The following is a 56,876-nucleotide window of genomic DNA, read 5'->3' as shown; positions in this document are numbered from 1 at the left end:
ACTTATAACAGCCTTTAAAATAAAATCAAGCGAGGATCAAACCATGTCCACAATCATAAACTCAAAGGCCAATGAGACTTATCCATTATGGGAAGAAAGGCAAATTCCTTTTTTCAATCAAGCAGCCTTGAACGACGAGAATCGAGACGGGGCGACAATTACGTCCTATTTATTGGAAGACGGGAAAGCGCATGGGGCGGTGCTTGTTTTTCCGGGCGGCGGGTATGTAAAAAGAGTGGTGCACAAAGAAGGCGAGCCGATAGCGAAATTTATCAACTCGCTGGGGCTGCATGCTTTTGTGGTCAATTACAGGGTGCATCCCTACCCGCCGGAAATATCCGTCATCGACGGTAAGCGGGCGGTAAAGTACATAAGACACCATGCCGGGAAGTTCGGGGTGATCAAGGACAAAATCGGCCTGATCGGTTTTTCGGCCGGGGGAAGCGTTGCCTGCCATGTGACGGAGTTCCATGATGTTGCGGATTACGCTCCTTTTGACGCAATCGACCAAGAAAGCGCTCGTCCCGATTGCGGCGCCTTTTGCTATGCCCCCTTAAGCTTTAAGGAGGATAATATTGCCTCGACGGATTATAACCGGATGCGGGAGATGATCCCGGATGAGCGGGTTTTGCGGCAATATCTGGAGAAATATTCGTGCGACAACAATATCCGGGAGGATATGCCGCCTCTGTTTCTGTGGCATACGGTAGACGACGAGCGGGTGCCGGTTACCGCCACGATCGATTTTATCAAGCAGTTAAAGCAAAAAAATCAATCCTTTGAATGCCATCTGTTTCCCGAGGGAGGCCATGGCGCGGGGATCGAGGCTTCGCGTATGGTGCCGGGCATGAGTGAATGGCCGAAGCTGTATCATAAATGGCTGGAGAGAATAGGGATGCTGAACGGAGAATAAGCCATGAAGAAAGCTTCATGGCTCTTGCTTCAGGCTTGAGCCGGAGGGGGAAGCCTTATTCCTCTCCCGACAGCAAGCTGAGCAAATTCTCCGGAATTTTGAATTTTTGGTTGTCGATCAACAACTCAGTTTCGGCCCCTTCCGAATGTTGGGCTTTGATTTCATTCATTTCATGCTGGAGCTGTTCCATTTTCAGATCCAGTTCATAGGCGGTTTCCGCGGCGGTTTTCAAGTCATTGAGCAGCCGCTCGGGAACGGCCTCGTTGCATTTGTAGAAAATTTTATGCTCCAGGCTGGCCCAGAAGTCCATCGCGATTGTACGGATTTGGATTTCGACGCACACGCGCTCCTCTCCGTCCGACATGAATACGGGGACTTCAACCAGGAGGTGCAGACTTTTATAACCGTTCGGTTTCGGGTTTTTAATATAGTCCTTGACGGATAGAATTTTCAAATCGTTTTGGTTTTGCAGCATCTGGCTAATGCGGTAAATATCGGAGATATACGAGCAGGTGATCCGGACTCCGGCGATGTCCCTGACATGGTTTGTGATATCGTCGAACGAGGTCGCCCCGCCTTTGCGGTACAATTTCCTCATAATGCTTTCCGGCGATTTCAATCTGGATTTGGTATGCTCAATCGGGTTATAATCGTGCAGCATCTGGAATTCTTCCTGCAAAATTTCGATTTTCGTCTCCATTTCATGCAGGGCGAATTTATACATCATCATAAAGCGGGTTAATTTTCTTTGGAGAACTCTTACCTGTTCGATCGGGTTGTTTGCTATGCTCATCCTAATCTTCCTTCATGTAAAAAAGTTGTGAAGCAAATGAAACTTCATACCCCCATTATAGCCTATAGTGTATGGCGCTTTCCAATCGGCCGGGAGACAGGCCGTGTTATAATGTAATTATATGTTCGCTTAGCCGGAGGATTTGGATGAATAAAACGATTGGGATATTGGCGCATGTGGATGCCGGGAAGACGACATTTTCGGAACAACTGCTCTATTATACAAAAAGCATCAAGCAGCGGGGCCGGGTCGATCACCGGGATGCGTTTCTCGACAGCCATGAAATCGAGCGGCAGCGGGGAATAACGGTATTCGCCGACCAAGGCAGGTTTACCTATGGAGAGGACAGCTATTTTTTGATCGATACGCCGGGGCATAGCGATTTCTCCCCCGAGATGGAACGGGCGATTCAGGCGATGGATTACGCCATTGTGATCATCAGCGCGGTGGAAGGAATCGAAGGCCAAACCGAAATCGTCTGGGAGCTGTTAAGGAGACATCATATCCCCTGCTTCATTTTTATCAACAAAACGGACCGGACAGGCGCTGATGCGGGGCGGGTGGTGCGGGAAATCCGGCAGCAATTTTCCCCGGAAATCTGCGATATTACCGAAGCTTTGGCCGAGGACGGCGGGATGAGCGGAGAGCTTGCCGAATTCATTGCCGAACGCGACGAGTCGCTCCTGGATTTTTATTTGGACCAGGGATACGAGCGGGACAGATGGCTCGAGACGATGCGTCGCTTAGTCAAGGAGGGCAAGCTGTTTCCGTACGCCTGCGGCTCCGCCCTGCAAGGGATAGGCGTCGAGAGCTTCTTGCATAAACTACATCTGCTTACGGTAACGGATTATTCTTCCGAGGGTCCGTTTTCGGGCCGGATTTACCGCATTCGCCATGACGAGCAAGGGACGAGAGTCACGTTTATCAAGGCGTTGAGCGGTGCGCTCAAAGTGCGGGACAGCCTAGGCTACGGGGATACCGAAGATGCGCCGCCGGAAAAAATCACGCAAATCCGCCTCTATAACGGGCGGGAGTTCAAAACGGCAGACCGGGTTCAGGCGGGCGAGCTGTTTGCGGTAACCGGGTTATCCGCGGCCGCCGTCGGCGACGGGGCGGGAGCGCTGCGGGAAAAGTCGGGATTCGAAACGGTGGCCGCGCTGAAATCGAAGGTTATTTTTGAAGCCGGCGTGAACGTGAAGGAAGCACTGAAGTATTTTAAAATGCTGGATGCCGAAGATCCTTCCCTGAATGTGACCTGGGAGGAGCGGTTGCAGGAAATTCATATTCATGTGATGGGCAAAATCCAGCTTGAGGTGTTGGAGCAGCTCGTCAAAGAGCGGTTCAACCTCAACGTCCGATTTGACCGTCCGGAAATATTGTATAAGGAGACCATCGACACGGAGACGGTCGGCTACGGGCATTTTGAACCGTTGGGGCATTATGCCGAGGTCCATCTCCGGCTGCGGCCGGGGGCGCGGAATTCGGGAATAGTGTTCGAGAACGCCTGCCATGCCGATGATCTGTCCGTCGGCAACCAGAACCTGATCCGCCACCACCTGTTCGAACGGGAGCATCACGGGCTGTTGACCGGCTCGCCGTTAAGCGATGTGGTCGTGACTTTATTAACGGGCAGGGCCCACAATAAACATACGTCGGGCGGAGACTTCAGGGAGGCCACGTGCAGAGCGCTGCGGCAGGGTTTGGAGAAAGCGGCGAACGTCCTCCTGGAGCCGTATTATTCCTTCAAAATCAAAGTGGAGCACGATCAAATCGGCCGCGTTATATCGGATGTCGGCCAGGCGCACGGGAGATATGAAGCCCCGCGCACGGAAGGGGACAAGGCCGTCTTGACCGGAACGGTGCCCGTGGCGACCTTTATGGATTACGGCAGCGAACTCGCTTCGTATACCCAAGGGAAAGGCCTGCTCACCCTGACGCTGGCCGGCTACGACCGCTGCCACAACGAGCGGGAGGTCATCGGCCGGATCGGCTATAATAAGGACGCGGACCCCGAGTATACATCCGCTTCCATATTTTGCGCCAAAGGCCAGGGGTACACGGTGCCTTGGGAAGAAGCGGAAGCACAGATGCACGCACTAAAATAAATCCGGAAACGCAATTTAAAAAGGAGATATTATGATAACCGAATTTGAACAAATGTTGGAACAGACGAATATACAGCATGCTATTGTGGGCGAGGGTTCCCACGGCTTACGCGAAATTTTGGCGGGCCTCACCAAAACGCGGCTCTCTTCGCTCGCCAAGATTTACACGATTCCCGGCAGATCGAAAATGTCGCAGGACGAGCTGGCGAAAGCCGCCTTTGAGCGGATTACGGATCCCGGGCTGCTGGAATCGCTGCTGCCGATCCTGGACCCCGAGGAATGGGCGGTATTCAAAGCCGCGTATGCCGAGCCTTTCATCCAGGATAATCACATGCCTTTCGGGTATTATCACTCGCTGCTGGAGCGCGGCCTGATATTCACCTATTTTCACCAAGGCAAGCTGTATCTCATTATGCCGGACGAAGTCAAAGCGGCGTTCGCGGCAATGAATACGGAAGCATTCAGGGAAGCCCGCCGCAAGCATGCGCTTGTATTGAAATATTTGCTCGCGTTGACCAATTTGTACGGCGTCTACACGCCGGACAAGCTGCTGGACATTTTCAACGGGCAAAACGCAGCCGAGCCGCTAAGCAAAACGGAGCTTGAAGCGTATATCGGCCAGTTCCTGCAAAGGGAGCAAAAATTCGTACTGGAAGAGGAAAGCGGCTATCTGGTGGATTCCGGACTGGCCCATTACGGTAAAGAAGGGGAACTGGAAGCTCTGCTGCAGCAGATTCAGGGCAAGCCGCATTATGTGCCTGATAAGGACGAGCTGCTCAAATACGCGGATGACGGGTATTTTGAATTTACACCGCAGCTTGCCGCCCTCAAAAATTATGTTCTCGAGCATCTGTGCGACGATGTGAACCTGGTCGACGGTCTGGTAGACGATATTCAACTGGGCTGTTCCATGGGGGCACCGCTGGAAGAGCTGTTGGACGAATTCGAAAAACGGGAGATTCTGATCGAAGCGGCTCAGGCCAAACAGGTCATCGGCTTACTCTTCGATGTCAGCAACCATACGAGAATTTGGGCAAACTGCGGACATACCCCGGCTGAGCTGGGCTCCGAAAAGACGATGGATCCGCAAACGGGCGGTAACAATCCGGTGCGCGTGAAAAAGGTCGGACGCAATGAACCTTGCCCGTGCGGCAGCGGCTTGAAGTACAAAAAATGCTGCGGTAAATAAGGCATTCGCTGGGGGAATGAGATGGACATCCAGGAACAAATCAAAAACTGGGAGCGAAAGGAAGGCGTAAGCCTGTTTGACCGGCTCGGCTTGCCGGAGGAGGCGGCGGTTTTGGATTACGGGTGCGGATTCGGACATTACACCTTCGCGCTCTCCCGGGCATTGCACGGGCGGGGAACGGTCTATGCGGTCGATATCAATCCGGCATGCCTGGACAGCGTCAGACAGACGGCGAGTGAGGAACGCCTCGAAAATATTCACGTCCGTCCCGGAAACAGGGACTATACACTGGATTTTTCGGAACGCTGTCTGGATTTGATTTTGTACTACGATATTTTGCATGGAGACGGGCTGCATCGATTTACCTTATACAAAGAGGCGGCAAGGACGTTGAAGAGCGACGGCATCTTGTCGGTGCTGCCCTTTCATTTGACAAGCTTCAGAGATACGGAAAGAGGGAAGCGGTCGTTCACTTACTCTATACTGATTGAGGAAATTGAAAAATTCGGATTCCGGAAAATATCGGGGCCGCCGCTGAAAGGCATTCATTTCGAAAAGGTTCACAGCCCGCATTATATGCGCCAAGGCGGTGTGGAGTTAGGCAGTCTGGAGCGCGGCGAAATTTTGAATTTCGTGAAAAACTGAGTCTCGATACATGATTGGCAAGGGTTGCTTTATTCTTTCACCCTGTACCAATGCCGGTATACTTCCTTATATCCGATTTTCGCATACAACGCCTGCGCGGGAGCATTATTCGCCACTACGGCCAGATAGCTGTGGTTCGCCCCGTTGGCTTTACCCCATTGCAGCAGGTTCAAGATCATCTGCTCGCCGAATCCCCGGTTCCGGTATTCCGCATCCGTCATGATACCGTACAACCCGATATAGTCCCGTTCGACAACTCCCAGTCCGCAGGAGACGATATGCCCGTTATGATATTGCGCCATGTAACCCGCCTTGGTCTTAATATTGGCAAACATCCGCTGCGCCGTAGCGAGCTGAGCCGGGGTCAAACGGCCCATCCGGGCATAGGCGTCAAGCCATTCGCCGCCGGCTTCCCCGGTGATCCGGACATCTTTAAGGCGCGGCTCACTCAGATTATCCAGCGCAAGAGTCTGCATACTGGTCTCGTCGATCAACGAATAGCCTTTCCGTTCCAGAACGGCATCCAGATGTTCAGGCTGTACGAACGGGGTGATTTTGAAGGCGATGCGGATTCCCTGCTCGGCGTATATTTTTTCGCAGGCACCGATCTTGAGCTCCAAGTCCGAGCCGGAACCGTACAAAGGGCTGACCGAGTTGGATCGCTTGGTGTATCCTTCCGCAAACCGCAGCACCCAGCCGTCATATAACAGAGTGGTTAAAGCAGGCCAGTTGTTAAGCGCGAGTTCTTCGATCATTTTGTAGTCCATACGCAATATTGCCTCCAAATCTCACCGACAAGGCCGGGTTAATGATGATAGAATAATAGAATACGGCAGACTATGCAATTACGGTAGAGGTGATAATACAAGATGGCAATCCTATCCAACGATTGGGCCGCATATTTGGAGCAGGAGTTCGAGCAGCCTTATTATGTGAAGCTGCGCAAATTTCTGGCGGAGGAATACAAGACGAGAGAAATTTATCCCGATATGTACGATATTTTTAATGCGCTGCATTACACTTCGTACACCGAAACTAGGGTAGTTATATTGGGACAAGACCCTTATCACGGGAAAGGTCAGGCACATGGCCTAAGCTTTTCGGTCAAACCGGGGGTGAAGGCGCCGCCTTCCCTGCAAAATATTTTCAAGGAGCTGCATGACGATCTCGGCTGCCGAATCCCGAACAACGGATACCTGGTTCCTTGGGCCAAGCAGGGCGTACTGCTGTTGAACACGGTACTGACCGTCCGGGCGGGCTCGCCGAATTCCCATAAGGACCTGGGCTGGGAGCATTTTACGGACCGGGTGATCGAGACGCTGAACCAAAAGGAAGAGCCGATCGTATTTTTGCTGTGGGGCAGCCATGCCCAGAAAAAAGCCGAGCTGCTTACGAACAAGCATCACCTGCTGATCAAGACTCCGCATCCCAGCCCGTTTTCGGCGCATCGGGGCTTTTTCGGCAGCAAGCCGTTCTCGCGGACGAACAGCTTTTTGAGCTCGTCCGGATTGAAGGAAATCGATTGGCAGTTGCCGGATATATAATAAAGTAAAAGTACCTCGGAAGAAGGAATAATGAACGTGATGATGAAAATCGACAAAACGCAAGTCGAGGCGGAGCTCCGCAAATTTGTCGGGGAACCCGCCTATGTTCACAGTGAGGCGACATCGTACGTCTTTGTGCGGAATTTCAAAGTGCTGCCGACGGAAGTCCATATCGCCGGGGAAGGGGACGGTCCGTACCGGGCGGCGCTGCGGTTTGACGGGCAAGGCTGGCTCAGAATGGAGGCGCTCACCCATTACGAGGTTGATGAAGCGGGACGGCTGCTGTTGGCCGGATTTGACGATCGGGGACGCATGGATGTCGCCCTCCATTTGGGAAAGGAGCCGTTTCCGGAATGAACAGTATAATTCAAGAGCGAACCGTCGGGGGGCGCAAGCTGCTTGCAGTATTTGCGCATCCCGATGACGAAACGTTTATTTGCGGCGGCACGCTGGCCAAATATGCCGCGGAAGGGACGGAAATCACGCTGGTGAGCGCCACGCGGGGAGAGATGGGGCGGCGCATGGGCAATCCGCCGTATCTGAACCGCGAGACGATCGCCGCGGCCCGCGAGCGGGAGCTGCGGGAAGCTTGCGATTGCCTCGGCATTTCGCGGCTGCATTTCCTCAATATTCGCGACAAAACGGTCGAATTTATCGATGAAGCGCATTTGACCGCGCGAATCGAGGCGCTGATCGCCGAAACGCAGCCCGACGTCGTGCTGACGTTCCATGAGAAGCTCGGCGGGCATCCCGACCATTGCGCGATCGGGAAGTTGACGACGGAGGCCTTTCGCCGATCCGGCTGCAAAGGCTCCCTGTTCTTTATTTCGTTCGGCAATACGATGGAGAACCCGGAACGGTTCGGCTATACCCGCGGCGATATCGCCAAAATCGACGTGTCCGCCCATCTGGAAGCCAAGCTCGCGGCCTTCCGGGCCCACCGCTGCCAGTCGGAGATCGACGAGTGGGTATGGCTGCCCGATGAGGAGGCGCTGAGCCGGTTCGGCGCTTACGAGTATTTCATCAAAGGAGACCACTCCGTCCCGCTGCGGGATGCGGGGGATTTGTTTCAAACGAACGCAGCGCAAACTTTATAACGATGTATACGCAGGCCTCGCCAATTGGCGGGGCCTTTTTTCATGCGGGTGAGTAGCGGTCATGAGTGCCTTTATTTCCTTGTGGTTTACCGATTTCAAAGATTAGCGGACCGGAGAGCCGTTATAGAGCCCGAATCCCCTGGTTTGGCCTTCCTTTTGGAGAAATAGCGTTCACTGTGACCGTAAGTCACCCCAATTGCCTGTTTTCTGCGGATTAGCGGCTCAGATGTCCGCTTGGTTCAGAGAAAAACCAAAAAATGGGCTTCGCGTTGAAAAATCATCACTGATTAGCACCAACTCAAGATGCTATGATGGCATCAAATCAAACGGGTTGGCGGCGGGGGTGAAGAGGATGGAAGGAAGCGGGAAAATCGAAGGAATGAAAGAACCGGTAAGAGCAAAAAAAATGATAGAAGCGAAAGGGGACGAGGAAACTCTCTATCTGCTAACCGCAGGGGACGGCGGCGGAAGCGAGCGGTACTACGAGGATGTCGAACGGTTCGCCGACATCGTCGTTCAAAGGCTGCGGAGGGAGCAGGCGGTGAGCCAATTCGGCCGCTTTGCCGCCGCTCGCCAAAGCGAGTTCCGCGATCCCTTGGTGCTCGGTCTCGAATTTTTGATGATCGGCGTGTTGTGGCGGCGCTACGGCGGCCGGGCGTGGGCCCTTCATAAATACGGAGGAGGAATGCTGTCCAAAGTATACGGCCGGAAGGGCCGAAGGAAACGCATCGGGCCCGCCATCCACAGGGTGAAGGGGGTGCTGAACACCCTCGCCCTTATCGCGCCCGGGCCCCGGAAGGTCCCGGTTCCGCAGGCGGACGTAAGCCGCTTCGCTTCGCTGATCGGCTGGCTACGGGCGACGGACGAGTTTGCGCAGGAATGCCGAAGGCTGGAGGAGTGGCTGACCTTTTTCAAGGGGAAATCCCGCCAAGAAGCCGTGCGCAGCCTCCAGCGGGCCATCGCCCTCGCCGAGTGGTTTGATACGGAAAGCCTGCGGGTTTTGGGGCGATATACGGCGAATGTGGAGCCGTATATCGTACGGCGCAGCAGGAGTCTGCGCTGGAAGGAAAACGTGATCTTCTGTACTCGCGGCCGGGTGGAGTACCACTTGAATATGGTAGGCGCGGAAATGATGAACCGGGCGTTCCGGGAAGACTTTTTACGGACGAAAGTCAAAAAGGTGCTTCTTCCCGTCTGTATGCGGGAAAAAGGGGAAGCGGGCTGCAGAGCCGTCCCGGCCGACGACGGTTATGTGTGCCAACGCTGCAGCAAGAGCTGCCGGGTCAAAACGGTTACGGATCTTGGCCTAAATCACGGCTTCCGGGTACTGCTCATTCCCCATGCCTCGACGGCTTTCGGCAAGCAACCGGTCGAACCCGGAAAGATCGGGATCATTGGCGTGGCCTGCGTTCTCAATTTGATCTCCGGGGGTTACCTGGCGAAACGCATGGGTTATGTTCCCCAATGCGTACTGCTGAATTACTCCGGCTGCGGCAAGCATTGGCATGACCCCGGGCGGATTACGGAGATCGACTTGGCCCGGCTGTTCGACCGGCTGAACCTGAAACTTCAGGGTTGAGTGGGAACGGAAAAACAAAACCCCCGGGCCCGCTGGTTCGGCGGTGCCCGAGGGTTTTAACATTTACAATGCCGGCTGTACTTTTTCAATCGTTACGGGAGTGGGGTCATCCGCCACGATGTCGGAGGCGATGATAAATTCCGCATGCGTCATGCCCGGCAGCGAACGGGTCATGATCGGCGAATGGTAGGCCACGATTTTCATGCCGGGCTGCAAGGCCGTATCCTGTCCCAGCGACGGGATAATGACCGTTTCGTCGGAGATGTTCAAAATAACGTCATTATCGGTTGAAGCATCGGAGCCGACATTGATGTACACCTTTCCGTCCGAAGCGAGATCGGAGGCTTGTACGGTGCCTTCGATTTTAGGAAGCTCTTCCTTCAGCACCACGATCTTGTCGGCATGGGACCGGGGCGGATAAATCATGGTCATCATTTCGGGATAATAAGCCTTGATCCGTGCATCGGATTTCAGCGCGTCCTTGGTCAATGCGGCGCCGCTTTCATCGACGATTTCGGTTTTGTCGTCAACCGTCAGATGGATGTAGTTCATTCCGCCTTGTTCCAGCGGGTTGCCGATCACCGTAATCAGGTTATCCGACAGCTTCGCGATCACGCCGTTCGTCCCCGGCGCTTCCTCGTTCGGCGCCACGGCGTTTTCCGTGTCTACGATCACGTAGCTTGCCGTCGCCTGGGCCGGGAAGCTCATCATCACGGCCGGGCCGTAGAAGGCGCGGACCGTCGCCCCGGTTTGAATGTCGGCAGCGGCGACACTCTGGCCGTTCCGGTCCACTAGCTTGGTCGTATCGGCAAAATGCAGCACGATGCTGTCCTCAAAGCCGGAGTACACATTCGTTCCTTTGACGAAGATGCCGTTATCTCTCACCTCGGACACAGTGCCGTCAACCGCGGTAAAGCTCGTATCCTGAACAACCAGGGTCAGCGCGGTGCCGCGGGCGGGCAGGCTTTTCGTAATGTTAGGGCCATAGAAAGCCTTGACCGCCTTTTTTTCGTCGATAATCGTTTGCAGTGCGACTTTATTGCCTTTGGCGTCAACGATTTTCGTATCCTTCGTAATCGACAGAATGATTTCGCTTTGATCGGCCGGGGCAAGTCCGCGGCCGGTAACCGTGATGAATTTGCCGGACTGGTCATTGACGAAGTCGGTGATTAGTCCCAGTGTACCGGGCACGACTTTTACCTGATCCTGAACCAGGGCGGTGTCGGAAGAAGCGGCCGGCAGCGGGGTAACATTCAAATTTTGGGCAAATGCGGCGGTCGGGATGGCGGCCATGGCCAGCAAGGACGCGGCCGCGATCGCTTTGTTCATTTTTTTCATTAGATTATCCTCCAAAGTTGTCATTGTTCTCATCTCTATCGACGAAAATGATTCCAAAAGGTTGCACAAGTCCGGAATCATCTTAAAATAAGAAGATAGAATTCATAGCGGGGAGGCATAATCCATGACCTTGCAGCAGCTTAAATATGTAATAGAGGTCGCGAGCCGCGGCTCGATGAATGAAGCGGCCAAACGGCTGTTTATTTCCCAGCCGAGTCTCTCCAACGCAATCCGGGATCTGGAGGAAGAACTGCGGATCACGATTTTTGAGCGGACCAACAAAGGCATTTCGCTGACGAACGAGGGAGCGGAGTTTCTGGGCTATGCCCGTCAGGTGGCGGAGCAGGCGGAATTGCTGGAAAACCGTTATCTTGGCGGGAAGCTGACGCCGCAGCATTTTTCGGTATCCACCCAGCATTATGCTTTTGCCGTAAACGCTTTTGTAAGTCTGGTGCGGGAGTACGGCCAAGAGGAGTACGAACTCGCACTGCGCGAAACGAAAACGTATGAAATTATCGAAGACGTGAAATCCCGGCGCAGTGAAATCGGCATTCTTTATTTGAACGATTTCAACGCCAAGGTTATCAAAAAGCTGCTAAAAGAAGGCGGCCTTCAGTTCAACAGCTTGTTTGTGGCGAAGCCGCATATATTCATCAGCATCCAAAACCCGCTGGCCCAGCAGGCGATCGTGACGATCGACCAGCTGCGGGAATACCCTTATCTGTCTTTTGACCAAGGGGAGTACAATTCGTTTCATTTTTCCGAGGAAATTCTCAGCACACTGTCGCATCCGAAAAGCATCCGGGTCAACGACCGGGCCACGCTGTTTAATCTGCTGATCGGACTCAACGGATATACGATCTCCACCGGTGTGCTCACTTCCGATCTGAACGGGAATGAGATCATCCCTGTCCCTTTGGATTGCGAGGAAACGATTAACGTCGGCTGGATCTGCCACAAAAATGCCGTGCTTTCCAGGCTGGCGGAGGTTTATATTCAGGCTTTGGAGGAATCGGTCGGGGAATACGGAGGATAGGACATCGATAAATTTGCTTCAGCCCGCGTTGCGGGTTCGCTTCACCGAGGAAGGAAATCTTACGGATTGCAAAATGGCAAATATAGATTAGAATTGCTATAAGAAACCGGTATTTCCAGAAAGGTGACGGTGAATGGCGGCTCTTAAAGAAATCGTGTTGCAATTGTTCTTTGCCCTGATGCCCTTTTTGTTGTTTAACGTCTTATACCGGGACAAGCCGCAAAATTATTCGCGGAAGTTCGTGCTCATTTCCGGCATGGCCAGTCTATTCCTTTCGATGACTTTCAGCGCCAGCGCGGTAAGCGGCTATTTGTACGATACCCGCAACGTCATTCTCTTTTTCGGCTTACTGTTCGGAGGGCTGGAGCAAGGTTTCATTCTTTTTTTGCTGATGGTACTGTACCGGTTGTATCTTGGCGGCGACGGGACAGGCGGAGCTCTGCTTACGATGGTCATCCTCTTTCCCGTTTCCTTGCTGCTGTGCAAGCTGTATCGGCGGAGCGTCCGGAAGCTGCCGGTGATCTTAGCGGCGGGCCTGCTTTTTTCCGTGATCACCCTCCTCGTCGTGTACTTATTCACCCCGCGAATTCTGGACATGAATCCGATGTTTCATCTGGTTGTCATTCCGGTCCAAAATATAATCGGTTGCTGGCTGCTGATTTCCTTATTCCAAAAAGCGGCCATGGACAAGGAACTGTTCATCGCCTACGGGCAGAAAGAAAAGACGGAGACGATCAGCCAAGTGGCGGCGTCCCTCGTACACGAGGTGCGTAACCCGCTTACGGCGGTGAAGGGCTTTTTGAAGCTGATCCGCGAGTCCGGGCTGGAACGGGATAAGGTTCAGCGATACATAGACATTTGCGAAAGCGAAATGGAGCGGGCGGAGCGCATCCTCTCCGAATATCTTGCCGTTTCAAAGCCGCCGAACGACCGGCAGGAACCGGTCGGCCCGATCGATTTGTCGCTTCAGCTGCGGATCTCCCTGGAGGTCATGCGCCCTTACGCCAACATGAACAATGTCGGTCTGGAAGGGCAAATGCCCGATGAACCCGTTTCGATTTTGGCCAATCCCGAGCGAATCAAGCAGGTATTCATCAATTTGATCAAAAACGCCATCGAGGCCTGTTCCGGCGTGCCGGGCGGACACGTCACGCTGGAATTGCGGGTGGAGCAGGATAAGGCCGTGCTGACCATCGAGGATAATGGGATCGGAATGACGAAGGAGCAAGCCGGGCGGCTCGGCTCCGCCTTTTACTCGACCAAAACGGGAGGCACCGGTCTCGGTCTGGCCTTCTGTTATCAAACCCTGCAGGCGATGGGCGGAACGATCGCTTTAAAGAGCGCTTACCGGGAAGGAACCCGGTTTACGATCCATTTGCCTTTATACCGGGAAAGGGATTAATTGCCGCCGGGTTGGCCTAAAAAAACATGCTCCGACATATCCATGGGATATAGAGGAGGGTGATACATATGGACAAGATCGTGCAGCGGTCCGTTGAGAGGTACTATCAATTGAAGCAAAGCCAGAAGGAACTGGAGCAGGAACTGGCGGAGCTGCGTCAAACCATTTTGGATTACTGCCGGGAGCGCGAGCTTCAGCATCTCGAACTCGCGGACCATAAGGTCAAGATCGTCCAGCAAAACCGCCGGGAATACGATGAGAACAAGCTGTTTGCCGCGCTGCCCGACCCGGAATTATGGCGCATGCTTTCCAGGCCGGATGCCGTCAAAATCGCTGGTTTGATCAAGCTGAAGGTCATTTCCGAGGAGAAGATCAAGGACACGTATACGCAAAAAAACGTCCAGCTGCTGCAAGTGGAAAGGAAGTAAGGCTGCGAAACGTTTGACAGATATGGTAAACCCAGGTACAGTAATAGACAAATGCATAGGTACATCCACTAGGGGAGCCGTAAGCGGCTGAGACAAGAGCGTATCTTGGACCCTTTGAACCTGATCTAGTTCGTACTAGCGTAGGAAAGTGGAGTCGGCCCAAACAATTGCCGATACGTTTCGTACGTATTGATCGTGGGTTAGGCCGCTCCCGTTTCCGGGGGCGGCCTTTTTGCGTTTGGAGAAGAGTCGGCTGTCCTCTATCATTTTCGGTTCGGGAAGTGAAAGGAGGTGATACGATATGAGTTTTACGGAGGAGCTTCGCCGCGAAACGGATCATGTGTTTCAAGCTATTTATGAGCATCCCTTTGTCCGGGGCATCGCGGCCGGAAAGCTCGGCGGCGGGCAGCTGATCCATTATGTCAAACAGGATTACGAGTACCTGAACGCATACATGCGGGTATACGGGATCGCGATCTCGAAAAGCGCGCGGCGCGAGCAAATCGCGATGTTTCAGGAACAGATCGCCTTTATATTGCATCGGGAGGTCCAGCCGCACCGCTGCTTCTGCGCCGCCGCCGGAGTGGATGAAGAACTGCTGCGGGGCCATCCCTTGGCGCCGTCCGCGCATCACTATATCCGGCACATGCTGACGGTGGCCCATGAAGGAACGCTGGGCGAGATCATGGCGGCGCTGCTGCCTTGCCCCTGGACATATTTGGAGATCGGCCGGAGGCTGCTTGACGAGGTGCGGCCGGATTCGTCCCATCCCTTCCATGAGTGGATCCTGTTTTACGGGCACGAGGCCGGGGACGCCACCGCAAAATTCCGCGCCATGCTCGATGCCTGGGCTGAGGAGGCGGGTGAAGCGGAACGCGGGCGAATGAAGCAGCATTTTATGCACAGTTGCCAGTTGGAGTATTTATTCTGGGATATGGCCTACAAGTTGGAGGAATGGCCGGTTTCACCGGCGGCTGCGGCCTTGTGAGTCCGTCACCGTTTACGGGAACACCGCTAAATCATGGAAGAGAGGTTGAACTTTGATGAGCCTATTGGAAAAAGAATTATCCCGCCTGCTTACACAGGTGCAAAAGAACAGACCGCTTGTCCACAATATGACCAATTCGGTGGTCACGAATTTCACGGCCAACGGCCTGTATGCGCTTGGCGCGTCGCCGGTGATGGCATACGCGCCGGAGGAGGTCGCCGATATGGCCGCCGTCGCGGGGGCGGTGGTGCTGAACATCGGCACGCTGACCGCCGAGCTCGTCGAGGCGATGATTATCGCCGGACGGTCGGCGAACGCACACGGCGTGCCGGTGCTGCTCGACCCGGTCGGAGCGGGCGCGACCCGGTTCCGCACGGAGTCCGCGCTGCGGATCATGCGCGAGGTGAACGTCTCGCTGCTGAGGGGCAACGCGGCCGAGATCGCCAATCTCGTCGGCGAAGCCCGCGAGATCAAGGGGGTGGACGTCGGGGACAGCGAGAGCGGCGGCAACGCCCCGCTGGCGATGCGGGCCGCGCGGGAGCTGGGCACGGTCGTCGCGATCACCGGCCGCGAGGACGCGATCGCGGACGGCGAACGGTGCCGGATCATCAGTGGCGGGGACGCGCTGTTGACCCAGGTGACCGGCACCGGCTGCCTGCTGACGAGCGTGCTGGGCGCGTTCGCGGCGGTCGAGCGGGACACGCTGCTGGCCGGTACGGCCGGGCTGGCCTTTTACGGCGCGGCGGCCGCCCGCGCCGCCGAGCGGACGGCCGCCTTCGGGCCGGGCAGCTTCCAGACCGCCTTCCTGGATGAGCTCGCGAAGCTGCATCCGCATTCGCTGAAGGGCTACGCCGCCGTCCGGGAAGCCGCGGGCTCCGGTGCCAAAGCCGGAATGGGCACAGGTACGGGGACTCCGCGATGAGCGGCCGCCGCATTCCCAAGGCGCTGACGGTCGCCGGCTCGGACAGCGGCGGCGGAGCGGGCATCCAGGCCGACCTCAAAACGTTTCAGGAGCTGGGCGTGTTCGGCATGTCGGCCATTACGGCCGTCACAGTGCAGAACACGTTCGGGGTCGGCGGCGTATATCCGCTGCCGCCGGAAGCCGCGGCGGAGCAAATCCGGGCGGTGGGCGAAGATCTCGGCGTCGATGCCCTGAAGACGGGGATGCTGTTTGACGCCGGCGTGATCCGTGCCGTCGCCGCCGAGATCCGCAGCTTCGGCTGGGAGCGGGTCGTCGTCGACCCGGTGATGATCGCCAAAGGCGGCGCGGAGCTGCTGCGGCGGGAAGCGGTGCTCGCCTTGAAGCAGGAGCTGCTTCCCTTGGCCTTGATCATTACCCCGAATATCCCCGAGGCGGAGGTGCTCGCCGGGATGAGCATCCGCTCGATGCGGGACCGCCGGGAAGCGGCGAGGATCATCGGCGCGATGGGACCGAAGCTGGTCGTGATCAAGGGAGGGCATGACGCGAGCCCCGGCGGGGGGAGTTACGACGGCGGAAGCGCCGCCGGGACCGAAGCGACGGAGGTGGTCGTCGATTTGGTCTATGACGGCAGCGGTTTTACCGAGCTGGCGGGCCGGCGGATCAACACCGTACATACGCACGGTACGGGCTGCACCTATTCCGCCGCCTTGACCGCGGGTTTGGCGCGGGGAATGGCGGTACAGGACGCCATTTCACTGGCGCGCGAATTTATTCAGGCGGCGATCGAGGAAGGTCTCGGGCTTGGCCGCGGGCAGGGGCCGACGAATCATTGGGCTTACCGCCGGCGGCAGGAGCTTCAGCGGGACCGGGTATTGGAGGCGGGACGATGAAGAGCGGCAACGAAAGAGTTTCTCCCGCGCTGATGCGGGAATACCTGCGGATGTACTTGGTCATCGGCAGTGTAAACTGCCTGGCCGACCCCGTCCGCGTGGTGGAGGAAGCCCTGGCGGGCGGAGCTACTCTGGTCCAGTTCCGCGAGAAGGGCCCCGGCGCGCTTGCCGGCGAGGACCGACTCGCGCTGGCGCTCCGGCTCCAGGCGGCCTGCCGCCGCGCCGGGGTGCCCTTCATCGTCAACGACGATGTGGACCTGGCCCTGGAGATCGGGGCCGACGGGGTCCACATCGGGCAGGATGATGAAGATGCGGGGGCGGTCCGCTCGCGGATCGGGAACCGGCTGCTCGGCGTCTCCGCCCACACCGCCGGGGAAGCCCGGCTCGCGGTCAGTCGGGGCGCGGATTATCTCGGCATCGGCCCGATTTATCCGACCGCGTCCAAAGCGGACGCCCATGCCGTGCAGGGCCCGGCGATCCTCCGCGAGCTGCGCCGCTCCGGGATCGCCCTGCCCCTGGTCGGCATCGGCGGCATCACCGCCGAGCGCGCGGGCGAAGTCGTCGCCGCCGGAGCGGACGGCGTCGCCGTGATCTCGGCGGTGACGGGAGTCCCGCCCGGCGAGACGCGCGATGCGGTCCGGCGTATCCTGGCGGGGATGGTTACGTGACACGGTTGGCCGTGTCACGTCCCTTCCGCCAGGAGGCGGCGCGCTTTGCAGCGCAGCCTTACGGACACCCGGGTCGTTATTTCGGCTGATTTTACCCGAATCAGGCGACTAGCGAACTCCATAGCCGTTATTTGCGCTAAATCAGCCCTTCAGGGGCTGGGTTCGCGTGAATAACGGCTTTTGTGTCCGTAAGGAATTCAAAAGTTCGGCTTTTCGCCAAATAGCGGCCGACTTGTCCGTTATACGGCAGAGGAGGACAGAGGGGCATCCAAAACCTTTTCAACGCCATGTTAATTCAGTTTCTGTACCCGATTGTATTGACATCAAAATTCAGGATAATTAATATAGAATTATGGATTAGCACTCGGAAGGATAGAGTGCTAATATATTGTTATCCGAGAAAGGAAGGGGCCTTAAGTCATGGCAAAAAAGCAGTTTAAAGCCGAATCCAAACGATTGCTGGAAATGATGATCAACTCCATTTACACGCAGCGGGAAATTTTTCTGAGAGAACTGATTTCCAACAGCAGCGACGCCATCGATAAAATATACTACAAGGCGCTGACGGACGAGAACCTGGCGTTCAACAAGGATGACTACTACATTAAACTGACGGTGGACAAGGAGAACCGGACGCTGACGATTTCCGACACCGGGATCGGGATGACGAAGGAAGAGCTGGAGAACAACCTCGGCATCATCGCCAACAGCGGATCGTTCGCGTTCAAGAACGAGAATGAGGCGAAGGACGGCCACAACATTATCGGCCAGTTCGGGGTCGGCTTCTATTCCGCCTTCATGGTGGCGGACAAGGTGGCCGTCATTAGCCGCGCCCTCGGCAGCGACGAGGCGTACAAGTGGGAATCCACCGGCGCGGACGGTTATACGATCGACACGGCCGACAAGGAAAGCGTCGGTACCGACATTATTTTGACAATCAAGGAGAATACCGAAGACGACCAATATGACGAGTACCTGGAAGAATACCGTCTGAAGTCGATCATCAAGAAATATTCCGATTTCATCCGCTACCCGATCAAGATGGATGTGACCTCCCATCGTCCGAAGGAAGGCAGCGAAGGGGAGTTCGAGGAATTCCGCGAAGAGCAGACCGTCAACAGCATGGTGCCGATCTGGCGGAAGAACAAGAGCGAGCTGACCGACGAGGATTACGAGAATTTTTACATGGAGAAGCGGTACGGATTCGACAAGCCGATTTCGCATATTCACATTAAAGCGGACGGCGCCGTCGTATATAACGCGATCTTGTATATTCCGGAGCGTACGCCTTTCGATTATTACACCAAGGAATACGAAAAAGGGCTGGAGCTATACTCCAACGGCGTGCTGATCATGGACAAATGCGCCGACCTGCTCCCGGACTATTTCAGCTTCGTGAAAGGGATGGTCGACTCCGAGGACCTGTCGCTGAACATTTCGCGGGAAATGCTGCAGCATGACCGTCAGCTCAAGCTGATTGCGAAGAACATTCAAAGCAAGATCAAGAGCCAACTGCAAACGGTACTGAAGGAAGACCGCGAGAAATACGAGCAATTCTACGAATCGTTCGGCCGCCAGCTGAAATTCGGCGTTTACAACGATTACGGCATGAACAAGGATGTGCTGCAGGATCTGCTGCTGTTCACCTCCTCCAAGGAGAAAAAGCTGGTTACGCTGGACGAATACGTCTCCAGAATGCCGGAAGATCAGAAATATATCTATTATGCTACCGGCGAATCCGTGGACCGCTTGGAAAAGCTGCCGCAAACCGAGCTGGTGCTCGACAAGGGCTACGAGATTTTGTACTTCACCGACGATATCGACGAGTTCGCGATCAAGATGATCATGAACTATAAGGAGAAGGAGTTCAAATCCGTATCGAGCGGCGATCTCGGGATCGAAAGCGATGACGACAAGCCGGAAGACCAAGAGGTCGAGAATGCAAACAAAGAACTGTTCGCGGAAATGGGCGGCTTGCTGGCCGGCAAAGTGAAGCAAGTTAAGGCATCCAAACGCTTAAAGACCCACCCGGTTTGCTTATCGGCCGAAGGCGAAGTATCGATCGAAATGGAAAAAGTGCTGAACGCGATGCCTAACGGCCAGGAGGTCAAAGCGGAGAAAGTGCTGGAGATCAACGTCAACCACGATGTGTTCCGGTCGTTGAAAGAAGCTTACGCCAACGATAAAGACAAGCTAAATCTTTATACCAACCTGCTATACAACCAGGCGCTGCTGATCGAGGGCTTGCCGGTGGAAGATCCGGTCGAGTTCACGAACAATATTTGCAAAGTGATGGTGTAGAAGGCGGGCACGGTTTAGTCGCTTGTATAAGCCGGCATATGTTACACTTGAAGATGAGACCATCAGTAAGGAGAATAAACTTATGCCGCTCGAGATTGAAAGAAAATTTCTGCTTCCGGCATTCCCCAAAGCGCAAATTGAGGATGGCACGATTCAGGTCGTCAAGGAGCAGGTGATCGATCAGACGTATCTGGCCCTGGACGGGGATCAGGAACTGCGGGTAAGGAAGATCAAGGATCTCTCCACGGGCGAGATCGGCTACACCCATACGTTCAAACGGGGGTTCGGGGTGGCGCGCGAGGAGATCGAGTATCCCATCTCCGCCGGGCTGTACGAGCAGATGATTCATATCCGCCGCGCGATTCCCCTGGTGAAGAAGCGGACCACCGCCCGCTGGAATAATATCCTGATCGAGATTGACGACTACCGCCAAATCGATATGAACGTGTTAGAGGTCGAATTCGATTCCGAGTTAGAGGCCGCCGGCTTTGTGCCGCCGGATTGGTTCGGCCCGGATATCAGCACGGACAAACGGTACAGCAACAAAAAAGTATGGCGGGATCTGCAAAGCCATTGGTGAATACGATAAATCAAAAAAGGACGCCGAAACGGCGTCCTTTTCAATTTGAGCGAAAACGCGGTTATTTTATTCCAGTACCAATCCGTTATTGTCCCGCAGCAAATGCTGATAATGCGTCCGGATAAATTCCAGCACCTTGTCGCAGATGATTTTGTGGCCGGCCTGATTGGGGTGGATTCCGTCCGAGCAGAGGAATTTCGTGAAATCCGGATGCTCGAGAAACGCCCCGCGCACATCGATGTATTTCGTCTTGGTCAGTTCCGATACCTTCAGGATCGTGGAATTGTACCGCTCTTGCCACCAGTATATTTTCGTCACGCTGCCGAGCCATTTCAGGATGTTTTTCTCGGCATCGGGGTTGTTTTTGCTGACCCATTTAAAATAGTTGTCGGCGTTCAGCGGCGGCAGGCTCATAAGAATCGGCGTGATTTGCTGGCTCTTCAGGAATTGTATCGCTTCGGTCAGCATTTTTTCGAACATATTGAAGTCCGTCTTGGGACGATGCTCTCCGTCGGGATTGTCGGCAATTTCATTCCAGTTGAAATCGCAGTCGTTGCCGCCGTATTCGATCAGTACGAAGTTCGGTTTGTCCTTGAGCACGTCCTTCTTCAGATTGGCCATCCCTTTAATCAAAGTATTGCCGAATCTGGCCGTATTGCGCACCGCAACCTTTAGTTTGTCCTGCAAAAGGGAAACGTAATTGTCCTCCAGCAGCACATATTTATTCTTGGCCTCGTCGTAAATGACGCCTTTGGAAATCGAATCTCCCGTAATCATGTATTTGGCAGTTGGCTCCATCGTTTCTGCGTTATTTCCTTTCATCCGATCACCCCGTTCCATAAACTTTCTCTTTCTTTTATTGTAGTGCAGTTGCCGAGTCAAACGCAAGCGCCCGTCGTACTCGCAACAAACGTTTTTGCGTAAATTTTCTGACGGCAGGTGGACATGAAGTGTCACCTAATGAGAGAATACTATAGAGAATATTTTAGAAAAAGGGGGATATTCTATGCTTCGATTCGGAGTTATCGGAACGAACTGGATCACGGAACGCTTTATTCAGGCGGCGGAGGAAACGGAACAATTCTCCTTGGCGGCCGTATATTCGCGAACGGAAGAGAAGGGCCGGGCGTTTGCCGCGAAATATAATCCCAATTCCGCAGTATATACCGATCTGGAAAAAATGGTGTCGGAGGCCGAAATCGACGCCGTATATATCGCAAGTCCGAATTCGTTTCACGCCGAGCAGGCGGTCCTGTGCATGAACCACGGCAAACATGTGCTGTGTGAAAAGCCGCTCGCCTCCAATGCGGCCGAGACCCGGCGGATGATTCAGGCGGCGAAGGGCAATGACGTGCTGCTGATGGAAGCGATGAAATCGACGATGATGCCGAATTTCCGGGTCATCATCAACAACTTGTACAAAATCGGCCGGGTGCGCCGTTATTTTGCCAGCTATTGCCAGTACTCCTCGCGCTATGACGCCTTCAAACAGGGGACGGTGCTTAACGCGTTCAACCCGGTGTTTTCCAACGGCGCGCTAATGGACCTTGGCATTTATTGCATTTACCCGCTTGTGATGCTGTTCGGCAAACCGGAATCGATCCAGGCGACGAGCATTATGCTGTCTTCGGGCGTGGACGGGGAGGGCAGCATCCTGATGCGGTATAGCGATATGGATGCCGTGGTGATGTATTCGAAAATCGCCGATTCTTACGCGCCGGCGGAAATTCAGGGCGAGAACGGGACGCTGGTGATCGATAAGGTCAATCAGCCGTACGATGTAAAAATCCTGTACCGCGACGGCACCGTCGAGGACCTCCGTCAGCCGCAGATGCAGGAGTCGATGTTCTATGAAGCGCGGGAGTTCATTGAGCTCGTGCAATCCGGCAAACGCGACAGCAGCGTCAATTCGCTCGCTGTTTCGCTGGCGGTCGCGGAAATTATGGAAGAAGCGCGGCGCCAAATCGGGCTGGAGTTTCCGGCGGACCGGTTTTAGAAGATGAAAAAGGGATGTCCGGGGGCGTGAGGCCCGCCGAGGCATCCCTTTTTTCTATGGCCGCTAACGGCCGGTTATCGATAGGTAACGACGAGCGCGTTGCTGATCTTCCGCCCGGGCGTCGTCAAATACTTGCCGTTATAGTAAAGCCCGCTGGAAGCTCCGCCGTCCAGGTTCATCGCCTGGTAAGCACCGGCCTGCTTCATGATTTCGGCCAGCTGCGGGATCGTCGCGCCGCCGCTCGTCAACAGGATCAGCTTGTGATCGCGCGTGAGCCCGAGGGCGCTTCTGGCGCCGCCGCCGGTCAGGATTTTCGGGTCCTTGAAGCCCTCCGCCGCGACATCAAGCGCGACCTTTCCGTCGACAAGCAGCCGCGGACCGGCCTGGATCGCGCCTTCGATGGTGCCCTCCTCGAAATGCTTGTTGAAATCGTCGCCCGGAATCAAGGAGGCCAGCATATTTTTGTCGTACGTAAAAATGGTACGTTTGTCGCCGGATGCTTTCCGCTTTAGTTCTCCGCCGCTTACGATATAGCCGTAAGGCGCCTTGAAGCTGTCTTTCGTGTACGCGTCAAAGAAGGTGCCGTTAATGGCGACAAGGGCGTTGCTGCGCTTCGCCATACTGCTCAAGTCCTCTACTTTGCCGACCTCGTTGCCCGCCAGCACCGTACTCAGCCGGATTTTCGGATGCATAAGCGATACCGTGACCATTTGCACGGAGAACGATTTGCTGCCGACCTTGAACGTTTTGCGCGCGCTGACGACCGGGTTGCTGCCGCTCGGGAACGATCCGCGCTCGATGGCCGGCAGCGTAGCTTTGGCGTTGCCGCTGCCGATGTGGAGCACGGTTGGATTTTTGCCCCACTCCAGCGAGTACCCGAGCGCCTCCTTCACAAATTGCAGCGGAACATAAGTCGCTCCGTTCTCGCTGAACGGGGCCTCGGACATCGTTATCGGCGCTCCGTTGAGCTGGGCCGCCGTTTTACCGATGTACAGGGTAAGCTGCTTGTCCCCGTCCGTGATATCGATTCTTTGATCGGCGGCGCTCCACCCGACCATGGCATCGCCAAAGCCTTTCAGAAACGAGATCGGCACGAAGGATCTGCCGCCTTTGGAGTCGAGCAGTACCACGTTTTTAGGGGCCGTGGCGGCTGTGGCGGCTGCAGCGGATGCACCCGTCGCGACGGTAGCGGGGGAGGCGGTGTACGCGGCGGCCGGGACGATTGCCGAGCTCAGGCCCGAGGGGATGAGGCAGATCACGGCCAGGAATGCGAGGATGCGGGTCTTTTTCTTCATGTCGGTTATATACTCCTTTTAGCTGGTATATGTGCTTGTTTGAAACCAATCCATTGTAATTATATCGGCGAATAAACCTTTTTTGTGAACCGGGAAAGAGCGTTTGGCGGGCTTGCAAATTGACCATTCCTGCAAAAATACAGTTTTTGCGGACTGGCAAGGGGCCGATAAAGAAATTCCTGCGATCGTGCAGGAATTTTCCGGCCATTTTCGTCTAAACAAGGGGAGCGAGGGGAAAACCTGCATATTTGCAGGAATTTCCTCTAGGGAAGGGGAAATGTGCTCAAAAGCATGCACTTTTGCAGGTTTTCTTCACCATATTATCGTTGCAAACAAAACAGGACTGTCCCACCGGTCAAATACCGACCGATGAGACAGCCCCCTTGGTTTTACGAGGTGCCAGGCGTCAGTTCAAGTTATGCCTTGATATACATTTTGCTGTAATACTCTTCGAGCATCCGCTTGGTGGCAAAGGTTTCGCGGGTCGTTTCGATGCTCTTCTTCATCATTTGCACCCATTTGGCGCGGTTGTCATAGTAGGTCGGCAGGACGCGGTTCAGCAGCGTGTCGTACAAGGCGTCGCTGTCATGACGGTCCAGCACCGCGAAGTCGGTCGTCTCGAAGCCGTCGCCGATCTGCCAGCCGTTCTCGCCGTCGATGCAAGCCTCCGGCCACCAGCCGTCGAGAATCGAGCAGTTCAACACGCCGTTCATCGCCGCTTTCATGCCGGAGGTTCCGCTCGCTTCCAGCGGACGGCGCGGGTTGTTCAGCCAGACGTCCGAGCCGCGGGTCAGCATCGCGCCGATCGTCATGTCGTAGTTTTCGAGGAAGACGACGCTCTTCGGATACTTCTTCATCATCGCCACGAGGTTGCTGACGATCTTCTTGCCCGTATCATCCAGCGGATGCGCTTTGCCGGAGAAGACGATCTGGATTTTGCCGGATTCCAGATAAGGCTCGATAATCTCCGGCTGGGAGAAGATCAGGTCGCTGCGTTTGTACGGCGCCGCTCTGCGCGAGAAGCCGATCAGCAGGTTATCGGCGTTCAGGGAAACGCCGGAACGCTCTTTAACAAACGCTGTCAGCTCGCGTTTAATTTCCGTATGAGCCGCCCACAGGTCCCCGCCTTTCTCGTAAGCTTCGGTGATCCGTTCGTCCACCCAGGTCGGCGTATGAATGGCGTTCGTAATTCCGATGATTTCGGAGCGCCCGGATACTTCTTTCCACATCTTGTTGGAAGTGTCGGCGTGCAGCGCGGCGACGCCGTTGGAAATGCGGGACAGGCGCAGCCCGGCGATCGTCATGTTGAACGGATTGCCGCCGATGCGTTCCATTTGATCGCGGGTCAGCCCGTTGAATGCGGTCATATATTCCAGCCGGTCGAGCGGGTGGGTTTCATTGCCTTCCTTGATCGGCGTATGCGTCGTGAAGACGACTTCCTCGCGGGTAGCCAGCCAGGCTTCCTCGAAGGTTTTGCCGGCGCACATTTTCTCCCGGATCAATTCCGTCGCGGCGAGTGCGGCATGCCCCTCGTTGAAATGGTAAACGTCGATCGGAATTTGCAGCGCGCGCATCGCCTTGACGCCGCCGATCCCCAGCACGATTTCCTGGGCGATCCGTTCCTCGCCGAACCAGCCGTACAATTGTCCGGTAACCCAGGCGTCGCCGTTCTCCGGAATGTCGGTATCGAGCAGATAAAGCGGGTTGTTGCCGAACTGTTCCGTTTTCCATACCTTGCAGACGACGTCGGTGTTGCGGATTTTCACGGTCACCTTGATCCCGGTATCTTCCAGAAAATCGTAGACATAGTTGTGGTACGTGTCATACGGTTTGCCGTTTTCGTCGATCCGCTGATCCGTGTAGCCCTGCTTCCATTTGATCCCGATAGCGACGATCGGCGCGCCGATATCTTTGGCCCCCTTGATGTAGTCTCCGGCCAGGATGCCCAGGCCCCCGGCATACATTTTAAAATCGGAATGCAGTCCATACTCCATGCTGAAATAAGCTACAGTAGGCAGTTTCTTCTCGTTCATTCGGTAAGCCTCCTTGTATTTTTCCAGAATACATCGGCAGTTTCTTTTCAATCGAATCAGGAAGATGCCTTTGTGCAAACGTTTGTCTTTTGAAAAAGATCATACCAATGTGAAAGCGATTTCGAGAAATATTTTAGCATACATTGGACGAAAACGGGGATAAAGTCGACGAAAAAATTGACAATTTCGAAAAAACAGAGGGCGAATCCTCACTTTTATAAGTTTATATATAGAATAGATGATCAAACGTTTGCATTTTGTAGATTCATTCTAGCGGTATATCCGCATCTTCGCCGAGCCGTTCCTCATCCGCGATCGCCTGAATTTCTTCAGGACCGATCTGTATATAGGCGTAACCCTCTTCCGCTTGTTTTTTCAGGGCGCGCTGCTTGAAATATTTGGGACTGGCTTCGCCGGCCTCTTCATCATAGACGAGCAGGATGCCATCCGTTTTGCGGAGCAAGAGCTCATCCCGGGCGGTAAACTGCCAAGGCCCCTGATAGCCCTCTTTGCTGACCGAGGCGTAGAAATCGATGCTGCGGGCGAGTTCACGGTAATATTCCTGTTTATCTTCATTCCACTGCTCTTCCGGATGGCTAAAGGCGGTAATCATCGAGCATTTCAGGTGCGGGTAGGTGTCCTTCAGCATAATAGCCGCCTCGCACGCCCACAGATCCACGCCGTATTGCCCGGGGGTAATCACCCACTCCAGCCCTTCTTCGACAAGCGGAATGAGGCGGGAAGCGATAGCCCGGCGGATATAAGGAATTCCTTGGTGCTTATTGTTGTATATGCCGAGTTCGTGTGCGCGGTAACCGGTGACCAGTATATTTTTCAACGGAATTCTTCCTTTCCGATATCGGGATAAGCAGTCAGTGATTTTCATTATAACGCAGATACCGGAGAAGCACGATTTTTTGAGGGCAATAGGGCGAATTTACCAAATATTTCACTGGGAAAATTTAAAAATTAAGACTTTTCACACTGTTGCAGCCTTGTGAACATCCGGTAATATCAATTGGAATACAAAATTTGGGAGTATTTGAATTTGAAGAAGTGGACAGTAGCACTACTGGGAATGATTCTGGCACTAGGCATTACGGCATGCGGAAAGGAAAACGCGGCCGACAACGGAAGCGCGGCGGCTAATGAAGCGGCAAACCAGGGGGCCGTCAATGCGGCGGCCAATACGGCGGGGGATGAAACGGCGGTACCTACGGCCGACGAGCTGCTTACAAAAGCGATGGACGCCAGCGAACAGTTGAAGAGCTTCTCTATGGAAGCCAACATCAGCCAAAACATTGCCATCGCTCAAGGCGATGCGCAGCAGGAGCAAAAGGTTGACATCACGATGCAGGTCGATTACGTCAAGGAACCGCTCGGCATGTATCAAGTCATGAATATGTCCTTGGGTGACCAAGGGTCTCAAAATATTGAGCAATATATTACGAAGGACAACATTTTCTCCAAGGTTGACGGGACCTGGGTCGAGATTCCAAGCGAGTCCCGCGATGCGCTGATTCAGGAATTGGAGCAATCGGCGAGTCCCGAGGTTCAGTTGGAGCAGTTCAAATCGATCGCCGGCGAATCCGCGGTAGTTTTGGAAGGCGACGAGTATATATTGTCGGCCGAACTTTCCGGTGATGGCTTGAAGGAATTGGCGAAGACGTTGTTGAGCCAATCCGGCGGAGAAGACGAGCAGACGATGGCGCTGCTTGAACAAATGAATATCGAGAGCATCAAAATTTCGAACGCATTCAACAAAGACACGTATCTGCCGACCAAGTCCAGCGTAGATATTGTTATGGACATGGAGGCCGAAGGACAGAAGATTTCCCTCAATATGGTCATGGACACCAAGTATTCCAAGTTCAACGAAGTAGCCGAAATCGAAGTGCCGCAGGAGGCGCTTGACAGCGTGCAATGATAAGGAAGGCGGCCGATCCCCGCATTTACGGGGCGGCCGCCTTTGTCTTTGAAAAGGCAAAAAAGCCCGCGGATAAACCGCGGGCTTATCGATCTTCCGCCATAAGACAGCGGTTACATGAATTTTGGTATTTAACCATGAATCGCAAACAGAGTGAACACGATATAGAAGACGGCGTAGAAGATGCCAAGGGCGATAATTAAGCCGAAGGTATAGCTTTTATACTTACTGCTTCCCGGTTCCCACATGAGAGGTCAACTCCTTTATAGGCAGTAATATAGAAATGTGAACATTCTGTGTCTGATTTAATTATTGAACATTTTGTGTCTAAAATCAAACATTTTTTTGAACTTTTTATGATAAAAATTTTTGTATGTAAAAAAACACGGCGCCGCAAGCGGCAACCGTGTGAGTGGAATCTTATATTTTATCCGGGTAAAAGCCTTCCTCCGTTAAATATTCCCCGGCTTCCTCCCGAGTTTCGAATACCATTTCCAAATTGAGCCCGGAATAGATGTACCAGAGATCGTCTTCGTATTTCAGCGTCAGCTTCGCGCCGTTGTCATCGGTCCAAATTCCTCCGGGCGAGTCCCGGTGCGGAATGGAGGCTTGTTCCATTTGCATTTCCGGCTTCTTTCCTCCTGCGGACAAGGAGCGGATGGATTTATCAAGAAGACTTCGCAGCTCCTCTTCCGAGAAATCCCTTATATTTACGTACCCTTTTTCATCGAAATCGTATTCTTGAAGCAGCCCTGCGTATACATAGCCGTTGCCGTTAGGGTGCAGATGGAAGGCTACGGTCTTTTTGTCGTGAACGCTTTGCTCGTATTGATAGTTCACCCGGCCGAGCGAGACATCCTTCCTCGTCAGTTCGGGATAAGAATCCATAATTTGCAGCTTTTGTTCAAAGGTCAGCAACATCCTCTATTTCGCCTCCAAGGCACATAATCGTGAGCAGCACAATCTCCAGTATAATGGTTCCGCAGGTCCGAATAAAGGGCCCGGTTTTTAAAAGAAGATGGAAGGGGTTGGTGTTCGATCTTTTTCATTGGTAGAATTGAAAGTATGTTGGGACTATTTTGTCAGGAGGGAATTAGACGATGGGAGAATTCACGGGCAAACAAATTAAATGGGGTATTATGGGGACGGGCTGGATCGCGGAACAATTCGCCAAGGATTTAGCCTATGTATCTAATGGAGTGGGGCTGGCCGCCGGATCGCGGACCCTTGAAAGCGCCAACAAATTTGCGGACAAGTTCGGCCTGCCGCGCGCCTACGGCAGTTACGAAGAACTGGTGAAGGACCCGGATATCGATGCGATCTATGTAGCGACGCCGCATCCGTATCACCGGGAAAATGTACTGACCGCCTTGAACGCGGGAAAAGCGGTATTATGCGAGAAGCCTTTTACTGTAAACAGCGGCGAATTGGAAAAGCTGATTGCTACAGCCAAGCAGCATAATCTGTTTCTGATGGAAGCGATGTGGACCCGGTTTCTGCCGCCGATCGTCCAGGTCAGAAAATGGCTGGAAGAAGGCCGGATCGGGGAAGTCAAGCTGCTTAAGGCGGAATTCGGCTTCCGCTCCGACTGGAATCCCGCAGGGAGACTGCTGAACCCGCAGTTGGGCGGCGGGGCTCTATTGGATGCGGGGATTTATCCGGTGTCGTTCGCCTCGATGATCTTCGGCAGCGAGCCGGAAAGAGTATGGACCACGGCGGATATCGGGGAAACCGGTGTGGATGAACAGTTCTCCATTCTGCTCGACTACGGCCGGGGCAGAGCGGCTTCGCTGCACGGGGCCGTTCGCCTCGACCTGACCAATGACGCCTCCATTCACGGAACGAAAGGGATGATTCACATCCAGTCGTTCCTGAATGCCACGGAAGCGGTGCTGCGGGTAACGGGGCAGGAGGAAGAGAAATTCAGCGACGACCGGAAAGCGGCGGGCTATGCTTTCGAGGCGGAAGAGGTCGGCAGATGCCTGCTGGAAGGTTTGAAAGAAAGCCCGACGATTTCGTTGGAAGAATCGCTCAGCATTTTAAAGCTGTTGGACCGGGTACGCAGCGAGTGGGGATTGAAGTATCCATTCGAATAACTTGCAAATTTTCATCTATGATAAAACGGGAAGCAACCCTTCAGGTCGGGATCAGGAAGGGTTGCTTCCTTTTTATGCGGAAATGATTTGTGTTAAGCGCGGCCTGGCTTTCGATCATCGAGTTCTTGTACCGGTGGGTTCTTGTACGCCGGCTCCGTCGCTTGCGTCTTCCAGACTTCTGATCTCTTGAGTCAGCGTATTTATCGTGTCATTCATGTGATCCAGCTTGGTACCCACCGTCTGCAGCACATACTTGATAAGGATAATGCATAACGTTACGGGAAAGCCGACATTTGCGACCATCGACACAATATCCGTGACTTGCATGCCCAACGGACCTCCTTTCTTTGAAAATTCCCTTTCACTTATATAGAGAAAAAAACTGTCCACCTCAACAACCAATAATTAGAAAAAATGTTATAATCAAAATTAAGCAACATATTAATGGTTGTAAGACGGTCCTCCGCATTTCCCTATACATAGAAGATGAAGTATGGAAGGGGGAGGTTATTATGAAAGAACAAACTACCGCTTACGAGCAATATCGCAAAGAAGTTTACCGGATAGCCTGGAGGGTACAGTACAGAGCAAAAGTCGTGCATAAACGGGAATGTTCATTCAACGGATTCGAACCGGCCGTATCCAGTTTTGACTCATCTTCTGACAACAAAATGTTGATCCGTCAGCTGATCGATGCCCTGCCGTCAAGCACGGGGCGAAGTATCATTTATAAGCTTTATCTGCAAGACAAGACCGAACGAGAAGTCGCCCAGGAATTGAATATGACTCAGCAAGGGGTGAACAAATGGAAGCGCAAAATGATCCAAGAGTTGTCCCGGATGATGAGTTCCTGAATTTGCTGCAAAAGGCGAAGCAAAACGATCCCGAAGCTGTCATGAAACTGATCGAGCTCTACAAAGGAGATATCATGCGGGTCAGCAGGTATATCCACTCGCCGACCGAAGACGCCGTTTCGGATATTATTCTGGAGTTTCTGGAGTTGATTAAGAAGAAGGAGGGAGAGTGATTTTGCAGGCGAACGTCATGAAAAAATAAGCTCATGCCAGGCATTAATAGCCGGACATGAGCTTTTTTTGTCGGTTCATTCTTTTAAGCAACATTGATTCCGGTGAGTGCATATCTTCCGTCGTCTAATTTAGTGAAATTAAAATACACGTATACTGAGCTAAAGGCGTCCCAGTCTTCCGGATAAAACGAATATACCAAAGTGGCGCTGTAATCCGATTTATATGCATTTTCAACATCAAACTCAAGAACACTGGAGGTCACGGCAGACAAGGCATTGGCATAGTCATTTATCGTACTTGTATCATTTGCTTTCCGCATTCCGTCCACCTTATTTTTATAATTTTCTTTGCTTAATTCATGGTGCGAAATATCGTATTCATATGTTTTATCTAATATAACTGTTTCCATGTAAGAATTCATTTTGCTTGTATCCCCGGTCTTTAAAGCATCCGCGTAAAGCTTAACCGCCTTGATTGCTTCGGACTTAAGTTCATTGCCTTTGGAACTCGGGGTAAAAGAAGCCGGAAGATAAATGACGACCGTGCTCGTAATTTCTGTTCCCGAATCTTTACTGCTTGAACTCGGAGTATTTGCGCTAGGAGTTGTAGCTCCACCGGTAGAAGAACCGCTTGTAGAAATACTTAAGGTTTGTGTACTGCTATTCCATGCAATATCCGCACCCACCGCCTCGGAGATGGCTCTTGCTGGCAAATAGGTTGTACCATCGTAGACAATAGGGTATACTTTTGTACCGTTTGCATTTTTAGGAGTCCAGGTAACTCCATCAATCTTGAATACCATATCGCGGTTTAGGTATGCCGTGATCTTTTCCACTCCGCCTGCAGCGAATGCTCCTATTGAACCAAACAACAAACTGCATGCCACTAGACTTGATACAAATACTGACTTCTTGATTTTCATAACTTCTTCTCTCCCTATATATGAATGATTAATACAATAATTTATAAAAATTATTGTGGTCTTGCTAATAATTTTTAAAATGAAAAATTGTAGCCTGAAGCAAGTGATCAATATGCGGGTAATAAGTTAGAAGTAAGGAGATCGACTTCGTTGGTTGAATTTTTTATGTAAAAAGTTGAGTAACTTATTGAATGTATAATGCGTCATATAATTAAGTGGGTAAAATTGCGACATGGAATAGGGGGTTAAAATTGGGTTAGACAATGGAATATATTTGAAATTCATGTTAAGCACACCGTTTTTTAGTTTTCAACGAGTTTTGCCACAATTATCAGTTTTTTGGCACTCTTTGTCGAATCATGAAATTCGCGGAATAGGGAGATTTATGGTAATCTTAAATTACCTGCAATAGTAAGATTAACTAAGTAACATTTTTTTTTGTACGCATGGGAAAGAAGGCAGGAAAACTTTATCGGGAAGAGGAGAATCAGGAACATGAAATTGCAAAAGAAAAAAGCGGTTATTGTGGGCTTGTCTACAATGCTGGTATCCGGGCTGTTCTTTGCTAATAGCTCTTTCGCCGCGGATGCGACTAAAACATTGAAAGCCGTATACAGCAACATCAAATTGGTTTACAACGGACAAACGATTACTTCAAGCTCGGGTCAAGAACCTTTCGTTGTAGATGGCTCCACCTACGTGCCGATCCGGATGGCCGGGGAAGCACTCGGTAAATCGCTGTTCTGGGATGCCTCGACAAAACAAATTATCATTACCGACGTAACTACGCCGGCAGACCAGCAAACGATCACGAACTTGAAAAATGAAGTGAAAGAATTGGAGAAGAAGGTCAATACCCTTACCTCCGATTTGAACACCGCCAATTCCGATATCAAAACCAAGGATGCCAAGATTACTTCGCTGGAGGCGCAAATCACTACGCTGCAAAAAGCAGTTGATAAGAAAAGCAGTGGAGATGACTTGGATGATTTGGAAGAAGATTTGAACGATGATTACTACAATTACTACAAGAACCTCGATGCTGAAATCTCCTTATCCGGCGATGAGGATGATATCACCGTAAAAATCGAAGTCGATGAGGATGTTTGGGATGATTATGATTCCGACGATCAAAAAGAATTCCTGCAAGAAATCGTAGACGATATCCTTGATGAATTCGAAGATGCCGACATTTCCGGTACCGTAAGAAATCAAGATTCCGATAAGCTGGGGTCGTTTACTGTAAGCAGCTCCGGCAATGTTAGATGGTAAGGAATAATAAAATCATTTATTAATTAAAGGCAATCCCTACGGGCCAATCGGCTGGGTAGGGATTGCCTTTTTACTTGCTCGGGGCAAACTCCGGCTTTACGCTTGTTCCTCGCCGAAACTTTCGATAAATTTCTTGGCTAGCGAGGACAAATACCGGCCTTTCGCCCATATGACGGCGATTCGGGTTTGCAGCGCTTCCGCCCGGATTTCTTTATAGATCAATTGGTTATGGCTGGCCAGCTTCAGCGCCGATTTGGGGATGATCCCGATGCCCAAACCGGCATTGGCCCAGAGCAGAGTGGTCCGGGCGTCGTCATTTTTGCAAAAAACCTCCGGCTCAAATCCCGACTTCAGGCACGCATCGCGAATCAACTGCTCGAATCGGCGGTATATGATGAGCGGGCGGGCGCGCAGATCCCGGATGGATATGCCGCTTTGCTCCCGGTCCCAATCGAAGTGGGGATGCATAACCGCGATCATCGGCTCGGGTTCGGCATATTTGGCCTCGAGCCCGGTCGTATGGAAAGGCGTTCTCACGATGCCGACCTCGATGATCCCGCTTTGGAGCAGCTCGATGATCCGGAAGGTGTTGCCCTCGTGAATTTCGAATTTGACGCCGGAGTAGGTTTTATGAAATTCGGCAAAACGATCGGTGAGCAGACTCGCTCCCGAGGAAGAGACGGTGCCGATCTGAAGCGTACCGTTTAAGCCTTTGGCGAAATCGCCGATCTCCCGCGTGGTGGAATCCGCCAGCTCTACGATTTGCTGCGCCCTGCGCCGCAAAATTTCGCCGGCGTCCGTTAGCCGGATGCTGCGCGGGCCGCGCTCCACCAGTTTAATGCCAAGCTCCTCCTCAAGCAGCTTCAGTTGCTGACTGAGCGGGGGCTGGGCCATTTGCAGTTTTTTGGCGGCCGAAGTAATCTGTCCTTCTTCGGCTATGGTCAGAAAATATCGTAATTGTCTTATATCCATGTGGCACCTCTGATGATAGGTATATTTTTTATATATGGAACAGATATAAAACCAATATTATTAATATGGGAAGGGGTATGCCATAATCATATACGGTAATTGCAAGAAGTCAATCTACATAACAGATGATAGGAGACAAACGCTTTGTTCAGACTCGCCGTATTTTTAAAACCTTACAAAAAAGAGACTATTTTGGGCCCCGTCTTCAAGCTGCTGGAAGCCATTCTGGAACTGCTCCTGCCGACCGTCGTGGCGCTGATCGTAAATCACGGGATCGGCAATGGGGACACTTACTATGTGCTGAAAATGGGCGGCTTAATGGTCATCATGTCGCTGCTCGGCTTCGGCAGCTCGCTGATCTGCCAATATTACGCGGCCCGCGCGTCGCAAGGCTTCGGCACGACGCTGCGCAACGTGCTGTTTAAACGAGTGTCCGCTTTTTCCTATGCGGAGCTTGACCGTTTCGGGACGGCGACCCTGATCAACCGGATCACCAATGACGTGAACCAGATGCAGGTCGCCGTGGCGATGCTGATCCGGCTCGTGATTCGTGCGCCGTTCATCTGCATCGGGGCGATCCTCATGTCGATGCTGCTTGATTTTCGGCTGTCGCTCGTGCTGCTCGCGGCTACTCCCGTCTTTGCCGTCTTTTTGTACTTCATCATTACAAAGTCGGCTCCGCTTTACCGCATGTACCAGAAAAAGTTAGACAGACTCGCCCAAGTGCTCAGCGAAAATCTGACCGGCGTCCGTGTCATCCGCGCATTCGCCAAACGGCGGGCGGAGAAGGAACGGTTCCGGGCGGCGTCCGACGATATTACGGCGACCGCGATTCGAGTGGGACGGGTCTCCGCCCTGCTGAGCCCGGCGACTACGCTTGTGGTCAATGCCGCGATTATCGCCATATTGTGGGTCGGCGGTATCCATATCAACGAAGGGACGCTGTCTTCGGGCGAAATCATCGCCTTTATCAACTATGTCACCCAAATTTTGCTCGCGCTCGTCGTCGTATCGAATCTGATCATCCTCTTTACCAAAGCGGCTTCCTCCGCGGCGCGGATCAACGAGGTGCTGGATACGACCGCTTCCGTAACGGGGCCGTCCTCGGCTTCCGGCCAGGCGGAGCCCGGGAAGCTACCGGAGACTAAAGGTTCGAAGCCGGATTCTCCGGCAATCGTTTTCGACCGCGTAACCTTCGGCTACAGCGCAACGGGCGATCCGGCCCTGAGGGATATTTCCGTAACCATCGACCGGGGCGAGACGGTCGGCATCATCGGAGCGACGGGCTCGGGGAAGTCGACGCTGATCAACCTGATTCCGCGGTTTTATGATGCCGGGTCCGGAAGGGTTCTGGTGAATGGAGCCGATGTAAAAGACTACGACTTACACGAACTTCGCGGCAAGATCGGCGTCGTTCCCCAAAAGGCCCTGCTCTTTACCGACACGATCGCGGATAACATCCGCTGGGGCAACGAACGGGCCTCGGATGAGCAGGTGATGCGGGCGGCCGCGATTGCCCAGGCCGATGAGTTTATCTCCAAGCTTCCCGAAGGCTATGGGACGCATGTCGCGAGAGGCGGGTTGAATTTGTCCGGCGGTCAAAAGCAAAGGCTGACCATCGCCCGCGCCGTCGCCGCGAATCCGGAGATTCTGATTCTCGACGATGCTTCCAGCGCGCTGGATTTCGCCACGGACGCGGCGCTGCGGAGATCAATCAGAGAGAGCAGCGGGGGTATGACGGTACTGCTCGTCTCGCAGCGGGTAAACACGATCCGTCAGGCGGACAAAATCATCGTGCTTGAAGACGGCAGAATCGCCGGGATCGGCACGCACGACGAGCTAATCCACAGCTGCGAGGCTTATCAAGAAATCTGTAACTCCCAGCTCTCGGAAGAGGAGGCGACCCGATGAATACAAAACAAACCTGGCAAAGACTGCTGAAATATGCCGGGAAATATAAAATCTACGGCATCTTGGCGGTGATCAGCGCCCTGATCAGCGTGGCTTCCAGTCTGATCGGCCCGTTTCTGATCGGGCGGACCATTGATGAGATGATCGGGAAAGGAGCCGTCCGTTTTGACGAAGTGTTCAGGCTGCTCGTCCTCCTTGGATTTGTTTACGCGGTAGGAAGCTTGTTCGGGTGGTTGCTGACCTACTTGACCAACCGTCTTGCCTACCAGACTGTAAATGAGCTGCGCGGCGAAATGTTTGACCATTTGAATGTATTGCCGCTCAAATATCATGATAATCACCCGCAGGGTGACAGCATCAGCCGCTTCGTCAATGATATCGATGCGGTTTCGGACGGACTGCTGCAGGGCTTTTCCACCCTGTTGACCGGCGTCTTCACCATTGCGGGGGCGGTCGGACTTATGCTGTATACCAGCCCGCTTATGACACTCGTCGTGCTGCTGTCCGCTCCGGCATCTTATTTTGTGGCCCGCTTCGTCACGGTCAAGTCGCAGCAATTGTTCCGCGACCAGGCCCGGATTCTCGGATCGCTTAACGGATACGTGGAGGAGATGGTCGGCGGACAGAAGGTGGTTCAAGCTTTCCGGTATGAGGAACATTCCTTTGCCGAATTTTCGGCGCAAAACGAACAATTGTATCAAACCGGCGTGAAATCGCAATTTTACAGCTCGTTATCCAATCCGGCGACCCGGCTGGTCAATAATGTCACCTTCTCGATCATCGCCATGATCGGCAGCGTTATGGTCATCTTGTCGAGAATTACGGTCGGGGACCTGTCGAGCTTTCTCATTTATGCCAATCTGTTCGCGAAGCCGTTCAATGAAATCACCGGAGTCATTACCCAGCTTCAGTCGGCGACCGCCTCCGCCCAGCGGATCTTCCGGGTGCTGGATGAGCCGGCGGAAACGCCGGACCGTCCGGATGCTGTAGATTTGCCGCAAGCGCAGGGCCTGATCGAGTTCCGAGATGTGAGGTTCGCCTATGAGCAGGAGCGGCCGCTGATCAAGGCTTTGAACCTGACGGTAACCCCGGGGACGCGGGTTGCCATCGTCGGCAAGACGGGTGCCGGCAAAACGACGCTCGTCAACCTGCTAATGCGTTTCTATGATGCGGATGCCGGGGAGATTGCCGTCGACGGCGTGAATATTAACCGCCTGTCCCGCGACGGTTTGCGCCGCGCCTTCGGCATGGTGCTGCAGGACACCTGGCTGTTTGGCGGCACGGTGCGGGAAAATATCGCGTACGGGAAGCCGGACGCCAGCCTGGAGGAAGTTATGGCCGCGGCCAAGGCGGCGAATGCCCACGGTTTTATCATGCGGCTGCCGCAGGGCTATGACACGGTTATCGACGGGGGCGAGGGCAGCCTGTCCCAAGGCCAGAAGCAGCTTCTGACGATCGCGCGCGTCATGCTGGTGGATCCGCCGATGCTGATCCTGGACGAGGCGACCAGCAGCATCGATACCCTGACCGAAATCCGTATTCAACAAGCATTCCTGAAAATGATGGAAGGCAGAACGAGCTTCGTGATCGCCCACCGGTTATCGACGATCCGCGAGGCCGATCTCATTTTGTTCATGAAGGACGGCGATGTGGTCGAAAGCGGCAGCCATGAAGAACTGCTGGCCCGCGGCGGACATTATGCCGGGCTGTACAACAGCCAGTTTGCCGTCACAACCTAAAGGAAATCCAATTAATGTTTGCAATTCGGCACATCCCCTAACCCTTCCGCGTACAATAACCCAAACTAGGATAAAGCCGGAGGCCGAGCGCCTCCCGTGAACCGGAGGTGGACAACATGGCTATTTCTTCGCCGGGCGATGCGGAGTTTGAAGCAAGGGTGAGGGGAGAGATTGTGGCCGCGGCCAGGGCGCTCGATGCCAGCGGAGCCAGCTTCGCCACATTTCGGAATTCCCGCTGCAATGGACGGTATTGGATCCGCGAAAATAACGGAGGATTCCGGCTGCGGAGCGGTGTCACTCCCGCGGAGGGGATTCGTGACATTTTCCGGAACGGCTGGCAGTACGCATTCGAGTGCGCTACAGCCATGGTCATCGTGCTGTACAAGGGCGTGCTTGAGGCGATCGGCGAGCCGTCGTTCAACAACTATTTTGCCGGGCTGGTTCTCTACGATTGGAAATACGACAGCGATCTGCGGATTGTAACGATCGGCCTGAATCAGACGGGCTTGGGCGATGTGGTCTATTTCAATAATCCTGATTTTGATCCAAGGACGCCGGAATGGCGCGGGGAGAACGCCATCGTGTTGCCGGGCGGCGTTTATTTCGCCCATGGGATGGGGATCGTTCCGGCGGAGGCGATTATTCGTTCGCTTAACGGGAAGCGGAAGCCCGGGAGCGGTACCTCCGCCTATTTGATCAACGAAGCGCAAACCCTGGATTTTGCTTATATCCAAAGGTTAAGATCGATCGTTGCCCGAATCGGCAGCCGCGTTTACGTGTACGGGTAGAATTTATAGGGCTCCTCGCGAAAAAAAGGAACGGCTTTCCTGATCTTACAGGTCGGGAAGGCCGTTCTTTTTTATTGGAAGGCAGGGCTAAGACAAGCACCCGCCAAATTTGCAGCTCCAAGGGAATTTAAGCGATTATAACTCGGGTTGGCAAGATTTCCCCCAACACTTAGAACTTTCTGGAATTATCGGCGTTTAATAAGTAGAGCCTACTTGCATAAAAGGGGGATTTTCGGTCATGATCGTTGAAGATAAACGCCGGACAAAGCCGGCATTTGCCTATAATACAACATCCGGAGCTCCAAAACCCCGGGGACGGAAAATTTTGTTCCTCGCCCGCTTGATTCTGGCGGGCGTGACGGCAGCGGGAGCCGTCTTGCCGGCACCGCCCACGGTCCAAGCGGATAAGGCAGCTCCCATAGCAACGACGGGAACCGCCCCTCAGTTCGTGCATTCGTCCATTTTATCTGGATCTTCAGCGGCTTTATCCCTGGGCGGTTTGTCCACATCCGGATTATTCCCCACGCTGCCCAAGCAGGGGGATACGTTGACCCTGCGCCATGAGGCGCCGCTTTTTCCGGGCAGGGTCAACGCCAAGAGCGATCCGCGCCGCTTGAACTCGGCGTATTTCGGGCAGGCCGGGGAGCGGATGACGGTACAATCCGTGGCGGGTGAAATGATCTCCGCCCCTACTTACGATAAGGGGACGATCTGGGTCCCGCTGTGGTACTTTTCCGAAGCGTCCGAACAGATGACCGATATCCCGCCGCAATATGTGACCTTGCGTTCCGGAGCCAAGCTGTCGCTCGCACCATCCAGTTCGGTCCGATGGGACAAAGCCGGATACTTCACTGAAAGCCGTCTGGTGGCCATGGCCAAATGGAACGAATGGTACGGAGTGATGGCGACTCCGGCGGCTTGGCATAACGGATATCAGGCTTACCGGCCGATTTTGCTCTGGGTAAACAAGAAAGATATTGAAAGAACGGAAGAGGTTCCGACCCCGTTGCTGGCCCAGGGCTCCGATATGCCGCTGGAAACGGTGCGGGGAATCGTCGACTTGACCTTAAAACAAGGAGATCACGCCGATACTGTAGAAAAACTGCTCGGCCCCCCGGCATTCAAGGAGACCTCGGAGGATTTGCAGATGGAAGCGGGCCAGACTATGATTCTAGGGCCGGCCTGGAGATATGAACGCCGGGATGCCCAATTTAGAGTCTCCTTCCTGCCTTCCGGCGAACTGGCGCGTACGGAGTGGACCATACCCGCAAGCGGCGAGCCCCACCATGTTTATTCCGGAGATAGTTATATGTTTACTAATAATTATGCCGTCACTCCGCTGCCGCGGACGCTCGACATCGCTCCCGAATGGAAGAACGGGGGGACGTTGGGCTTTACTTATCTGCTCGGCGCAGGAAGCGATGTTCTATTGCTGATGGGCGACGACGGCGGCTTCAGCGGCATGCATTACAATTCTTCGCTGTATGCCGTCGGCAGAAGGGACGGGGAGACGTGGTGGCGGCTGGACGCCGGATTCGGAGGGATGAGCGCGGCCTTGGAACAGTCGGGAGAATACGCCGTCGTCTTTACCTCCTACAGTCCCGAGAAAGGGAAATACGAAAATCGGGTACGCCGGATCCGGCTGTCGGACGGGGAGACGATGTGGGAGCGGAACTACGGGGACGATAGCCAGATGGGCATGTGGGCGGCCGACAATTCCGTCGTTTTGCTGGCTTCGAAGAATACGGCGGAAGCCGGCAAGGCGGAAACGGCGGTAATAAGCGTGCTCGACGGCAATACGGGAAGAGAAAGATGGCACAAAACTGTCGGCAATAGCGCGCAAATCCTGAATAAGGGAGCGAATGATCCCTTTGTGCTTGTCCGGGAAAAAGGCCGGCTTACGGCGTATGAGCCCGCTACGGGCAAACAGGCGTGGCAGCTTCAGGCCGAAGGCGAGCAGAAGCCGGATTATTCCTTTGAGCCTTATTTTGCCGGCGGGGCCAGGATCGATCCCTTTGCGGGTCCCGATGCCGATCGGCGTTGGATTCTGCTTGGGAGTACTTGGAAACTGTTGGATTTAAAAACGGGCAATATCCATGGGGAATATCCTTATGTACCGGGCGAGCGGTTCGAGGTGTTAAACGAACGGTATTTGCTGGTCGAGCATCCGCTGGACAAAGCGGACTATTACGGCGCGGAGCGGTTCGAGACGCGGCTGTACGATGTGGCGGAAGGGCGGACCAAGTTCAGCATCCCGGGAAAAGGCGCCAAAGGAACGCTTGCGGACGGAACGCTATATCTTGTCGTCGACGGCATCCCGACAGCGGTCGAGATCGGCTCAGGCAACGTATTGTGGCGGATGTCCAACAACGCGGCGCCGGGGACCGACTTGTCGCGCTTCGCGGCGGGCAGCTTCGCGGTGCTGGATCAAACCGTGCTGTACCCGTTCGGGTCGGATCTTCTGGCGCTCGACAAGCGGTCGGGGGCTGTCCTGGGACGGTTGAGGGATGTCAGAACGGGATATGCCGAGCTCCGCGAACAGGAAACCCGCGGCGGGACGCTGAACCTGTCCGGAGACGAGCTGTATGTCGGTACGGCGAACGGCGGATTTTTCCGCTTCGGCGCTGCGGCCTTGGAACGGGAGCTGGGGCGGATTTCAAAGGAATGACCGTAAATGGTCATTCCGCAAGCGGAATAAGGTATACTATTTTTATAGCAACGCATAAATGTTGGGGAGAACTGGCTGTATGGCAAACATTCAGGACATCGCGAGGATGGCCGGGGTGTCGGTATCGACCGTATCCCGGGTGCTGAATCGCCATAAATACGTTTCGGAAGCAAAAAGAGCGGCGGTCCAAAAAGTGATCGATGAAATGAACTACACGCCCAACCGAAGCGCCGTCGATTTAATCCGCGGAGAGACGAAAATCATCGGGGCGATCATTCCTTATACGAACAATCAGGCCTTTGACCAGATGCTGCACGGAATCCTGAACCGGTCCACGGAGAAGGATTATTCCATCATCGTACTGCCGAGCAAATACAATCCGGATAAGGAAATCGAATATTTGTCCATGCTGAAAAACAAATTGCTCGACGCGATGATCATCACTTCGCGGGCCAATCCCTGGGAAGCGATCATCCCGTTCGCCGCCTTCGGATCGATCGTTTCCTGCGAATATACCGAGCATCCGGAGATCGGCTGCTCTTACTTGGACCGGTACGCTTCTTACCTGGAAGTATTTCAATTATTAAAAGAGAAGGGGCATCGGCGTGTTGCTTTTACCTCGGCGAGGGGAAGCGAAAGCAACAGCACGCGGCAAACGATGGCCGCCTATGAGCAAGTGTTCGGAAAGCCGAACCCGGAGTACCATGAGCTGGGCTGTTTCAGCTTCGAGGACGGGTATCGGGCGGGCGAGCGGCTGCTGGGTCTGAATCCGCGGCCCACCGCGATATATGCGAACGGTGACGAGGTGGCCGGAGGGATTTACAAGTATGCGAGGGCGTCAGGACTGAGCATCCCGGGCGATCTGGCGATTATCGGTCAGGAAAATCAGCCGATCGGCGTCTCGCTGGAGTTGTCGACGGTCGATCATCAACTGGTGAAGGTAGGCGAACAAGCCTTCGACCTGGCGATGAACAAATCCAGAGAGAAAGTGGAAATGCCGTACAAGCTCATTCACCGCTCTTCCATATAAACACTTTTACATAGGATCATGAACCGAGAGGAGATTACAACATGTTAAATATCGATTTGACGGGAAAAATTGCGCTGGTTACGGGGGCCACCGGCCAGCTCGGCCGGGTGATGACGCGGACGCTCGCCCGGTGCGGAGCGCAGGTCGCCATCCATTATGTGAGCAACGAATCCAAAGCGCGCGAATTGCTTCAGGAGATCACGGAAGCGGGCGGCCGGGCGATGATCGTGCAGGGTGACATTACCAAAGAGGCCGACATCCGTAGCATGAAGGAGCGGATCAAAGCGGAGCTCGGAGACCCCGATATCGTCGTGGCGAACGCGGTCGTACAATACGAGTGGACTTCCGTCCTGGAGCAGGCGCCGGAGGATTATGTCAGCCAGTTCGAATCCTGCGTCCTGCAGAATGTCTTTTTGGCCAAAGCCTTTATTCCGGCGATGACGGAACGGGGCTGGGGCCGGATGATCGGCATCAACACCGAATGCGCCATGCAAAATTTCCCGCACCAATCCGCCTACACGGCCGGAAAACGCGGAATGGACGGCGTTTACCGCGTGCTGGCCAAAGAGGTCGGGGCGCATCAAATCACCGTGAATCAGGTGGCTCCCGGCTGGACGATCAGCGAAAAGGATCGCGGCATGGAGGATCTGAACGACGCCTCCTATGTCGAACAGGTGCCGCTGAAGCGCAGAGGGACGGATCAGGATATCGCCAATGCGGTCGCCTTTCTAGCCTCGGATTTGGCATCATTTATTACCGGGGCCTACATCCCGGTTAACGGCGGCAATGTGATGCCGGCGATTTAAGCGGGATTCTCCGCGCTCAAAACCTCTTGCTCCCCTTATAAGGAGAAGCAAGAGGTTTTTTATTTTGACGGATTCTATGAATTTCCGACAAAATACCCCACATTCCACCCCTTACTTATATAGTAAAAGTTTGTTATTATGGGAAAAAAGATACATTGGACGAGAGGCAATACGATAATATCGGTAAGCGAGTTTGATCCATTCGAGGAGGGAAATTTATGAACTCTGTCGGTCAACTGGAAAGCCCGAAAGACTCTGAGGTTTGGATCAAAAAACTGCCCAATTCCGCTTTTGAAATCGATGCGGACGGGTTCATTGTTGCCTGGAACGCCGGAATGGAGCAATTGACCGGAATCGGAGCCGGGCGAACGCTCGGGGTACCCTGCAGGGAGCTCTCCCTGTTTTGCGATGCCGGGGGGAATTGCGTATGCGACCGGGAATGCCCGATCCACCGGGCGGCGAAGAACATAGGCAGTTATCTCGGGAGGCGCAACGTGTACCTGAATGTACAGAACCGGAAGATTCCCGTGGCAAAGACCGTATTTATTAACCGGGGATCGGAATCGGCCGGCCGGGTGATCCATGTCGTTCTTGAACGAATCCAGGGCGTTAGGCCGTCGTTTGGGCTTACCCCCAGCGAAGTGCGGGTGCTGCGGTATATGTGCCAAGGCTATTCCACGGAGGAAATCGCCGCTGGAATGAGCATTACCTATAACACGGTCCGCACGCACATCCGTAATGTGCTCGGTAAGCTGGGCGTCCATAAGCGGACGGAGGCCGTTTCCCTCGCAATGGGCGAGTATGCCAAGATGCCGCTGGGCGGGGAAAGCTGAAACGTTCGATTTTAAATAAAATTATTGGTAATGAAACATACCGCTCGGGGGATACCCGGGCTTTTTTTGTTTTGTTAATAAATGGGTCATCTACTTCAAATGGACGATGAGAGGAGCGCGGGGCTGTGCTACGTTAAGGATAGCTGGAGCGATCCGGCGCCATCTGGCGGAAGGAGGATTTGACTGTGAGTGTGCTTGCAACAATTCAGGATGATTTTAAAGCCCCGTTCTATCTGGTCTGGGAAATTACGCTCCGATGCAACGCAAAATGCGTGCACTGTTATTCCGGAGCGGGACAACCCCACCCGATGGAGCTCTCTACGGAAGAAGCGTTAACCGTAGTCGATCAGCTGGCCGAGGCGGGCGTATTGATCCTGGGGCTGTCCGGGGGAGAGGCGCTGCTGCGTCCCGATTGGATGGAGATCGCTTCCCGCGCGAGTGAGCGCGGCATGATGGTGTCCGTCGGAACGAACGGCGCGGTGATAAACGATGCGATGTGCGACAAATTGAAGCGGGCGGGGATCCAAAGCGTATGCGTCAGCATCGATGGCGCTACGGCCGAGGTCCATGAGCAGGTACGCCTTGTACCGGGGCTGTTCGCCAAAGCGGTGGCGGCCGTGGAATGCCTGGTTCGCAACCAGATCAGCGTCACCGTCGGTTATACGCCCACGAGGCTGAACTTCCGGGACGGTAGGAATGTGGTGGAATTAGCGGCGCGGCTCGGCGCAAACGGCGTGAATTTATCGGAATTTATTCCGACGGGCCGGGGAGACCGGGAGCTTGCCTTAACACCGGAGGAGCTGAAGGGCGTCATCGAAGAATGGATTGAAATGCAGCGGGAGTATGCCGGGACCATGAAAATTTACTGGCATGACTGCCGGGTCGCGTTGATGCTGCCGCCTAAAGAAGGCGCGCAGTATATCGGCTGCGGGGCCGGCCGCGTAACCGCGAGAATTACGGTCGACGGCAATGTGACTCCTTGCGTGACACTGCCGATGTCGGCGGGGAATCTGCGGGAAGCGTCTTTTTCCGATATATGGAACCGTTCTCCGATGCTTGCCGATATCCGCGACCGTAAGTCGAAAACCGTGGGCAACTGCGGTACCTGTGAACACAAATACGTTTGCGGCGGCTGCCGGTCGGCCTCTTTGGCCTATTACGGGGACCCGGCGCTCGGCGACCCGTACTGCTGGATCGTGCCGGAAACCGCCGCGGCACTTTAGAAGGAGGGCGTGATGAACGAGATGAACCCGAACAGCGTTGTAAGCCGGGCCCCGGGGGTCGTGACCCGCAAAGAGGAGAACCGGAAGTTCATTGTATATAATCCGGCCACGGATGAGATCCACCTGCTGCAGCCTGTGGCCTACGCTATTTTGAAATTATGCGAATACTCCTTTGAAGTTGACAAGCTTACTTCGATCGCTTGCGAGGAAATTCCGGCTTTACACTGCGATGAAGGCAGGCTGGCGGTTTGGAAGCTGCTGGAGAGACTGGAGCAGCGGAAACTGGTAACCATCGCGGACTGATCGTCTCCTTAGCCGGGAAAGGAGGTGAGAGATCATGGAACAAACCAAGGAATTGCTGCTGGAATCGGCACGGGCCTCATTATCCGAAATGAAAGAATGCGATTTGCTGTCGGCAGTCGACTACATGGATATTGTGGATTTGGGCGAGCTGTCGCTGATTGCCTGGCGGGTAATCTGACCGGCGAAAGGGACCTCTCTTCGCGGGAGGTCCTTTTCTCACCCCATTTCTAGGAGTGATGGCAATGGAAAAAGACGGAGTTTCCTTACGGCAATTAAGCAACGGGCTTACCGTGATTGCGATGCCTTTACATGATATAGAAACGGTCTCCGTCGGCCTGCTTGCGGGAGCCGGAGCGAGGCTGGAGCGCCCCGGCGAGCTGGGCGGCTCGCGCGTGCTGGAGCATTGGATCTGGGACGGATTGTCCGCGGGCCTGGCGGAACTGGGAGTCTACAAAAAGTCGGCGCCGAATGTCGAGTGGACCCGTTTCTGGGCCACGACGCTTGCGCCCCATTTCGCCGGCCTGCTGCGGTTTATACTGCAAGCGGCGTCGTCGCCGGGACTTGCGGAGCATTCCTTTGCGGCATACCGCTCGCTCGCCGCGCATCAGGCTGCGGTTCGGGAAAACGAACCGCAGGCAAGCGCCGCCGACCTCCTCCGCCAGGCGATGGCCGGCGACCACCCGGCCGCCAGGCCGGCTTACGGCCAAAGCGGCCATTATACGCATCTTGACCCGCACACAGTCCGGGTCGTCTTTGAGCGGCTGTATCATCCCGCCAATTGCGTGCTGGCCGTTGTGGGGAACTATCCGGCCCGGCAGTTGGAGGAAGAGCTGGATATTTGCCAAGAGCGATGGAACGGTGACGCTGCGCTCCAAGCGGCAAGCAAGCTGACGCTCGGGCCCGCGCCGCAATGGACTCCGGGAGTCGCCGCCAGGGAGCGCGAAGCCAACCAGGTTCATCTGGCGCTCGGCATCCCGGCGGTTCCTTACGACGATCCCGCTTTTTTCCCGGTGGCGGTTCTGGCCCAAATTATCGGCGGCGGCGACGGGTCCCGACTGTACCAGGAGCTCCGGCAGCGCCGCGGGCTTGTTTATCAAATCCGCAGCAGCGTGACCTCTTTCCGGGACAGCGGATTGATGACGATCCAGCTTGGTTCCCGCCGGGATTCGGCGCTGCAGGCGCTGGAGCAAATCCGCTTGGAGCTGGAGTGCCTGGAGCGGCTTGGCGTGACCGAAGCCGAGGTCCAAACCGCGCGGAATCAGCTCATCCGGCAAATGGTGATGCGTTCCGAAAGCACGGTCGCCCGCATGAATACGCTGTTGACTTCCGGATGGTACCCGGAATATCCGCGCAGCCTCGCGGCCATGCGCCAAGCGATCGAGGCCGTCACGGTGCAGCGGGTTCGCGAGGTGATCGAGCGCTTTCCGCTGAGCGGTTCGTTCGGCATAGCAAGCGTGGGGCCGCTGGCGGAAAGTGAACTGAAAGCGGGCGCTGTCTATGGAGGGGGAAAGTAGGATGACGATGCAGCAATCGTTGGAATTGCCGAACGGAGTTCGCGTTCTGCTGCACCGGATGCCGTCGAGTGCAACGGTGTCGGCGTGTTTTTACGTACTCAGCGGTGCCCGGGACGAAACGCCGGCGCAAACGGGGGCGGCCCATATGCTGGAGCATATGCTGTTCCGGGGTTCGCGGCTTTACTCGGATGAAGCGATACGCAGAGCGATGACGGAAACCGGCTCGGATATGAACGCTTTTACTTCTTGGGAGCAGACATGCGTATATGCGCGGATGCTGCCGGAATATTTTGACGGCGTGTTTGCGATGGTGAACGACATGGTCCGGCACCCGCGGCTCGATAACGGTGATTATGCCGTCGAGCGGAGTGTGGTGCAGGAGGAATTGGCCAGGCAGCTGGACGAGCCCCGAAGCCGGATGCTGCAGGAGCTTCACCGCATCGGTTATGCCGGCAGAATGGGCGGCAATCTGATCGGATACCGGAAGGACCTGGAGGCGCTGGAGCTTGACGAACTGCGGGCATTTCATCAAGCGCATTACGTTCCGGGCAATACGCTCGTCATCATCGTAGGAGCCTTCACGGACGGGCAAATCGAGGCGGCTCTCCGTATCCTGAATGCCTGGACAGAGGCCGGTGGTGTCCCCGCGGCGGAACGGTCGGCGCTGAAGCTTGGCCCGGACCGGAAATCGCGGCTGAATGACCGCATGTTCCGCAAAGGAACTGGAATTTGGGGCTTTGCTCTGCCCCCGCTGCAAGGGGAGGGGCATTATGCGGCTCATTTGCTGTGCACGCTGCTGGGCGACGACAACACGATGGGCTCGCGGCTGGAGTCGGCGCTGGTGCGGGCGCGGCTTGCGGAGCAGGCCAATTCGGTATACACCTCTTACACCGGAGGCGGAATGTTGAAAATTTACAGTACCTTTCCGGGCGGAAACGATGAAAAGGTAAGGGAAGTATTGCATAAGGAGCTGCAGGCTTTACGGGAAGGAAGCATAGAAGAGACCGAGCTTCGGCGGGCCAAAAACAAAATGAAAACCCAACTCGCGGTGGATGCTTCCACGACCGACAGCAGGATGATTTCGATGGCGCAGGCCTGGCTTCCCGGCAGGAGGATGGTCACCCTGCAGGAAGTGCTGGCAAGAATCGACGATTTAAGTAAAAACCAATTGGCCGGTATAGCCGATTATCTGCTCGCGGAGGAGCCGTATGAAGTGATCGGCGAACCGATACGGGAGCCGGCGAATCCAGTTTAAGCGAAAGGAGAGGGTTCCATGGAGCTGATTCTCCGTTATCCCCTGCATATCGTATGGGCGGTAACGAATTTATGCAACGCGCACTGCGTTCATTGCTCCTCCAGTGCGGGCTGCCGGATGCCCGGCGAGCTGGAGACGGAAGAGGCGCTCGGCCTGATCGATCAACTGGCTGATCTCGGCTGCGTGGATTTGGCCCTGTCGGGAGGCGAGGCTTTGCTGCGCCCGGATATCGACCGGATTATTTCCCACGCCGTCAAGCGGAATATGCAGGTCGGGCTCGGCACCAACGGTTGGTGGATTCAGGGGGAGCGGGCGCGCGAGCTGAAGCGGCTGGGGCTTAGCCGCGTTCAAATCAGTCTCGACGGGCTTGGGGAGGTTCATGATACCGTCCGGGGCTTGCCGGGACTGTTCGAGAAAGCGACGGCGGCGATGCGGGCTTGCCGGGAGGCGGGGCTGCAAACGCATGTATGTTTTACGCCGCACAGGGGGAATGTCCAGGATTTGGAGCGGGTCATCCAATTCGCGTACGATCAAGGCATCCATCTGTTCAACCTGTCCCAATTCGTTCCGGTTGGTCGGGGCAGCCAGGAGATGGATCTCTCGCCGCAGGAATGGAAAGAGATCGCCCGTCTATGGGCCCGCAAACGCCGGGAATATGCGGGACGCATGAAATTTACGAGCCATTTGGCGCAAATGGCACTGGTCGATCCGGCGCTGGCGCGCCAAGGCGCTTTTCGCGGCTGCCAGGCGGGGGCGGGGCAGGGCTATATCGCCCCCGACGGCACGGTGACCCCGTGCGTGATGCTGCCGATCGCGATCGGCAACGTGAAGGACAAGCCTTTTCGCGAAATATGGGACGAATCGCCGGTAATCGGGGATTTGCGGGACCGCGGCAGGCTGGAAGGCAAATGCGGAACCTGCGCGATCCGGGAGCGGTGCGGCGGCTGCCGGGGCGTGGCTTATGGCTACTATCAAACTCATCTGGCCGAGGACCCGCATTGCTGGCTCCCTGCCGAAGCGGCGGCCGCCGGGAGAGAGACCGCAGAGACGCAGGTGTAAGCAATGTAAAGGAAACTGATCCGAACAATATTTGAAAAAGGAAGCGATTCTTCATGTATATAACCCGAGACGAGGATATCCGTTACGTCATTTTATTGTCCGTCATTCCCGGTAAGGAAATGTCGGAGGAGCTGATCCGGGCCCATGTCGGCCATCTGAAGGAACTGGACCGTCAAGGCAAACTGGTGCTGTGCGGACCGTTCACCGATTACCGCGGCGGCATGGTTATTATCAAAGCGGCCGGCTATGAGGAAGCGAAGGCGGTCGCCGAAGCGGACCCTTATGTACAGGCCGGGGTGGAGTCTTACGAACTGCGGACGTGGGAATTGTCCTGCGAAGGCAATAATCATATGGGAATGGGCTAATTATGAGACGATTTTTCTCTTCCTTGTCCCAATTCGACGCCGTGATCTGGATCCGCGTGTTCGGAACCGCCTTGTGCGCGATGACCACCTTTATGCTCCGCCCTTTTTTCGTATTTTATTTGTCGGACAAGCTGGAAGGCTCCGTGCTGCTTCCGTTAATGATCGTCGGTCTTCAGTCTCTCGCCGGAATTGTGCTGAGCTTTTGGGGCGGAGGATTGGCCGACCGTTACGGACGCAAGCCGGTAATGCTGGTCGCCCTGTTGATACAGGGACTATGCATGCTCGGCTTTGTTTTTACCGACCGGGTTTGGGAATTCGCCGTACTGTCGATCATCAACGGGATGGGGATGCCTATGTTTCTGCCGGCCGCCAATGCGCAGGTTGCCGATGTCGTGCCTCCGGAAAAACGCGGGGAAGTGTTCGCCCTCATCCATACGGCGATCAATGTCGGCGGAGCGGTCGGCCCCTTGTTGGGGCTTCTTATCTATACGTGGAATCAGAGCACCGTATTCTCCGTCTCGGCGGCTTCGTTCGCCTTGTTTGCCTTCTTGGTGTGGTGGAAAGTGCCGGAGACGATGCCCGCCCGTTCGGAGAAAGACAGAAAGTATCAAGCCGAGCCTTCGCCCAAGGTTACATTTCGCGGCCATCGCCTGTTGTACTGGTTCACCTTGTTCACGCTGCCGGTGGGCGTACTGTATTCCCAAGTGGAGACGACGTTTCCGCTGCATCTGCAGGCGAATTTTGCCAACGCCTCGTCCCTGTTTGCGATTCTGATGACGATCAACTCGGTGGTGGTCGTGGCGGCGATGGTATGGGTTGCGAAAAAAACGGAGCACCGTACGCCGCAAATGATGATTTTGCTAAGCTATTGTTTGTTTGCGATCGTCAGCTTCGGTTACGGCTTCGCCCGCCATTTCTATATTCTGGTTCTGATCGAGCTTATTTTTACGGTGGCCGAAATCATCGGCATGACCCACTTGCAAAAATACGTCTCTATCATCGCCCCGTCCGATATGCGGGGGAAATATAACGCCATCTTCGGAATGTATATGCAGATTCCGAAGCTGCTCTCTCCGGTGCTGTTCGGCCTTTTGTTTGAATATTACGGCGGCGGCGTCATGTTTTCGGCGGTCGCTTTGCTGCTGCTCTTGTCCGGTCCGGCGCAGTACCGTTTGATCCGGAAATACCGCAAAAAAGAGGAGCCGGCGCAGCCCCCGGCGGATAAAGGCGTCGTGCTGGCAGATGCTCCGCAAGGATAGCGCGGGTCGGAACGGTGAAAAGGAGGCTTTGGCGAGCATGATCAAATTGTTGTCGGTAAACATAGGGCAGCCCAAAAGATTGGTGTATGAAGGCAAGGAGGTCATTACGGCGATTCAAAAATATCCCGTACAGCACGAACTGCGGCTGACTCCGCTGAATCTGGAGGGAGACGTCCAGGCCAACCGGCTGCGGCACGGCGGCCCGAACAAAGCGCTCAGCATGCACTCCGCCGAGCATTACCGTTATTTCGCCAAGGTGCTGAATCAGGACCTGAACTATGGAGATTTCGGCGAAAATATGACGGTGGAGGGAATGACGGAAAACGAGGTGTGCCTGGGGGATATTTTCTCGTGGGGCGAAACGTTGATCCAGGTTACCCAGCCCCGACCTCCCTGCCATAAACTGGCCAAAAGGTTCGCTTCTCCCGGGCTGCCGCTGTGGTTTCAGGAAACGGGTTATACGGGCTTCTATCTGAGAGTGCTCCGGGCAGGAACGGTAAGCGTCGCCCAGCCGTTTGCTTTGAAGGAGAGACATCCGGCGGGAATTACGCTGGAGAGCGTGAACCGGGTTTTGTACCATGACCGGATGAATATGGAGCTGATTTCGTCCATTCTGGCGGTCGAAGAACTGTCGGCCAGCTGCAGAATTACCCTGGAGGAGCGGCAACGGGGAATCGACAATGATTCCGAGCGGCGATGGATCGGGGGCTGATCCATCGCCGGTTGCCCGCCATTAAACATAAAACAGGTTGATGAACGCTATGTAGCGGTGCATCAACCTGTTTTTCATTTATGAATCCGAATTCCCGGTAGAGTTACTCCGTGCCCAGCGGTACCAATTCGCCGCGCAATTGCTCCAGGGAAGCGGTCAGTTTGTACTGCCCCTTGGCGGCTTCATCCATGAATTTCCGCAAATTCTCCAGCAGCGGGCTCGCGCCGGAATTTGCCCCCGCAAGCGCCGATTCGTAAGCCTTTTGCGCTTCCGGGTCCATTTTTTCGTCTTCATAACCGAACAAAGGGGTATTGTTTGCTCCGTAAAAGATCGTCGTCTTGTAATTCGCAAACAGCAGCTTCGCTTCCTCGATGCGCTCGGAGTCCGGGTATTTCAGGGTGAAGGCCTCGGCTGAGAGCCCCCGGTTCACAAGCTCTTCCCAGCTGACGACGAGAGCGGCATCGGCCAGGGAACGCTGTGCGGATTCCTTCGTCTTCAGTTCCAGATAAGCGGCCACGTCCTCAGTAGCTTTTCCCCCAAACTCGGCCAATTTCCGGTAATCGGGGTCCGGGTTGAACATGCCTTCGACCGTCGCCAGCATATAGCCGCTATCCCGGGTTTCGGTCAGCAGCGATTTCAGGTCTTCGTCCGGCGCTTTATCGATCAGCTCATCGAAGGTATCGCCGATTTCGTATATTTTGGCGATTCGCTCCTGCATATCACCTTCGTAAAAGCTGTCCACCCGGTCCGAAAATTGCTCCATCTGGGCCTCTTCCAGCGCAAGCAGCATATGGGAGACCTGCTCCTTGTTAAGCTCATCGGCATGCTCGGCGACAAACCGGAACGCGTCCGGGAGCTTCCCGCTCTCTTGCAGCAGGCTGTCGAATTCGGCGACAAGCTGCGGCGAGCCTGATCCCTCCGCAGCATCACCCCCAGGATTTACAGCGGCATCGTTATTTTCAGTCCCGGAGTTTTGCGTATTTTCCTGAGACGGAGTGTTATTGGGTTTTTCGGAGCCGGACGGGCCGGAGCATGCGGTGAGTGCAAGTACGGCGGATATGGCCAAAGCAATCGTAACCCGGCGTTTATTTATTGGGGTCATCTTAATTCCCTCCCTGAATGTCATATGGTTTGTGTACCTTTAAAACGCAGTATCTAAACGGAATGTTTCATTTTTCATGTATTTTACAATCGGGATAGTGCTAAATGGGATATTACAAAACAATATATTTGGTGACACAGGGAATATTTTAGTCTATAATCAAAAGAAAAATTTTATTGTAACAGTTGATTTGAATTATTAATACAATTGATTCGGGGCGAAAGGTCGGGGGTGGACTAATGATTTCGCTTCAAGAGGTTAGCAAAAGCTATCCGTCCAAGGACGGGTTGTTCGCGGCTGTTCGCTCGGTTTCACTTACGATCGCGGAAGGGAGCATCCACGGGATCATCGGCCCTAGCGGAGCGGGCAAATCGACGCTGCTGCGCATGATGAATGTGCTGGAGCCGCCCGATCAGGGAAGCGTCATTGTCAACGGGCAGGATTTGACCCGGCTTCCGGAAAGCGGCCTGCGGCTGGCCAGGCGGTCCATCGGCATGGTGTTTCAGCAGTTTCATCTGCTGCATAACCGGAGTGTGAGCGGGAATGTATCCGTTCCGCTGGAGCTTGCCGGCATCGATAAAAAGCTGCGCAAGGAACGCGTCCTGGAGTGCCTGCGATTCGTCGGATTGGAGGAGAAGGTCGGGCAATATCCGGCCCGGCTCAGCGGCGGGCAGAAACAGCGGGTGGCGATAGCAAGAGCGCTGGCACACCGCCCGAACGTGCTGCTCTGCGACGAGCCGACCTCCTCGCTGGATCCGGCCACGACGGCGGAAATCCTGGAGGTACTCCGCCACATCAACGAAACGCTTGGCGTCACGATCGTGATCGTAACGCACGAGATGGAGGTCGTCAGAGAAATCTGCGATTACGTGTCCGTAATGGAACAGGGGCGGCTGACCGACGGCTTCGCTCTGGAGAAACGGGAGCGGCCGGGCCGGGAAACGGCCCGGCGGACTCCGTCCTACCGGGAGCAATTGCTCGGGAAGGCGGGGATGCGGGATGTTTGATTTTGCTCTGATGCTGGAGAAATTCATGGAATACCGCGCTCAAATCGGCGAAGCGGTCGGGGAGACGTTTCTGATGGTCGGCATCTCGCTGGCGGCGGCGGTCCTGCTTGGGCTGCCGCTCGGAACGATGCTGTTTCTCACCGCCAAGGGCCAGCTCCGTGAGAACCGCACCTGGTCGGCGATCCTGAACGGATTCGTGAATGTGGTCCGGTCGTTCCCGTTCTTGCTGCTCGTCGTTTTCATGATTCCCCTGACGCGATTTCTCGTCGGGACGGCGATCGGAACGGTCGCGGCTTCGGTACCCCTGGGGGTTGTCTCCATCGCGATTTATGCCAGGCAGGTGGAGCAATCGCTGCTCGAGGTGCCGCGGGGTGTAATCGAGGCGGGACTGGCGATGGGCGCTTCGAAGCTGGAGATCGTTTACAAGTTTCTTTATGTGGAAGCACGCTCGGGGCTTGTGCTCGGCCTGACCACCTCAACGATCAGCTTCATATCGTACTCCACGGTCATGGGCGTCGTGGGCGGCGGCGGGGTCGGCGATTTCGCCATCCGTTACGGTTATCAGCGGTTTGAGACCGAATTGATGGCCGCGGTCATCATTCTGATGATCATTTTGGTACAGTTGATTCAAGTTGCCGGCAGCATGATTTCAAGATGGCTGGACAAAAGGTAACGCGGAAAAAGAGACTTGAAGTTGAGAAAAAGTTATAGAAATCAAATACGGAGAGGTGCTTGGAGATGAATAAAAAATGGATGCTGGGGCTGCTTGCCCTGCTGCTCGTCGTTTTGGCCGGTTGCGGAAACGGAAACGGAAACGCCGCGAACAATAGTGCTCAGGAACCGTCGGGAAATTCCGCGACTGCGGAAGGGGCGGGGAACCAGGAAGTAACGCTGAAAGTGGCTACGCTGATTCCGCCGATGACGGATATTCTGGAACTGATTAAGCCGCAGCTTAAAGAGGAAGGCATTAATCTGGAACTGGTGGTGCTGTCGGATAACATCCAGCCGAATGACGCGCTGGCGAATAAGGAAGTGGATGCGAACTTTTTCCAGCATGTTCCTTACATGAATCAATATAATGAAAGTACCGGCAGCGAACTGGTGCCCGTACAGCCCGTATACCATGCCGTTTACGGCGCTTACTCCAAACGCTTCAAGTCGATGGAAGAACTGCCGGACGGTGCGACGGTCGCCATCGCCAACGATCCTTCCAATACCGGGCGCTCGCTCGTTATGCTGGAGAAAGCCGGCTATATCAAGCTGAAGGAAGGCGTCGGTATCAACGCCACCGTTGCGGATATTACCGAGAATCCGCATAAATATAAATTCGAGGAAGTCGATTTGCTGATGCTGGCCCGGATGCTGGATGACGCCGATCTGGCGCTCATGACTCCGGCTTATGCCAGCCCGCTCGGTTTGACGCCGAAGAAGGACGCTCTGCTGACCGAAACAACGGAATCGGAGTTTGCGATTACTTTGGTGGCGCGGGAAGACAACAAGGATTCCGAGCCGATTCGCAAGTTGGCGGAGGCCATTTCCGGTCCGGAAGTGAAACAATTCCTGGCTGAGAATTACAGTGAAATCGCGATTCCGGCGTTCGAATAATTCACTATCAAAAATTTAGCAGGTTACAAAACGAAAATCTAATGCTATAATGGATGAAAACATGGTTGGTTTTCATAAAACTAGTCATCATCGTTTTCAATGTGACGTATTTTACAGTGTTAAGCGGTGTGGCGCGCTACTATGAAAGCAACCCATAAAATAAAAACAAATTTGATATGAATATGGATCTTCGGGGTAAGGTGAAATTCCTGACCGGCGGTGATGGTTGTCCTCCAGGACGGCCTTAGCCCGCGACTCGCCGTTCGCGTTTTTTGAACGGCGACTGACTTGGTGCAATTCCAAGGCCGACGGTACAGTCCGGATGGGAGAAGATCAAAGATGGGCATGCGGCAAAGCTATATGCTTTTTTCGCGAGCTTATTTGATCAGCCCCCGTTTATGTTGACCTGATGCGTCAATGGCGGGGGCTTTCTGCGTAGACCCCATATTCAAGAAGGAGTCGGGAATATGGAAAATGCATCAAGTGTCAGAGTTCAAGTCGGTCCGGCCGTTTCCGAGCCGAAGTCGCGGGCGAAGAGCGGTTTCTGGCTGGTTGTGCTGGGGGCCGCCCTGTGGGGCGTAGACCCGCTGTTTCGCCTTATTTTGCTGAAGTCGATCACCTCGGCGCAAATCGTCCTTGTGGAGCATATCATCATCGCCTTGTGCATGGCGCCGGTTTTGTGGAAGAACCGCCGCGAGCTGAAAACCGTCGGCTGGAAGCAGGTCGGGGCGTTGCTCTTTATCTCCTGGGGAGGCTCCGCGATCGCCACGATCCTGTTCACAATGGGACTGGGAAGCGGGGATGCCAACGCCGTATTGCTGCTGCAGAAGCTGCAGCCTTTGTTCGCGATCGTAATGGCCAGAATTCTGCTAAAGGAATCGCTGCCGCGCCGCTTCGGTTTTCTGTTTATAATTGCTCTCATCGGCACTTATCTGCTCACCTTCGGCTTTACCGTTCCGTTCGGACACTGGAACAATTTCGTTCAGGTCGGAAGTCTGCTGTCGCTCGGCGCCGCCGCGCTATGGGGCGGATCGACGGTCATGGGCCGCCTGATGGTCGGGGAAATGAAGTACGAGACGGTGACCTCGCTGCGCTTTATTCTGGCGCTGCCGCTGCTGGCCGGACTCGCATGGCATGAAGGGGCCGCCTGGAATTTGCCTTCCGGCGGGGCCGCCATGGCCGCCTTCTCGCTGAATATGCTGGGGCAGGCGTTGTTGCCGGGGCTGCTCAGCATCCTGGTATACTATAAAGGACTGACGACGACCAAGGCGTCGGTGGCTACGCTTGCCGAGCTGAGCTTCCCGATGGTGGGCGTGCTGCTGAACTGGATCGCATTCAACCAGATCATCACGGTGGCTCAGGCGGTCGGATTCGTTCTGATCTGGGCGGCGCTGTTCGCCATCTCCAGACAAAACAGCCCGACCCCGGCCTAACTCGCGAAAGTTCTGCAATCCATAAACAAGGCTTCCGGATATAACAATGCCGGGAGCCTTTTTGTTTTTTATAGCGGATTCAACCCTTTCAACCCTATTGTCGAAAAAGAAGGAATTTAAGGCAATTGCAGCGAAAAACCAGAGGATATACGGAAGAGAAACGGATGATTGATACATGATGCTGTTCAATTTGGATATGAAAACGGTATTCGTTCTGCTCGCGCTCGGCCATTTGTTTACCGTGCTGCTCATCACCGCGTACCGAAAAGGGCAGCCGCGGGATGCGGCGGTGAATAGCTTTTACG

At 54.5% G+C, this 56,876-nt stretch carries 57 protein-coding genes and 2 riboswitches (1 of these 59 only partly in view); of the genes, 45 read left to right on the top strand and 12 right to left on the bottom strand.

The window, feature by feature from the left end:
- Positions 1-43 precede the first annotated feature (43 nt).
- Complete coding sequence (locus V3851_RS17915) at positions 44-913, top strand: alpha/beta hydrolase (protein WP_331847925.1); 870 nt, start codon at positions 44-46, stop codon at positions 911-913.
- A gap of 55 nt (positions 914-968) precedes the next feature.
- Here the strand turns inward: V3851_RS17915 and V3851_RS17910 are convergent, their stop codons facing one another.
- A complete protein-coding gene (locus tag V3851_RS17910) occupies positions 969-1,706 on the bottom strand; it encodes a GTP pyrophosphokinase (protein ID WP_331847924.1) in 738 nt (245 codons plus the stop codon).
- 146 nt (positions 1,707-1,852) lie between these two features.
- Here V3851_RS17910 and V3851_RS17905 point away from each other — a divergent pair, with 146 nt between their 5' ends.
- The 3 genes from V3851_RS17905 to V3851_RS17895 are packed head-to-tail and all read left to right on the top strand — an operon-like array spanning position 1,853 to position 5,645.
- The gene (locus V3851_RS17905; protein ID WP_331847923.1) at positions 1,853-3,811 is read left to right on the top strand and encodes a translation factor GTPase family protein; all 1,959 of its coding nucleotides are present in this window, start codon (positions 1,853-1,855) and stop codon (positions 3,809-3,811) included.
- 31 nt (positions 3,812-3,842) lie between these two features.
- Positions 3,843-5,000, top strand: a complete 1,158-nt coding sequence (locus V3851_RS17900; protein WP_331847922.1) for an SEC-C metal-binding domain-containing protein — start codon at positions 3,843-3,845, stop codon at positions 4,998-5,000.
- A 21-nt stretch (positions 5,001-5,021) separates the two neighbouring features.
- Positions 5,022-5,645 (top strand): class I SAM-dependent methyltransferase, encoded by a 624-nt coding sequence (locus V3851_RS17895; protein WP_331847921.1) that lies wholly within the window; start codon positions 5,022-5,024, stop codon positions 5,643-5,645.
- Between the two features lie 29 nt (positions 5,646-5,674).
- Here the strand turns inward: V3851_RS17895 and V3851_RS17890 are convergent, their stop codons facing one another.
- Positions 5,675-6,412: a GNAT family N-acetyltransferase gene (locus V3851_RS17890; protein WP_331847920.1), complete on the bottom strand. Its 738-nt coding sequence runs from the start codon at positions 6,410-6,412 to the stop codon at positions 5,675-5,677.
- A gap of 102 nt (positions 6,413-6,514) precedes the next feature.
- Between V3851_RS17890 and V3851_RS17885 the strand changes: the two genes are divergently transcribed.
- The 4 genes from V3851_RS17885 to V3851_RS17870 all read left to right on the top strand — a co-directional run bounded on the left by V3851_RS17885 (position 6,515) and on the right by V3851_RS17870 (position 9,865).
- Entirely contained in the window at positions 6,515-7,189 is a 675-nt protein-coding gene (locus V3851_RS17885) for a uracil-DNA glycosylase (RefSeq protein ID WP_331847919.1), read from the top strand.
- Between the two features lie 30 nt (positions 7,190-7,219).
- Positions 7,220-7,546, top strand: a complete 327-nt coding sequence (locus V3851_RS17880) for a DUF1806 family protein (protein WP_331847918.1) — start codon at positions 7,220-7,222, stop codon at positions 7,544-7,546.
- Positions 7,543-8,286, top strand: coding sequence for a PIG-L family deacetylase (locus V3851_RS17875; protein ID WP_331847917.1), 744 nt, complete (start codon positions 7,543-7,545; stop codon positions 8,284-8,286). The genes V3851_RS17880 and V3851_RS17875 overlap by 4 nt, the downstream gene beginning before the upstream one ends.
- Before the next feature lie 352 nt (positions 8,287-8,638).
- Positions 8,639-9,865: a DUF116 domain-containing protein gene (locus V3851_RS17870; protein ID WP_331847916.1), complete on the top strand. Its 1,227-nt coding sequence runs from the start codon at positions 8,639-8,641 to the stop codon at positions 9,863-9,865.
- A gap of 63 nt (positions 9,866-9,928) precedes the next feature.
- Here the strand turns inward: V3851_RS17870 and V3851_RS17865 are convergent, their stop codons facing one another.
- On the bottom strand, positions 9,929-11,203 hold the full coding sequence (locus V3851_RS17865; RefSeq protein WP_331847915.1) for a peptidase: 1,275 nt from the start codon (positions 11,201-11,203) through the stop codon (positions 9,929-9,931).
- A gap of 124 nt (positions 11,204-11,327) precedes the next feature.
- Here V3851_RS17865 and V3851_RS17860 point away from each other — a divergent pair, with 124 nt between their 5' ends.
- The 9 genes from V3851_RS17860 to V3851_RS17820 all read left to right on the top strand — a co-directional run bounded on the left by V3851_RS17860 (position 11,328) and on the right by V3851_RS17820 (position 20,418).
- Entirely contained in the window at positions 11,328-12,239 is a 912-nt protein-coding gene (locus V3851_RS17860) for a LysR family transcriptional regulator (protein WP_331847914.1), read from the top strand.
- Positions 12,240-12,372: 133 nt separating this feature from the next.
- The gene (locus tag V3851_RS17855; RefSeq protein WP_331847913.1) at positions 12,373-13,641 is read left to right on the top strand and encodes a HAMP domain-containing sensor histidine kinase; all 1,269 of its coding nucleotides are present in this window, start codon (positions 12,373-12,375) and stop codon (positions 13,639-13,641) included.
- Between the two features lie 68 nt (positions 13,642-13,709).
- Positions 13,710-14,069 (top strand): hypothetical protein, encoded by a 360-nt coding sequence (locus tag V3851_RS17850; RefSeq protein ID WP_331847912.1) that lies wholly within the window; start codon positions 13,710-13,712, stop codon positions 14,067-14,069.
- Positions 14,070-14,129: 60 nt separating this feature from the next.
- A riboswitch (TPP riboswitch) is annotated at positions 14,130-14,233 on the top strand.
- A 137-nt stretch (positions 14,234-14,370) separates the two neighbouring features.
- A complete protein-coding gene (gene tenA, locus V3851_RS17845; RefSeq protein ID WP_331847911.1) occupies positions 14,371-15,057 on the top strand; it encodes a thiaminase II in 687 nt (228 codons plus the stop codon).
- A 55-nt stretch (positions 15,058-15,112) separates the two neighbouring features.
- Positions 15,113-15,979, top strand: a complete 867-nt coding sequence (thiM, locus tag V3851_RS17840; RefSeq protein ID WP_331847910.1) for a hydroxyethylthiazole kinase — start codon at positions 15,113-15,115, stop codon at positions 15,977-15,979.
- Positions 15,976-16,869 carry a bifunctional hydroxymethylpyrimidine kinase/phosphomethylpyrimidine kinase gene (gene thiD, locus V3851_RS17835; protein ID WP_331847909.1) on the top strand — a complete coding sequence of 298 codons (894 nt, stop codon included), beginning with the start codon at positions 15,976-15,978 and terminating at the stop codon, positions 16,867-16,869. The genes thiM and thiD overlap by 4 nt, the downstream gene beginning before the upstream one ends.
- Positions 16,866-17,537: a thiamine phosphate synthase gene (gene thiE, locus V3851_RS17830; protein ID WP_331847908.1), complete on the top strand. Its 672-nt coding sequence runs from the start codon at positions 16,866-16,868 to the stop codon at positions 17,535-17,537. Before thiD ends, thiE begins: the two co-directional genes overlap by 4 nt.
- Positions 17,538-17,957: 420 nt before the next feature.
- Positions 17,958-19,838 carry a molecular chaperone HtpG gene (gene htpG / locus V3851_RS17825; protein WP_331847907.1) on the top strand — a complete coding sequence of 627 codons (1,881 nt, stop codon included), beginning with the start codon at positions 17,958-17,960 and terminating at the stop codon, positions 19,836-19,838.
- A gap of 82 nt (positions 19,839-19,920) precedes the next feature.
- Positions 19,921-20,418: a CYTH domain-containing protein gene (locus V3851_RS17820; protein WP_331847906.1), complete on the top strand. Its 498-nt coding sequence runs from the start codon at positions 19,921-19,923 to the stop codon at positions 20,416-20,418.
- A 66-nt stretch (positions 20,419-20,484) separates the two neighbouring features.
- Here V3851_RS17820 and V3851_RS17815 read toward each other — a convergent pair whose 3' ends face one another.
- Entirely contained in the window at positions 20,485-21,240 is a 756-nt protein-coding gene (locus V3851_RS17815) for an SGNH/GDSL hydrolase family protein (RefSeq protein WP_331847905.1), read from the bottom strand.
- Between the two features lie 184 nt (positions 21,241-21,424).
- Here V3851_RS17815 and V3851_RS17810 point away from each other — a divergent pair, with 184 nt between their 5' ends.
- Positions 21,425-22,414, top strand: a complete 990-nt coding sequence (locus V3851_RS17810; protein ID WP_331847904.1) for a Gfo/Idh/MocA family protein — start codon at positions 21,425-21,427, stop codon at positions 22,412-22,414.
- Positions 22,415-22,488: 74 nt separating this feature from the next.
- Here V3851_RS17810 and V3851_RS17805 read toward each other — a convergent pair whose 3' ends face one another.
- On the bottom strand, positions 22,489-23,709 hold the full coding sequence (locus V3851_RS17805) for a phosphodiester glycosidase family protein (protein WP_331847903.1): 1,221 nt from the start codon (positions 23,707-23,709) through the stop codon (positions 22,489-22,491).
- 103 nt (positions 23,710-23,812) lie between these two features.
- Between V3851_RS17805 and V3851_RS17800 the strand changes: the two genes are divergently transcribed.
- Positions 23,813-24,082 carry a hypothetical protein gene (locus V3851_RS17800; RefSeq protein WP_331847902.1) on the top strand — a complete coding sequence of 90 codons (270 nt, stop codon included), beginning with the start codon at positions 23,813-23,815 and terminating at the stop codon, positions 24,080-24,082.
- A 43-nt stretch (positions 24,083-24,125) separates the two neighbouring features.
- Here V3851_RS17800 and glgP read toward each other — a convergent pair whose 3' ends face one another.
- Positions 24,126-25,742, bottom strand: coding sequence for an alpha-glucan family phosphorylase (glgP, locus tag V3851_RS17795; protein ID WP_331847901.1), 1,617 nt, complete (start codon positions 25,740-25,742; stop codon positions 24,126-24,128).
- Positions 25,743-26,007: 265 nt separating this feature from the next.
- Positions 26,008-26,580 (bottom strand): SLOG family protein, encoded by a 573-nt coding sequence (locus V3851_RS17790; RefSeq protein ID WP_331847900.1) that lies wholly within the window; start codon positions 26,578-26,580, stop codon positions 26,008-26,010.
- 210 nt (positions 26,581-26,790) lie between these two features.
- Here V3851_RS17790 and V3851_RS17785 point away from each other — a divergent pair, with 210 nt between their 5' ends.
- On the top strand, positions 26,791-27,669 hold the full coding sequence (locus V3851_RS17785; protein ID WP_331847899.1) for a DUF6612 family protein: 879 nt from the start codon (positions 26,791-26,793) through the stop codon (positions 27,667-27,669).
- A 420-nt stretch (positions 27,670-28,089) separates the two neighbouring features.
- On the opposite strand, the gene V3851_RS17780 is transcribed toward V3851_RS17785, so the two are convergent.
- A complete protein-coding gene (locus V3851_RS17780) occupies positions 28,090-28,587 on the bottom strand; it encodes a hypothetical protein (RefSeq protein ID WP_331847942.1) in 498 nt (165 codons plus the stop codon).
- Positions 28,588-28,769: 182 nt separating this feature from the next.
- On the opposite strand from V3851_RS17780, the gene V3851_RS17775 reads away from it, so the two are divergent.
- Positions 28,770-29,765 (top strand): Gfo/Idh/MocA family protein, encoded by a 996-nt coding sequence (locus V3851_RS17775; protein WP_331847898.1) that lies wholly within the window; start codon positions 28,770-28,772, stop codon positions 29,763-29,765.
- Positions 29,766-29,879: 114 nt separating this feature from the next.
- Here V3851_RS17775 and V3851_RS17770 read toward each other — a convergent pair whose 3' ends face one another.
- A complete protein-coding gene (locus V3851_RS17770) occupies positions 29,880-30,092 on the bottom strand; it encodes a hypothetical protein (RefSeq protein ID WP_331847897.1) in 213 nt (70 codons plus the stop codon).
- A 185-nt stretch (positions 30,093-30,277) separates the two neighbouring features.
- Between V3851_RS17770 and V3851_RS17765 the strand changes: the two genes are divergently transcribed.
- Both V3851_RS17765 and V3851_RS17760 read left to right on the top strand, forming a co-directional pair.
- Positions 30,278-30,619: a sigma-70 RNA polymerase sigma factor region 4 domain-containing protein gene (locus V3851_RS17765; protein WP_331847896.1), complete on the top strand. Its 342-nt coding sequence runs from the start codon at positions 30,278-30,280 to the stop codon at positions 30,617-30,619.
- Positions 30,571-30,792: a helix-turn-helix domain-containing protein gene (locus V3851_RS17760; RefSeq protein ID WP_331847895.1), complete on the top strand. Its 222-nt coding sequence runs from the start codon at positions 30,571-30,573 to the stop codon at positions 30,790-30,792. The genes V3851_RS17765 and V3851_RS17760 overlap by 49 nt, the downstream gene beginning before the upstream one ends.
- Before the next feature lie 83 nt (positions 30,793-30,875).
- On the opposite strand, the gene V3851_RS17755 is transcribed toward V3851_RS17760, so the two are convergent.
- Complete coding sequence (locus V3851_RS17755) at positions 30,876-31,715, bottom strand: stalk domain-containing protein (protein ID WP_331847894.1); 840 nt, start codon at positions 31,713-31,715, stop codon at positions 30,876-30,878.
- Positions 31,716-32,210: 495 nt separating this feature from the next.
- On the opposite strand from V3851_RS17755, the gene V3851_RS17750 reads away from it, so the two are divergent.
- Entirely contained in the window at positions 32,211-32,987 is a 777-nt protein-coding gene (locus V3851_RS17750) for a stalk domain-containing protein (protein WP_331847893.1), read from the top strand.
- A gap of 96 nt (positions 32,988-33,083) precedes the next feature.
- Here V3851_RS17750 and V3851_RS17745 read toward each other — a convergent pair whose 3' ends face one another.
- A complete protein-coding gene (locus tag V3851_RS17745) occupies positions 33,084-33,959 on the bottom strand; it encodes a LysR family transcriptional regulator (protein WP_331847892.1) in 876 nt (291 codons plus the stop codon).
- Positions 33,960-34,103: 144 nt separating this feature from the next.
- Between V3851_RS17745 and V3851_RS17740 the strand changes: the two genes are divergently transcribed.
- From V3851_RS17740 to V3851_RS17665, 16 genes are all read left to right on the top strand, one after another.
- A complete protein-coding gene (locus tag V3851_RS17740) occupies positions 34,104-35,870 on the top strand; it encodes an ABC transporter ATP-binding protein (protein WP_331847891.1) in 1,767 nt (588 codons plus the stop codon).
- Complete coding sequence (locus tag V3851_RS17735; RefSeq protein ID WP_331847890.1) at positions 35,867-37,609, top strand: ABC transporter ATP-binding protein; 1,743 nt, start codon at positions 35,867-35,869, stop codon at positions 37,607-37,609. The genes V3851_RS17740 and V3851_RS17735 overlap by 4 nt, the downstream gene beginning before the upstream one ends.
- A 116-nt stretch (positions 37,610-37,725) precedes the next feature.
- Positions 37,726-38,397 (top strand): protein-glutamine gamma-glutamyltransferase, encoded by a 672-nt coding sequence (locus V3851_RS17730; protein ID WP_331847889.1) that lies wholly within the window; start codon positions 37,726-37,728, stop codon positions 38,395-38,397.
- 238 nt (positions 38,398-38,635) lie between these two features.
- Positions 38,636-41,065 carry an outer membrane protein assembly factor BamB family protein gene (locus tag V3851_RS17725; RefSeq protein WP_331847888.1) on the top strand — a complete coding sequence of 810 codons (2,430 nt, stop codon included), beginning with the start codon at positions 38,636-38,638 and terminating at the stop codon, positions 41,063-41,065.
- 79 nt (positions 41,066-41,144) lie between these two features.
- Positions 41,145-42,095: a LacI family DNA-binding transcriptional regulator gene (locus V3851_RS17720; RefSeq protein WP_331847887.1), complete on the top strand. Its 951-nt coding sequence runs from the start codon at positions 41,145-41,147 to the stop codon at positions 42,093-42,095.
- A 41-nt stretch (positions 42,096-42,136) separates the two neighbouring features.
- A complete protein-coding gene (locus tag V3851_RS17715) occupies positions 42,137-42,901 on the top strand; it encodes an SDR family NAD(P)-dependent oxidoreductase (protein WP_331847886.1) in 765 nt (254 codons plus the stop codon).
- A gap of 218 nt (positions 42,902-43,119) precedes the next feature.
- Positions 43,120-43,734 (top strand): LuxR C-terminal-related transcriptional regulator, encoded by a 615-nt coding sequence (locus V3851_RS17710; RefSeq protein WP_331847885.1) that lies wholly within the window; start codon positions 43,120-43,122, stop codon positions 43,732-43,734.
- A gap of 185 nt (positions 43,735-43,919) precedes the next feature.
- The gene (locus tag V3851_RS17705; protein WP_331847884.1) at positions 43,920-44,957 is read left to right on the top strand and encodes a radical SAM/SPASM domain-containing protein; all 1,038 of its coding nucleotides are present in this window, start codon (positions 43,920-43,922) and stop codon (positions 44,955-44,957) included.
- A 12-nt stretch (positions 44,958-44,969) separates the two neighbouring features.
- Complete coding sequence (locus V3851_RS17700; protein WP_331847883.1) at positions 44,970-45,260, top strand: hypothetical protein; 291 nt, start codon at positions 44,970-44,972, stop codon at positions 45,258-45,260.
- A gap of 34 nt (positions 45,261-45,294) precedes the next feature.
- Positions 45,295-45,438 carry a hypothetical protein gene (locus V3851_RS17695; protein WP_331847882.1) on the top strand — a complete coding sequence of 48 codons (144 nt, stop codon included), beginning with the start codon at positions 45,295-45,297 and terminating at the stop codon, positions 45,436-45,438.
- 64 nt (positions 45,439-45,502) lie between these two features.
- Positions 45,503-46,774 carry a M16 family metallopeptidase gene (locus tag V3851_RS17690; protein ID WP_331847881.1) on the top strand — a complete coding sequence of 424 codons (1,272 nt, stop codon included), beginning with the start codon at positions 45,503-45,505 and terminating at the stop codon, positions 46,772-46,774.
- A 1-nt stretch (position 46,775) separates the two neighbouring features.
- Complete coding sequence (locus tag V3851_RS17685; RefSeq protein WP_331847880.1) at positions 46,776-48,029, top strand: M16 family metallopeptidase; 1,254 nt, start codon at positions 46,776-46,778, stop codon at positions 48,027-48,029.
- An 18-nt stretch (positions 48,030-48,047) separates the two neighbouring features.
- The gene (locus tag V3851_RS17680) at positions 48,048-49,088 is read left to right on the top strand and encodes a radical SAM/SPASM domain-containing protein (RefSeq protein ID WP_331847879.1); all 1,041 of its coding nucleotides are present in this window, start codon (positions 48,048-48,050) and stop codon (positions 49,086-49,088) included.
- Between the two features lie 53 nt (positions 49,089-49,141).
- Positions 49,142-49,453, top strand: coding sequence for a YciI family protein (locus V3851_RS17675; RefSeq protein ID WP_331847878.1), 312 nt, complete (start codon positions 49,142-49,144; stop codon positions 49,451-49,453).
- A 2-nt stretch (positions 49,454-49,455) separates the two neighbouring features.
- Positions 49,456-50,712, top strand: a complete 1,257-nt coding sequence (locus V3851_RS17670; RefSeq protein ID WP_331847877.1) for an MDR family MFS transporter — start codon at positions 49,456-49,458, stop codon at positions 50,710-50,712.
- A 37-nt stretch (positions 50,713-50,749) separates the two neighbouring features.
- A complete protein-coding gene (locus tag V3851_RS17665; RefSeq protein WP_331847876.1) occupies positions 50,750-51,424 on the top strand; it encodes an MOSC domain-containing protein in 675 nt (224 codons plus the stop codon).
- A gap of 103 nt (positions 51,425-51,527) precedes the next feature.
- Here V3851_RS17665 and V3851_RS17660 read toward each other — a convergent pair whose 3' ends face one another.
- Complete coding sequence (locus tag V3851_RS17660) at positions 51,528-52,526, bottom strand: hypothetical protein (protein ID WP_331847875.1); 999 nt, start codon at positions 52,524-52,526, stop codon at positions 51,528-51,530.
- 239 nt (positions 52,527-52,765) lie between these two features.
- Between V3851_RS17660 and V3851_RS17655 the strand changes: the two genes are divergently transcribed.
- The 5 genes from V3851_RS17655 to V3851_RS17635 all read left to right on the top strand — a co-directional run.
- Positions 52,766-53,533 carry a methionine ABC transporter ATP-binding protein gene (locus V3851_RS17655; protein WP_331847874.1) on the top strand — a complete coding sequence of 256 codons (768 nt, stop codon included), beginning with the start codon at positions 52,766-52,768 and terminating at the stop codon, positions 53,531-53,533.
- Positions 53,526-54,206 carry a methionine ABC transporter permease gene (locus V3851_RS17650; protein ID WP_331847873.1) on the top strand — a complete coding sequence of 227 codons (681 nt, stop codon included), beginning with the start codon at positions 53,526-53,528 and terminating at the stop codon, positions 54,204-54,206. The genes V3851_RS17655 and V3851_RS17650 overlap by 8 nt, the downstream gene beginning before the upstream one ends.
- 65 nt (positions 54,207-54,271) lie before the next feature.
- Complete coding sequence (locus V3851_RS17645; protein WP_331847872.1) at positions 54,272-55,138, top strand: MetQ/NlpA family ABC transporter substrate-binding protein; 867 nt, start codon at positions 54,272-54,274, stop codon at positions 55,136-55,138.
- Between the two features lie 182 nt (positions 55,139-55,320).
- Positions 55,321-55,476: riboswitch (FMN riboswitch) on the top strand.
- Between the two features lie 129 nt (positions 55,477-55,605).
- Positions 55,606-56,571, top strand: coding sequence for a DMT family transporter (locus tag V3851_RS17640; protein WP_331847871.1), 966 nt, complete (start codon positions 55,606-55,608; stop codon positions 56,569-56,571).
- A gap of 175 nt (positions 56,572-56,746) precedes the next feature.
- Positions 56,747-56,876: the 5' portion of a GGDEF domain-containing protein gene (locus V3851_RS17635; protein WP_331847870.1), read on the top strand. The gene runs 371 nt beyond the window's last position; only the first 130 of its 501 coding nucleotides appear in the window; its start codon is at positions 56,747-56,749; its stop codon lies off the right edge, out of view.

The sequence above is a fragment of the Paenibacillus haidiansis genome (assembly GCF_036553665.1).
Lineage (GTDB): Bacteria > Bacillota > Bacilli > Paenibacillales > Paenibacillaceae > Fontibacillus > Fontibacillus haidiansis.
Note: the sequence above shows the minus strand (reverse complement) of the source record. Positions and strands in the feature narration are given on the sequence as shown.

Coding starts and splice junctions, on each gene's coding strand:
- V3851_RS17745 (WP_331847892.1), bottom strand. CDS start 33,959: ATGGATATAAGACAATTACGATATTTTCTGACCATAGCCGAAGAAGGA.
- V3851_RS17655 (WP_331847874.1), top strand. CDS start 52,766: ATGATTTCGCTTCAAGAGGTTAGCAAAAGCTATCCGTCCAAGGACGGG.
- V3851_RS17820 (WP_331847906.1), top strand. CDS start 19,921: ATGCCGCTCGAGATTGAAAGAAAATTTCTGCTTCCGGCATTCCCCAAA.
- V3851_RS17905 (WP_331847923.1), top strand. CDS start 1,853: ATGAATAAAACGATTGGGATATTGGCGCATGTGGATGCCGGGAAGACG.
- V3851_RS17865 (WP_331847915.1), bottom strand. CDS start 11,203: ATGAAAAAAATGAACAAAGCGATCGCGGCCGCGTCCTTGCTGGCCATG.
- V3851_RS17900 (WP_331847922.1), top strand. CDS start 3,843: ATGATAACCGAATTTGAACAAATGTTGGAACAGACGAATATACAGCAT.
- V3851_RS17885 (WP_331847919.1), top strand. CDS start 6,515: ATGGCAATCCTATCCAACGATTGGGCCGCATATTTGGAGCAGGAGTTC.
- V3851_RS17880 (WP_331847918.1), top strand. CDS start 7,220: ATGAACGTGATGATGAAAATCGACAAAACGCAAGTCGAGGCGGAGCTC.
- V3851_RS17715 (WP_331847886.1), top strand. CDS start 42,137: ATGTTAAATATCGATTTGACGGGAAAAATTGCGCTGGTTACGGGGGCC.
- V3851_RS17730 (WP_331847889.1), top strand. CDS start 37,726: ATGGCTATTTCTTCGCCGGGCGATGCGGAGTTTGAAGCAAGGGTGAGG.
- V3851_RS17815 (WP_331847905.1), bottom strand. CDS start 21,240: ATGAAAGGAAATAACGCAGAAACGATGGAGCCAACTGCCAAATACATG.
- V3851_RS17640 (WP_331847871.1), top strand. CDS start 55,606: ATGGAAAATGCATCAAGTGTCAGAGTTCAAGTCGGTCCGGCCGTTTCC.
- V3851_RS17765 (WP_331847896.1), top strand. CDS start 30,278: ATGAAAGAACAAACTACCGCTTACGAGCAATATCGCAAAGAAGTTTAC.
- V3851_RS17895 (WP_331847921.1), top strand. CDS start 5,022: ATGGACATCCAGGAACAAATCAAAAACTGGGAGCGAAAGGAAGGCGTA.
- V3851_RS17775 (WP_331847898.1), top strand. CDS start 28,770: ATGGGAGAATTCACGGGCAAACAAATTAAATGGGGTATTATGGGGACG.
- V3851_RS17700 (WP_331847883.1), top strand. CDS start 44,970: ATGAACGAGATGAACCCGAACAGCGTTGTAAGCCGGGCCCCGGGGGTC.
- V3851_RS17875 (WP_331847917.1), top strand. CDS start 7,543: ATGAACAGTATAATTCAAGAGCGAACCGTCGGGGGGCGCAAGCTGCTT.
- V3851_RS17805 (WP_331847903.1), bottom strand. CDS start 23,709: ATGAAGAAAAAGACCCGCATCCTCGCATTCCTGGCCGTGATCTGCCTC.
- V3851_RS17680 (WP_331847879.1), top strand. CDS start 48,048: ATGGAGCTGATTCTCCGTTATCCCCTGCATATCGTATGGGCGGTAACG.
- V3851_RS17685 (WP_331847880.1), top strand. CDS start 46,776: ATGACGATGCAGCAATCGTTGGAATTGCCGAACGGAGTTCGCGTTCTG.
- V3851_RS17760 (WP_331847895.1), top strand. CDS start 30,571: ATGGAAGCGCAAAATGATCCAAGAGTTGTCCCGGATGATGAGTTCCTG.
- V3851_RS17750 (WP_331847893.1), top strand. CDS start 32,211: ATGAAATTGCAAAAGAAAAAAGCGGTTATTGTGGGCTTGTCTACAATG.
- glgP (WP_331847901.1), bottom strand. CDS start 25,742: ATGAACGAGAAGAAACTGCCTACTGTAGCTTATTTCAGCATGGAGTAT.
- htpG (WP_331847907.1), top strand. CDS start 17,958: ATGGCAAAAAAGCAGTTTAAAGCCGAATCCAAACGATTGCTGGAAATG.
- thiM (WP_331847910.1), top strand. CDS start 15,113: ATGAGCCTATTGGAAAAAGAATTATCCCGCCTGCTTACACAGGTGCAA.
- V3851_RS17915 (WP_331847925.1), top strand. CDS start 44: ATGTCCACAATCATAAACTCAAAGGCCAATGAGACTTATCCATTATGG.
- V3851_RS17855 (WP_331847913.1), top strand. CDS start 12,373: ATGGCGGCTCTTAAAGAAATCGTGTTGCAATTGTTCTTTGCCCTGATG.
- V3851_RS17645 (WP_331847872.1), top strand. CDS start 54,272: ATGAATAAAAAATGGATGCTGGGGCTGCTTGCCCTGCTGCTCGTCGTT.
- V3851_RS17910 (WP_331847924.1), bottom strand. CDS start 1,706: ATGAGCATAGCAAACAACCCGATCGAACAGGTAAGAGTTCTCCAAAGA.
- V3851_RS17860 (WP_331847914.1), top strand. CDS start 11,328: ATGACCTTGCAGCAGCTTAAATATGTAATAGAGGTCGCGAGCCGCGGC.
- V3851_RS17870 (WP_331847916.1), top strand. CDS start 8,639: ATGGAAGGAAGCGGGAAAATCGAAGGAATGAAAGAACCGGTAAGAGCA.
- V3851_RS17675 (WP_331847878.1), top strand. CDS start 49,142: ATGTATATAACCCGAGACGAGGATATCCGTTACGTCATTTTATTGTCC.
- V3851_RS17695 (WP_331847882.1), top strand. CDS start 45,295: ATGGAACAAACCAAGGAATTGCTGCTGGAATCGGCACGGGCCTCATTA.
- V3851_RS17720 (WP_331847887.1), top strand. CDS start 41,145: ATGGCAAACATTCAGGACATCGCGAGGATGGCCGGGGTGTCGGTATCG.
- V3851_RS17755 (WP_331847894.1), bottom strand. CDS start 31,715: ATGAAAATCAAGAAGTCAGTATTTGTATCAAGTCTAGTGGCATGCAGT.
- V3851_RS17850 (WP_331847912.1), top strand. CDS start 13,710: ATGGACAAGATCGTGCAGCGGTCCGTTGAGAGGTACTATCAATTGAAG.
- thiE (WP_331847908.1), top strand. CDS start 16,866: ATGAAGAGCGGCAACGAAAGAGTTTCTCCCGCGCTGATGCGGGAATAC.
- V3851_RS17690 (WP_331847881.1), top strand. CDS start 45,503: ATGGAAAAAGACGGAGTTTCCTTACGGCAATTAAGCAACGGGCTTACC.
- V3851_RS17735 (WP_331847890.1), top strand. CDS start 35,867: ATGAATACAAAACAAACCTGGCAAAGACTGCTGAAATATGCCGGGAAA.
- V3851_RS17660 (WP_331847875.1), bottom strand. CDS start 52,526: ATGACCCCAATAAATAAACGCCGGGTTACGATTGCTTTGGCCATATCC.
- V3851_RS17810 (WP_331847904.1), top strand. CDS start 21,425: ATGCTTCGATTCGGAGTTATCGGAACGAACTGGATCACGGAACGCTTT.
- V3851_RS17770 (WP_331847897.1), bottom strand. CDS start 30,092: ATGCAAGTCACGGATATTGTGTCGATGGTCGCAAATGTCGGCTTTCCC.
- V3851_RS17710 (WP_331847885.1), top strand. CDS start 43,120: ATGAACTCTGTCGGTCAACTGGAAAGCCCGAAAGACTCTGAGGTTTGG.
- V3851_RS17725 (WP_331847888.1), top strand. CDS start 38,636: ATGATCGTTGAAGATAAACGCCGGACAAAGCCGGCATTTGCCTATAAT.
- V3851_RS17665 (WP_331847876.1), top strand. CDS start 50,750: ATGATCAAATTGTTGTCGGTAAACATAGGGCAGCCCAAAAGATTGGTG.
- thiD (WP_331847909.1), top strand. CDS start 15,976: ATGAGCGGCCGCCGCATTCCCAAGGCGCTGACGGTCGCCGGCTCGGAC.
- V3851_RS17650 (WP_331847873.1), top strand. CDS start 53,526: ATGTTTGATTTTGCTCTGATGCTGGAGAAATTCATGGAATACCGCGCT.
- V3851_RS17670 (WP_331847877.1), top strand. CDS start 49,456: ATGAGACGATTTTTCTCTTCCTTGTCCCAATTCGACGCCGTGATCTGG.
- V3851_RS17890 (WP_331847920.1), bottom strand. CDS start 6,412: ATGGACTACAAAATGATCGAAGAACTCGCGCTTAACAACTGGCCTGCT.
- tenA (WP_331847911.1), top strand. CDS start 14,371: ATGAGTTTTACGGAGGAGCTTCGCCGCGAAACGGATCATGTGTTTCAA.